49 protein-coding genes and 1 tRNA gene are annotated in these 57,671 nt (G+C 64.5%); 33 read left to right on the top strand and 17 right to left on the bottom strand.

Annotation, left to right across the window (positions count from 1 at the left end; all coding sequences use genetic code 11):
• Positions 1–103: 103 nt before the first annotated feature.
• A complete protein-coding gene (locus ABE434_RS16410) occupies positions 104–1,984 on the top strand; it encodes a peptidase M61 (protein WP_346479583.1) in 1,881 nt (626 codons plus the stop codon).
• A gap of 24 nt (positions 1,985–2,008) precedes the next feature.
• On the opposite strand, the gene treA is transcribed toward ABE434_RS16410, so the two are convergent.
• Positions 2,009–3,637 carry an alpha,alpha-trehalase TreA gene (gene treA, locus ABE434_RS16405; protein ID WP_346479582.1) on the bottom strand — a complete coding sequence of 543 codons (1,629 nt, stop codon included), beginning with the start codon at positions 3,635–3,637 and terminating at the stop codon, positions 2,009–2,011.
• A gap of 162 nt (positions 3,638–3,799) precedes the next feature.
• Here treA and ABE434_RS16400 point away from each other — a divergent pair.
• A tRNA-Thr gene (locus tag ABE434_RS16400) sits at positions 3,800–3,875 on the top strand.
• Positions 3,876–3,937: 62 nt separating this feature from the next.
• On the opposite strand, the gene ABE434_RS16395 is transcribed toward ABE434_RS16400, so the two are convergent.
• The 6 genes from ABE434_RS16395 to ABE434_RS16370 form a co-directional block, all read right to left on the bottom strand.
• The gene (locus ABE434_RS16395) at positions 3,938–7,015 is read right to left on the bottom strand and encodes an efflux RND transporter permease subunit (RefSeq protein WP_346479581.1); all 3,078 of its coding nucleotides are present in this window, start codon (positions 7,013–7,015) and stop codon (positions 3,938–3,940) included.
• Positions 7,012–8,112, bottom strand: coding sequence for an efflux RND transporter periplasmic adaptor subunit (locus tag ABE434_RS16390; protein WP_176990048.1), 1,101 nt, complete (start codon positions 8,110–8,112; stop codon positions 7,012–7,014). Before ABE434_RS16390 ends, ABE434_RS16395 begins: the two co-directional genes overlap by 4 nt.
• Before the next feature lie 48 nt (positions 8,113–8,160).
• Positions 8,161–8,793, bottom strand: a complete 633-nt coding sequence (locus ABE434_RS16385) for a TetR/AcrR family transcriptional regulator C-terminal domain-containing protein (protein WP_346479580.1) — start codon at positions 8,791–8,793, stop codon at positions 8,161–8,163.
• A gap of 77 nt (positions 8,794–8,870) precedes the next feature.
• The gene (locus tag ABE434_RS16380) at positions 8,871–10,205 is read right to left on the bottom strand and encodes a sensor domain-containing diguanylate cyclase (protein ID WP_346479579.1); all 1,335 of its coding nucleotides are present in this window, start codon (positions 10,203–10,205) and stop codon (positions 8,871–8,873) included.
• Positions 10,202–11,008, bottom strand: a complete 807-nt coding sequence (locus ABE434_RS16375; protein ID WP_346479578.1) for an alpha/beta hydrolase — start codon at positions 11,006–11,008, stop codon at positions 10,202–10,204. The genes ABE434_RS16380 and ABE434_RS16375 overlap by 4 nt, the downstream gene beginning before the upstream one ends.
• 35 nt (positions 11,009–11,043) lie before the next feature.
• On the bottom strand, positions 11,044–11,376 hold the full coding sequence (locus ABE434_RS16370) for a hypothetical protein (RefSeq protein WP_346479593.1): 333 nt from the start codon (positions 11,374–11,376) through the stop codon (positions 11,044–11,046).
• 70 nt (positions 11,377–11,446) lie between these two features.
• Between ABE434_RS16370 and ABE434_RS16365 the strand changes: the two genes are divergently transcribed.
• The 5 genes from ABE434_RS16365 to cyoD all read left to right on the top strand — a co-directional run bounded on the left by ABE434_RS16365 (position 11,447) and on the right by cyoD (position 16,845).
• Positions 11,447–12,451: a 2-hydroxyacid dehydrogenase gene (locus tag ABE434_RS16365; protein ID WP_346479577.1), complete on the top strand. Its 1,005-nt coding sequence runs from the start codon at positions 11,447–11,449 to the stop codon at positions 12,449–12,451.
• Positions 12,452–12,774: 323 nt separating this feature from the next.
• On the top strand, positions 12,775–13,851 hold the full coding sequence (cyoA, locus tag ABE434_RS16360) for a ubiquinol oxidase subunit II (protein WP_176990043.1): 1,077 nt from the start codon (positions 12,775–12,777) through the stop codon (positions 13,849–13,851).
• Between the two features lie 8 nt (positions 13,852–13,859).
• A complete protein-coding gene (gene cyoB, locus ABE434_RS16355; protein WP_176990137.1) occupies positions 13,860–15,857 on the top strand; it encodes a cytochrome o ubiquinol oxidase subunit I in 1,998 nt (665 codons plus the stop codon).
• The gene (cyoC, locus tag ABE434_RS16350) at positions 15,854–16,495 is read left to right on the top strand and encodes a cytochrome o ubiquinol oxidase subunit III (protein WP_046272182.1); all 642 of its coding nucleotides are present in this window, start codon (positions 15,854–15,856) and stop codon (positions 16,493–16,495) included. The genes cyoB and cyoC overlap by 4 nt, the downstream gene beginning before the upstream one ends.
• Positions 16,495–16,845, top strand: a complete 351-nt coding sequence (gene cyoD, locus ABE434_RS16345; RefSeq protein WP_121043457.1) for a cytochrome o ubiquinol oxidase subunit IV — start codon at positions 16,495–16,497, stop codon at positions 16,843–16,845. Before cyoC ends, cyoD begins: the two co-directional genes overlap by 1 nt.
• Before the next feature lie 84 nt (positions 16,846–16,929).
• On the opposite strand, the gene ABE434_RS16340 is transcribed toward cyoD, so the two are convergent.
• Positions 16,930–18,993, bottom strand: coding sequence for an EAL domain-containing protein (locus ABE434_RS16340; RefSeq protein WP_346479576.1), 2,064 nt, complete (start codon positions 18,991–18,993; stop codon positions 16,930–16,932).
• Positions 18,994–19,141: 148 nt separating this feature from the next.
• Between ABE434_RS16340 and radA the strand changes: the two genes are divergently transcribed.
• The 3 genes from radA (at position 19,142) to ABE434_RS16325 (ending at position 24,944) form a co-directional block, all read left to right on the top strand.
• Positions 19,142–20,521: a DNA repair protein RadA gene (gene radA, locus ABE434_RS16335; protein ID WP_346479575.1), complete on the top strand. Its 1,380-nt coding sequence runs from the start codon at positions 19,142–19,144 to the stop codon at positions 20,519–20,521.
• Between the two features lie 221 nt (positions 20,522–20,742).
• A complete protein-coding gene (locus tag ABE434_RS16330; protein WP_346479574.1) occupies positions 20,743–22,602 on the top strand; it encodes an ATP-binding protein in 1,860 nt (619 codons plus the stop codon).
• Positions 22,603–22,637: 35 nt separating this feature from the next.
• Positions 22,638–24,944, top strand: coding sequence for a hypothetical protein (locus tag ABE434_RS16325; RefSeq protein ID WP_346479573.1), 2,307 nt, complete (start codon positions 22,638–22,640; stop codon positions 24,942–24,944).
• A 76-nt stretch (positions 24,945–25,020) separates the two neighbouring features.
• Here the strand turns inward: ABE434_RS16325 and ccsA are convergent, their stop codons facing one another.
• The gene (gene ccsA, locus ABE434_RS16320) at positions 25,021–25,815 is read right to left on the bottom strand and encodes a cytochrome c biogenesis protein CcsA (protein WP_346479572.1); all 795 of its coding nucleotides are present in this window, start codon (positions 25,813–25,815) and stop codon (positions 25,021–25,023) included.
• A gap of 130 nt (positions 25,816–25,945) precedes the next feature.
• Here ccsA and ffh point away from each other — a divergent pair, with 130 nt between their 5' ends.
• The 8 genes from ffh to ABE434_RS16280 all read left to right on the top strand — a co-directional run bounded on the left by ffh (position 25,946) and on the right by ABE434_RS16280 (position 31,995).
• Positions 25,946–27,325, top strand: coding sequence for a signal recognition particle protein (gene ffh / locus ABE434_RS16315; RefSeq protein ID WP_346479571.1), 1,380 nt, complete (start codon positions 25,946–25,948; stop codon positions 27,323–27,325).
• Positions 27,326–27,401: 76 nt separating this feature from the next.
• Positions 27,402–28,478 (top strand): nitronate monooxygenase, encoded by a 1,077-nt coding sequence (locus tag ABE434_RS16310; protein WP_346479570.1) that lies wholly within the window; start codon positions 27,402–27,404, stop codon positions 28,476–28,478.
• Complete coding sequence (locus ABE434_RS16305; RefSeq protein ID WP_346479569.1) at positions 28,475–29,263, top strand: aminotransferase class IV family protein; 789 nt, start codon at positions 28,475–28,477, stop codon at positions 29,261–29,263. The genes ABE434_RS16310 and ABE434_RS16305 overlap by 4 nt, the downstream gene beginning before the upstream one ends.
• 127 nt (positions 29,264–29,390) lie before the next feature.
• Positions 29,391–29,651, top strand: coding sequence for a 30S ribosomal protein S16 (gene rpsP, locus ABE434_RS16300; protein ID WP_017356068.1), 261 nt, complete (start codon positions 29,391–29,393; stop codon positions 29,649–29,651).
• A 43-nt stretch (positions 29,652–29,694) separates the two neighbouring features.
• Positions 29,695–30,207 carry a ribosome maturation factor RimM gene (rimM, locus tag ABE434_RS16295; RefSeq protein ID WP_176990034.1) on the top strand — a complete coding sequence of 171 codons (513 nt, stop codon included), beginning with the start codon at positions 29,695–29,697 and terminating at the stop codon, positions 30,205–30,207.
• A 5-nt stretch (positions 30,208–30,212) separates the two neighbouring features.
• A complete protein-coding gene (trmD, locus tag ABE434_RS16290; RefSeq protein ID WP_176990033.1) occupies positions 30,213–30,971 on the top strand; it encodes a tRNA (guanosine(37)-N1)-methyltransferase TrmD in 759 nt (252 codons plus the stop codon).
• 153 nt (positions 30,972–31,124) lie between these two features.
• Positions 31,125–31,532 (top strand): 50S ribosomal protein L19, encoded by a 408-nt coding sequence (gene rplS / locus ABE434_RS16285; RefSeq protein WP_019184486.1) that lies wholly within the window; start codon positions 31,125–31,127, stop codon positions 31,530–31,532.
• Between the two features lie 85 nt (positions 31,533–31,617).
• Positions 31,618–31,995 carry a DUF6404 family protein gene (locus tag ABE434_RS16280; protein ID WP_346479568.1) on the top strand — a complete coding sequence of 126 codons (378 nt, stop codon included), beginning with the start codon at positions 31,618–31,620 and terminating at the stop codon, positions 31,993–31,995.
• Here ABE434_RS16280 and ABE434_RS16275 read toward each other — a convergent pair.
• A complete protein-coding gene (locus ABE434_RS16275; protein WP_346479567.1) occupies positions 31,992–33,479 on the bottom strand; it encodes an MATE family efflux transporter in 1,488 nt (495 codons plus the stop codon). The two genes, ABE434_RS16280 and ABE434_RS16275, sit on opposite strands and share 4 nt — an antisense overlap.
• Before the next feature lie 249 nt (positions 33,480–33,728).
• Here ABE434_RS16275 and ABE434_RS16270 point away from each other — a divergent pair, with 249 nt between their 5' ends.
• From ABE434_RS16270 to ABE434_RS16210, 13 genes are all read left to right on the top strand, one after another.
• Positions 33,729–35,159: an undecaprenyl-phosphate glucose phosphotransferase gene (locus ABE434_RS16270; RefSeq protein ID WP_346479566.1), complete on the top strand. Its 1,431-nt coding sequence runs from the start codon at positions 33,729–33,731 to the stop codon at positions 35,157–35,159.
• A gap of 190 nt (positions 35,160–35,349) precedes the next feature.
• Complete coding sequence (locus tag ABE434_RS16265) at positions 35,350–35,784, top strand: low molecular weight protein-tyrosine-phosphatase (RefSeq protein WP_346479592.1); 435 nt, start codon at positions 35,350–35,352, stop codon at positions 35,782–35,784.
• 57 nt (positions 35,785–35,841) lie between these two features.
• Positions 35,842–38,058 (top strand): polysaccharide biosynthesis tyrosine autokinase, encoded by a 2,217-nt coding sequence (locus ABE434_RS16260; protein WP_346479565.1) that lies wholly within the window; start codon positions 35,842–35,844, stop codon positions 38,056–38,058.
• A 118-nt stretch (positions 38,059–38,176) separates the two neighbouring features.
• Positions 38,177–39,343, top strand: coding sequence for a nucleotide sugar dehydrogenase (locus ABE434_RS16255; protein ID WP_346479564.1), 1,167 nt, complete (start codon positions 38,177–38,179; stop codon positions 39,341–39,343).
• Complete coding sequence (locus ABE434_RS16250) at positions 39,297–40,895, top strand: lipopolysaccharide biosynthesis protein (RefSeq protein ID WP_346479563.1); 1,599 nt, start codon at positions 39,297–39,299, stop codon at positions 40,893–40,895. Before ABE434_RS16255 ends, ABE434_RS16250 begins: the two co-directional genes overlap by 47 nt.
• Positions 40,896–40,908: 13 nt before the next feature.
• On the top strand, positions 40,909–41,988 hold the full coding sequence (locus ABE434_RS16245) for a nitroreductase family protein (protein ID WP_346479562.1): 1,080 nt from the start codon (positions 40,909–40,911) through the stop codon (positions 41,986–41,988).
• Positions 41,969–43,102 (top strand): polysaccharide pyruvyl transferase family protein, encoded by a 1,134-nt coding sequence (locus ABE434_RS16240; protein WP_346479561.1) that lies wholly within the window; start codon positions 41,969–41,971, stop codon positions 43,100–43,102. The genes ABE434_RS16245 and ABE434_RS16240 overlap by 20 nt, the downstream gene beginning before the upstream one ends.
• A gap of 49 nt (positions 43,103–43,151) precedes the next feature.
• Positions 43,152–44,042 carry a glycosyltransferase family A protein gene (locus tag ABE434_RS16235; RefSeq protein ID WP_346479560.1) on the top strand — a complete coding sequence of 297 codons (891 nt, stop codon included), beginning with the start codon at positions 43,152–43,154 and terminating at the stop codon, positions 44,040–44,042.
• Positions 44,043–45,122: a glycosyltransferase family 4 protein gene (locus ABE434_RS16230; protein WP_346479559.1), complete on the top strand. Its 1,080-nt coding sequence runs from the start codon at positions 44,043–44,045 to the stop codon at positions 45,120–45,122. It begins immediately after the preceding gene.
• A 42-nt stretch (positions 45,123–45,164) separates the two neighbouring features.
• Complete coding sequence (locus tag ABE434_RS16225) at positions 45,165–46,466, top strand: O-antigen ligase family protein (protein ID WP_346479558.1); 1,302 nt, start codon at positions 45,165–45,167, stop codon at positions 46,464–46,466.
• A 42-nt stretch (positions 46,467–46,508) separates the two neighbouring features.
• Positions 46,509–46,985, top strand: a complete 477-nt coding sequence (locus ABE434_RS16220; protein WP_346479557.1) for a hypothetical protein — start codon at positions 46,509–46,511, stop codon at positions 46,983–46,985.
• A complete protein-coding gene (locus tag ABE434_RS16215) occupies positions 46,982–47,461 on the top strand; it encodes a glycosyltransferase (RefSeq protein ID WP_346479556.1) in 480 nt (159 codons plus the stop codon). Before ABE434_RS16220 ends, ABE434_RS16215 begins: the two co-directional genes overlap by 4 nt.
• A gap of 2 nt (positions 47,462–47,463) precedes the next feature.
• Positions 47,464–48,222: a heparin lyase I family protein gene (locus tag ABE434_RS16210; RefSeq protein ID WP_346479555.1), complete on the top strand. Its 759-nt coding sequence runs from the start codon at positions 47,464–47,466 to the stop codon at positions 48,220–48,222.
• Positions 48,223–48,298: 76 nt separating this feature from the next.
• Here ABE434_RS16210 and ABE434_RS16205 read toward each other — a convergent pair whose 3' ends face one another.
• The 5 genes from ABE434_RS16205 to ABE434_RS16185 form a co-directional block, all read right to left on the bottom strand.
• Positions 48,299–50,524 (bottom strand): YjbH domain-containing protein, encoded by a 2,226-nt coding sequence (locus ABE434_RS16205; RefSeq protein ID WP_346479554.1) that lies wholly within the window; start codon positions 50,522–50,524, stop codon positions 48,299–48,301.
• Positions 50,524–51,315: a capsule biosynthesis GfcC family protein gene (locus ABE434_RS16200; protein WP_346479553.1), complete on the bottom strand. Its 792-nt coding sequence runs from the start codon at positions 51,313–51,315 to the stop codon at positions 50,524–50,526. Before ABE434_RS16200 ends, ABE434_RS16205 begins: the two co-directional genes overlap by 1 nt.
• Positions 51,312–52,004 (bottom strand): YjbF family lipoprotein, encoded by a 693-nt coding sequence (locus tag ABE434_RS16195; RefSeq protein ID WP_346479552.1) that lies wholly within the window; start codon positions 52,002–52,004, stop codon positions 51,312–51,314. The genes ABE434_RS16200 and ABE434_RS16195 overlap by 4 nt, the downstream gene beginning before the upstream one ends.
• A gap of 1 nt (position 52,005) precedes the next feature.
• Complete coding sequence (locus ABE434_RS16190) at positions 52,006–53,109, bottom strand: polysaccharide biosynthesis/export family protein (protein ID WP_179459652.1); 1,104 nt, start codon at positions 53,107–53,109, stop codon at positions 52,006–52,008.
• An 85-nt stretch (positions 53,110–53,194) separates the two neighbouring features.
• The gene (locus tag ABE434_RS16185; protein ID WP_346479551.1) at positions 53,195–53,530 is read right to left on the bottom strand and encodes a hypothetical protein; all 336 of its coding nucleotides are present in this window, start codon (positions 53,528–53,530) and stop codon (positions 53,195–53,197) included.
• Between the two features lie 174 nt (positions 53,531–53,704).
• Here ABE434_RS16185 and ABE434_RS16180 point away from each other — a divergent pair, with 174 nt between their 5' ends.
• Positions 53,705–53,977 (top strand): hypothetical protein, encoded by a 273-nt coding sequence (locus tag ABE434_RS16180; RefSeq protein WP_346479550.1) that lies wholly within the window; start codon positions 53,705–53,707, stop codon positions 53,975–53,977.
• Positions 53,970–54,374, top strand: coding sequence for a S4 domain-containing protein (locus ABE434_RS16175; RefSeq protein WP_176990030.1), 405 nt, complete (start codon positions 53,970–53,972; stop codon positions 54,372–54,374). Before ABE434_RS16180 ends, ABE434_RS16175 begins: the two co-directional genes overlap by 8 nt.
• 69 nt (positions 54,375–54,443) lie before the next feature.
• On the opposite strand, the gene katG is transcribed toward ABE434_RS16175, so the two are convergent.
• Entirely contained in the window at positions 54,444–56,678 is a 2,235-nt protein-coding gene (katG, locus tag ABE434_RS16170; protein WP_346479549.1) for a catalase/peroxidase HPI, read from the bottom strand.
• 203 nt (positions 56,679–56,881) lie between these two features.
• On the bottom strand, positions 56,882–57,487 hold the full coding sequence (locus tag ABE434_RS16165) for a DUF937 domain-containing protein (RefSeq protein WP_346479548.1): 606 nt from the start codon (positions 57,485–57,487) through the stop codon (positions 56,882–56,884).
• Between the last annotated feature and the right edge of the window lie 184 nt (positions 57,488–57,671).

Below are 57,671 nucleotides of genomic sequence, written 5' to 3'. Positions count from 1 at the left end.
CGCTGTGCCAATCATGGCCGCAACGCGACGCATGACCTTTGGCCATGGGGCAGGGCGGTAACGCAGGGCTAGGATCGAGGCTTCCCCCGTTGGAGCCTGCCTGATGAAGATGCGTGCCATTGCCCTGTCCGTGTTGCTGGCCGTGTCCGCCGCCGGCGTGCAGGCGCAGACGCCGCCGCCGCAGGACGTGGCCTTCCCCGGCCTGCTGCGCATCGACGTGGACGCGCGCGATATCGGGCGACGCATCTTCAAGGTCAAGGCCACGGTGCCGGCCAAGCCCGGCCCGCTGACCCTGCTGTACCCGCAGTGGTTGCCGGGCAGTCACTCGCCGAGCGGGCCGATCGACAAGCTCGCCGGCCTGGTCGTCACCGCCAACGGCACGCCGCTGCAGTGGAAGCGGGATCCGTACGACGTCTACGCCTTCACCGTGGAGGTGCCGCAGGGCGCCAGTGAAGTCGTGGCCGAGTTCAAGTTCCTGTCCTCCCAGGGCGCGCAGGGCCGCGTGGTGATGACGCCGGACATGCTCAACCTGCAGTGGAACGCCAACTCGCTGTACCCGGCCGGGGTCATCACCCGCAACATCCAGGCGCAGGCTACCGTCACCCTGCCGCCGGGCTGGTCGTATGCCACCGCGCTGGACACGGAGCGCCGCGACGGCGACACCGTGGTGTTCAAGCCGATCAGCTACGACCATCTGGTCGACTCGCCGCTGTTCGCCGGCCGCCACTTCCAGCGCTTCGATCTGGACCCCGGCGCAAAGGTGCCGGTGCACCTGAATGTCTTCGCTGATGAAGCCACGTCGCTGGCGGCCAAGCCCGAGCAGATCCAGGCGCATCGCGCGCTGGTGCAGCAGATGTACAAGCTCTACGGCGCGCGCCACTTCGACCGCTACGAGTTCCTGCTCGCGCTGACCGACAGGCTCGGCGGTATCGGCCTGGAGCACCAGCGCTCCAGCGAGAACAGCGGCGACACCGGCTACTTCACCGAGTGGGACAAGACCTGGCTCGGCCGCGACCTGCTCCCGCACGAGTTCAACCACTCCTGGAACGGCAAGTACCGGCGTGGCGCGGATCTGGCCACCGCCAACTTCAACGTGCCGATGGGCGACAGCCTGCTGTGGCTGTATGAAGGGCAGACCCAGTTCTGGGGCCAGGTGCTGGCCGCCCGCTCCGGACTGTGGAGCCCGCAGCAGACCCGCGATGTGCTGGCCAACGTCGCCGGTACCTACGACCGCGGCCGTCCCGGCCTGGCCTGGCGCAACCTGCAGGACACCACCAACGACCCGACCATCGCCCAGCGCCGCGCGCTGGCGTTCCGCAACTACCAGATGAGCGAGGACTACTATTCCGGCGGCCAGATGGTATGGCTGGAGGTGGACGGCAAGCTGCGCGCGCTGACCGGCAACAAGCGCGGCCTGGACGACTTCGCCAAGGCGTTCTTCGGCATGAACGACGGCGACTGGAACGTCCATCCGTATACCTTCGAGGACGTGGTCGGCACCCTCAACGGCGTGGCGCCGTTCGACTGGGCCAGCTTCCTGCGCGAACGCCTGGATGGGCACGGCCCGCTGACTGGCGGCCTGGAAGCGGCGGGCTGGAAACTGGTCTACACCGATACGCCGAACGAAGCGTTCAAGGCGCAGGAGACGCGCGGCAAGAACAGCAACCTGCTGTACTCCATCGGCCTGTCCGTCAGCGAGTCCGGCTACATCGGCGACGTGCTGTGGGACAGCCCGGCGTTCAATGCCGGGCTGATCCCCGGCATGAGCGTGGTCGCACTCAATGGCCGCGTGTTCAAGGCGGAGCAGTTGAAGGAGGCGATCACCACGGCCAGGACCGACAAGGCACCGCTGACGCTGCTGGTGAAAAACGTCGATCGCATCGACACGGTGACGCTGGATTACCACGACGGGCTGAAGTACCCGGCGCTGGAGCGCATCGCCGGCAAGCCGGATCGGTTGGCGGAGTTGTGGAAGGCGCGCTGATCCCGCGCCGCGGCGGCCGCTGGATCAGTCCGCGGCCTCCACATCCTGCGCGCTGTCGCAGACCCGCTTCGGCGCACACAGCCGATCCAGCAGCGCCAACGTAACCCCGTTGCTCCAGCCGAACCCATCCTGCAGCGGGTATTCGCCGCCACCGCCGCCCGTGGCCGAGCCGTCGACCACATACTTTTCCACCAGCTTGCCCTCGCGGTCATACACCGTCTGCACGGTGCGCAGGAAGCGCACGCCGATCCGGCGGGCGAGGGTGTCCTGCCCATGCCGCTGCAGCCCGTCCACCGCGACCCACTGCAGCGGCGCCCAGCCGTTGGGGGCATCCCATTGCTGGCCGGTTGCCACGGTGGTGGTCAGCAAGCCGCCGTCGCGCAGCAACTGTGTCTCCACCGCCTGCGCGGTACGGCGCGCCTGCGCGCGGCCGGCGACGTCCAGCCACAAGGGAAACAACGCCGCCGCGGTCAGGGCGGGGCGGGTCTGGCCGCGCTCCAGATCGCGGTCCACGTACCAGCCGTGCTCATCATCCCAGAGCAGTTGGTTGATGGCGTGCTGACGTGCCTTCGCCAGCTGGGCGAAGGTGCGCGCAGCGGCGCGATCACCGGTTGCTTTGCTGGCGCGGGCCACGGTCGTTTCCAGATGGAACAGCAGGCTGTTCAGATCTACCGGCACGATCGCCGTGGTGTGGATGCTCGCCAATGCAGACGGCTCGGTGAGCCAGCGCGAGCTGAAATCCCAGCCCGACTCCGCGCCGGCGCGCAGGTCGCGATACACCTGCGAGGGCGCGCGCTGTGGCGCCTGCGCGGCGGTGGCCAGATCGTCCATCCAGGACTCGGTGCGCGGCACGGCGCGGTCGTCCCAGTAGCGGTTGAGTAGTTGGCCATCCGCCAGCCGGACCACCCGCTCGCGCGCCTCGCCCGGTGCCAGCGTTTCCGCGCCGCGCATCCAGAATGCATGCTCGATGCGCAGCTGTGGAAGATAGCGACGGTAGGCCGCATCGCCCTCATGCGTGGCGAGCAGATCCACCATCAGGCTGAAGAAGGGCGGCTGCGAACGGCTCAGGTAGTAGCTGCGGTTGCCGTTGGGAATGTGGCCGTAGCTGTCGAGCTGGGACGCGAAGTTGTCCACCATGTCGCGGACCTGCTGCCAGCGGCCACTGGAGGCCAGCCCGAGCAGAGTGAAATAGCTGTCCCAGTAATACACCTCGCGGAAGCGTCCACCGGGCACCACGTAGGGCCTGGGTAGCGGCAGCAGCGAGCCGTGTGGATCCACGGTGCCGGTGGTGCGGGTCAACACCGGCCACAGACCCTCGATATGCGCACGCAGCGTCTCCCCGGCAGGTGGCACGTACGGCGGGGCGTCGCCGGGCACGGTGAAGTGCTCGGAGACGAAACCGGCGAGGTCGAACCCGGGCTGCGTCCTGGCGCGCTGCCACTGGGTCAGGACGGTCGCCGCCGGCTGGCGGGGTACCGCATCGGCGAAGGTCTTCTGGTCCTTGAACAGGTGCGCGCCCTGGACCTGCTGGAACAGGGGTTGCCACTGCTGGTCCGGTGTCTGTGGCGTCGGTGTCGTGTCGCGTGCCAGCGCAGTGGCACTCAGCAGAAGGGACGAGAGCAGCAGGCCGGCCAGGCGGGGACAGGGGCGCATGGGATGCCTCCGGAAGTGGGGGATTCACTGTAGAAGCTGGTGCGTCAAGGGCTGGTGCGGCAGGAGCAGGTCTTGCCGGGCCTTTGGGCGCGCGGGCCGTTCCACGGTGAGCGCTTCCCTGATTGACCAAAGTGGTCCAGACCCCCTAGAATTCACGACCTCGCCGGAATAGCTCAGTTGGTAGAGCGGCGCATTCGTAATGCGTAGGTCGTAGGTTCGATTCCTATTTCCGGCACCAGATACAGCAAAAAGCCCCGGCCTTGGCCGGGGCTTTTTGTTTGGGCGGCGTGGCGGGTCAGCTCACTCCGCACCGCCGACAGCCGGATGCGACGACCGCCGCCGGAACTTCCGCGACAGCCAGTCGCCCGCATCATCGACCACAGTGAAAGCGGCCGGAATCACGATCAGGCTGAGCAGCGTCGAGGTGATCAGGCCGCCGATCACGGCGATCGCCATCGGTGCACGGAAGCTGGAGTCACCGGCAAAGCCCAGCGCGATCGGCATCATGCCCGCGCCCATCGCCAGGGTGGTCATGATGATCGGCTGTGCGCGCTTGCGGCAGGCATCGATCAGCGCATCGTGCTGGCTCATGCCGTGTTCGTCTTCGGCCATCACCGCGTAGTCCACCAGCAGGATGGAGTTCTTGGTGGCGATGCCGATCAGCATCAGCAGGCCGATCAGCGCCGGCAGTGAGAGCATGTTCTGGGTGATCAGCAGCGCGCCGAACGCACCGCCGGCGCACAGCGGCACCGCGGCAAGGATGGTGATCGGCATCAGGGCGTGGTTGAACAGCAGCAACAGCACCATGTAGATGCAGATCAACCCTGCCGCCATCGCCAGCATGAAGCCGATGAACAGTTCGACGAACACTTCCGCATCGCCGGTATTGAGGAAGGTCACGCCCGGCGGCAGCTGCTTGACGCTCGGCAGGGCCTGCACCTCGGTCATCACATCGCCCAGCGGGCGGCCGTTGAGCTCGGCGGTGAGAGTCACGTTGCGCTGGCGCTGGTAGCGCGAAATCTGCGACGGGCCGCTGCCCTGCTGGATGTCGGCGACGGCCGCCAACGGAACCGGGCCATTGCGGCCGGGCACGCGCAACTGGCTGATCAGGCCCGGATTGGCCAGCGTGGCTTCGGCAAAGCCGACCCGGATCGGCACCTGGCGGTCGGGCAGGTTGAGCTTGGCCAGGCGCTGCTCGTAATCGCCCGCCGTGGCGATGCGGGCGGCCTCGGCGATATCGGCGGTGGCCACACCCAGGTCCGCGGCGCGGGCGGGGTTCGGCACGATCTGCAGTTCCGGGCGCAGCAGCGAGGCAGTGGAGGTCACGCTGCCCAGGCCCTGGATGCCACGCAGGTCGCGCTCCAGCGCGGTGGCGGCATCCTGCAGGCGCTGCGGGTCGTCACCGGAGAGCACCAGCTGCAGCAGGTTGCCCGGCTCGGAGCTGACATAGCTGACGCGCACGCCGGGCAGGTCGGCCAGGCGCTGGCGGGCCTCGCGCTCCAGCACGCGCTGGTCGCGCTCACGCGTGTCGGTGGTGCCCCAGTCGAGCACGAGGGTGGCCTTGCGCGGCTCACCGACGCCGGTTGCGCTGGGGTCGCCCAGGTCGAGCACGGCGCCGACCGCGGTGTAGACCTGCTTGAGTTCGGGCATGTCCTTGAGCAGCGCACGCGCGTGCTCGGCGACGGCCACGGTTTCCTGCAGGCGCGTGCCCGGCGGCAGTTCGAGGTTGAGGTTGCTGCGGCCCAGATCGGACTGCGGGATGAAGGTGGCCGGGATGAACGGCACCAGCGCCAGCGACGCGACGAACAACCCGGTGGCGAGCCACAGCGTGCGGCCGCGATGGCGCAGCGCGGCGTCCACCCAGCCCAGGTACCAGGTCATCAGCTTCGATTCCGGCTTCTCCTCGCCATGCGGCTTGAGCAGGTAGGCGGCCATCATCGGCGTGAGCAGGCGCGCCACCAGCAGCGAGAACAGCACGGCGGTGGCGGCGGTCCAGCCGAACTCGCGGAAGAACTTGCCGGCGATGCCGGGCATGAAGGCCACCGGCACGAATACGGCGGCCAGGGTGAGCGAGGTGGCGATCACCGCGTTGCCGATCTCGCCGGCCGCCTCGCGCGCGGCTTCCAGCGGTGGCTTGCCCATGCGCAGGTGGCGCACGATGTTCTCGATCTCCACGATCGCATCGTCCACCAGGATGCCGACCACCACGGACAGCGCCAGCAGCGTGATGATGTTGAGGGTGAAGCCGAAGAAGTACATCACCGCGAACGTCGGGATGATCGACAGCGGCAGCGCCAGCGCGGACACCCACGTCGCCCGCCAGTCGCGCAGGAACAGCCACACCACCAGCAGCGCCAGCAACGCGCCTTCCCAGAGCATGGTCATCGAGGAATCGTAGGAGCGGTGCGTCTCATCGATCGCCGTGGTGACCAGGCGGAAGTCGATGCCCGGATGCTCTGCCTTGATCTTGTCCAGTGCGTCATGCACGCCGGCTTCGACCTTGACCTCGCTGGAGCCGCGGGTGCGCGACATCGAGAAGGCCACCACGCCCTTGCCGTCCAGCAGGGCCGCTTCGGTCGGGTCGGCGGCGCCGTCGGTCACCGTGGCCAGCGTGGACAGCCGCACCGCGCGCCCGTCCGGCAGCGCGATCGAGTAGTCGCGCAGCGCCTGTGCGTCACCGACGGTGCCCAGCGTGCGGATGGTCTGCTGCGCGCCCTCGACTTCGGTCTTGCCGCCGGCGCGCTCCACCTGGATGCGGGCCAGCTGCTGCGATACATCGCCGGCGGTGATGCCCATCGCGATCAGGGCATTGGGATCCAGATCCACCCGCACCTGGCGCTGCACGCCGCCCACGCGGGTGACACGCGCGACACCGGGCACGCCGTACATCGCACGCGAGATGTCGCGGTCGACGAACCAGCTGGCCTCATCGGTGGTCATGTGCGGTGCGACCAGCGCATAGGTCATCAGCGAGCCGCCGATATCGACCTTGGAGATCACCGGCTCCTGGATGTCCTGCGGCAGGTCGGTGCGGATGCGGGTGACCGCATCGCGGGTATCGTCCAGCGCGGTGGCCAGGTCGGCCTCCAGCTGGAATTCGATGGTGGTGGTGCTGATGCCTTCGCTGACCGAGGACATCACGCGCTTGACGTTGTTGACCGTCGCCACCGAGTCCTCGACCTTGCGGGTCACTTCGGCTTCCAGCTGGCTCGGCGAGGCGCCGGGCTGGGTGACAGTGACCGTGGTCATCGGGAAGGCGATGTCCGGGAAGCGCGCCACCGGCAGCTGATGGAACCCCCACAGGCCGGCCACGCACAGCACGAAGAAGATCAGCAGCGCAGGCAACGGGCGTTTGATCGCCCAGGCAGAGATGTTCATCGTGCGGCGGCCTTGGTCGCGGCCACTACGCGCACGCGGTCGCCCTCGCCGAGGAAGCCGGAACCATCCACCACGACCTGGTCACCGGCCTTCAGACCTTCCAGGATCGCGGTGCGGCCCTGCACGGCCTGGCCGGTGCTGACCCGGTGGCGGGTGGCCTGCTGCTTGTCGTTCACGGTGAACACGTAGTTGTGGCCGTCGCGCTGCACGATCGCCGCGGTCGGGATGGTCAGCACCGGGCCGTCGCCGGTGACGATGCGGCCATCCACGTAGATGCCCTGCTTGAGCGGGCCGGGCGTCGGCAGGTCGGCGTAGATCGTGCCGGTGCGGGTCTGCCCATCGACACCCGGGGTGACCGCGCGGATGCGGCCGCTGACCACCTGGCCGGCATACGGCAGCTCTACGGTGTTGCCTACCGCCACATCGGCCAGCTGGTTTTCCGGCAGTTCCGCGCGCCACTCCAGGCGGCCATCGCGGATCAGGCGCAGCAGCTCGGTTCCGGCGGAGACCACCTGGCCCGGCTGCACCAGGCGCTTGGAGATCAGGCCGTCGGCCGGTGCGCGCAGGTCGGCGAAGTCGCGGCGCAACTTGGCCGCATCGCGCGCGGCGCGTGCGGTGGAGGTCTGCGCTTCGGCATTGATGCGCGAGGCGCGCAGTTCGTCCAGGCTGCTTTCGCTGATCAGCTGCTGCGCGGCCAGCTTGGCGCTGCGCTCGTAGTTCATCCGCGCCAGTTCCTGCGAGGCCTGCGCCTGCCGCAGCGAGGCGTCGGCCTGCGCCAGCTCGCTGTCCAGAGTGCGATGGTCCACCTGCAGCAGCACTTGGCCCTGCTTGACCCATTGGCCCACGTCCACCAGCAGCGCGGTCACCCGCTGGCCGCTGATCTCCACGCCCAGCTGCATTTCCTCGTAGGCGGTCACCGGCCCGGAGACCAGCACCGTGCGCGCCATGGTCTGCTGCTGCGCGGGCGCCAGCGAGACCGGCAGCGCCGAACTGGCGGCCGTGGCGTCGGCCGACGCCTTGTCGTCCTTGCCGCCACACGCGGACAGCAGCGCGGCGACCAGGATCAGGGAAATACTGCGGAAGGAGGGTGCACGCATTGAGTGGCTTTCCGGGTCGGAACAGCGGGAGAAAAAGGAGTGGGGGAATCAGGATCCGCGGGACAGGCGCAGTGCGATGCCGTCCAGCATCAGGCCCAGCCCCTGCTCGAAGCGGGCGTCGAAATCGACTTCGCTCCACACATCACGGGCCTGCCAGCAATGCGGGAAGCGCGCTTCGGCCAGGGCCATGAACGCCTCGCCCAGCGCCTCCATGCTGCCGTCGCCGGGCCAGGACTGCTCCTCGATGACGAAGCCCATCGTGTAATACACCAGGTCCATCGAGGTGGTCGCGGCGAAGCGTGCCGAGGCGCCCGCCCCGATCAGCGCGGCGATGCTCGCCTCACCCACCCGCAGCACGTTCTCGGTGGCCAGGAAGGTGCCGGCATAGACCCGCGCACCATCGCGGCGTGCCTTGAACGCCAGGCGGAACTCGCGCCCGATCTGCAGCAGGGTCTGCCGCCATGGCTGCCCGACGGGAATGTCACGGGCGACGTCGCAGATCATGGCATCGGCCATGGCATCGATCAGCGCCTGTTTGCTCTTGAAGTGCCAGTACAGCGACGGCGCGCGGATGCCCAGCGAGCAGGCGACTTTGCGCAGGGTGATCCCCTCCAGGCCGGCCTCGTCGAGGATCCGGAAGGCCGCCTCGACGATGTTTTCCCGCGCGATGGGTTGACGCACTGCTGGTCCTGCCTAACGATGTTAGGCGGCGAATCTAACAGTGTTAGGCTGGCGCGGACAAGTGCCGCCCGCGTGCCTCAGGGGGCGAACAGGTCCGGCCGCAGTTCGGCCATCCGGACCCGATTCCGCCCGCTGGTCTTGGCCTCATACAGCGCCTCATCCGCGCGGGAGATCAGCTCTTCCAGCAGTTTCTGGTCGCTGCCCGGCAACGCCTCGCCGATCGCGCCGCCGACGCTGACGGAGACAGCGATACGTTCGCTGCCCACCAGGATGGGTTCGGCGGCGACCGCGCTGCGCAGTCGCTCGGCGGCGGCGGGAATCTCATCCACGGCGGAGGCGGCCAGCAGCGCGATGAATTCCTCGCCACCGAAACGGGCGAACAGATCGCGCTCCCGCAGGGCATCCCGGCAACGCCTGGCGACCACTTTGAGGACTTCATCGCCGACCGGATGGCCGTAGGTATCGTTGATCTTCTTGAAGTGATCCACGTCCACCATCAGCACCGCGACCGCACGGCCGTTCGCCTCACGGGCGGCGATGATCTGCGCAGAGCATTCCTCGAAATGACGGCGATTGGGCACGCCGGTCAAGGGATCGGAGGAGGCGAGGCGGCGCAGTTCCGCCGCCATCAGCAGATCGGCGGTGACGTCGGTGAACAGCCAGATGCGCCCGTGTGCGCCGTTGCCGCGTACCCGGTGGGTATCCACCTCGAAGGTCCGTTCGCCCAGCGTCCAGTTCTGCTTCGCGGCGAACTGATCGTTGTTCATCTGGGCGCTGTAGGCCAGCTCCAGCTCGGCATGGTTGTCGCAGCGCTGGCGCAGGGCGCGCATCGGGCCGGCCACGTCCGCCGCGCGGTGATTGCCCGCGGCGCACCCCAGCAGCTCCGCAGCGTGCTCGTTGACGGCGGCGCCCACGCCATCGCCATCGATCAGGACGATGCCCGCCGGCACGCTTTCAAACAGATCGAGGAATTGATTGCGGACGATCGCGCCGCGTGCGGCCTCCCGCCGCGCGGACAGCAGGCGGGCCACGCTCGTCGCCAGCAGCGGCACCTGCGCCTTCAGCGCTGCAGGTGCAGGGGCGCTTCGCCACAGCAGCAGCAGGCCACTCAGCGGCGCCCCGTGCGACGGGGCCGGGACGTAGAGCAGGTGGGTGGGGAGGCCTTCCAGTGCATGGATGATCGCCGTCGGCAGCCGGAACCCCGTTGCGTCGACGGCTTCACCGCTCCAGGTGTGTTCGAGGAGACCGCTGCGCGTCAGGTTGAAGCTCGACGAGGGCAGCGCCGGGGCCGCGACCGCCCATGTCGCCCTGCCACCGGCGTCCACTTCCACTGCCATCACCAGGTCGGCGTGGGAGGCGAGGCGGGCGAACTGGCACAGCGCGGCCAGGGCGTCACTGTCGGACGTCGTCACAACGCGGTGCCTGCCAGTCGCTGTTCGAGAATGCGCATGACGTCATCGGGCGCGGTCATGTGCGGAAGATGACCCGAGGCATCGATCACATCCAGGGTGGCGCCCTCGATCGCGTTGGCCAGCCAGTGGCCGACCGCGACCGGTACCGCCACGTCGTGTGCGGTCTGGATGAGGTGGACCGGCCTTGAGACCCGCGCGGCCAGGCTGCGCAGATCGGAGGTGAAAATCGTGCGCGATGTATTGAGTGCGATATCCGGGCGCATCTGGAACAGGGTATTGGAGAAATCGGCGACGACCGCGCTGTCCTCCACGCCGACGACCATCGGGGCGAAGCCGGCGATCCAGGCCTGGTAGTTGGCGCGCATGCTGTCGAACAACTGGTCCAGGTCCTGCGGCTTGAAGCCGCCGGTGTACCCGTCATCGTCGAGATAACGCGGCGATGCGCCGATGATGACCAGCCGCTCGAACAGGTCCGGCCGCGCGACGGCAGCCGCCGCGCCGATCATGCCGCTCATCGAGTGGCCGATGTAGGTGCAGTCACGCACGTCCAGTTCGTCGAGGATGTCGATCAGATCGTCGGCATACCCGAACAGCGCGCCGTGTCGTTCGAAATCGTATGTCTGCGCACCGTGCGGGCCGCAGCCGGCAAGATCGAAGGAAATCACATCAAAGCGCGCTTCACACCAGGGACGCAGTGCGTTCCATGCGGTCTGATCGGTACCAAAGCCGTGTGACAGGATCGCGACGTCCTTGCCCGCGCCGCTACGGCGCCCGTTGAACCGCTCAAAACTCTCCACGCACATCCACCCATGGCGTCCGGCAAGTGCCGAATACTAGGTCACGCGCGCGTGCGGGTCCAACGCGCGCCATTGCCGAAGACCAGTTGCCGCAGATAGCCGCCGATGAAACCTGCGAGCGCACCAAGCAGTAAACGGGCGGCGACGCGGGCGATACGGCTGGCATGCAGCCGCACCCACGGCAACAGTGTCATCGCCTGCGCACCGATCAGCAGGAGCAGTACATCCAGCCCCAGCGCATCCACCACGGGCAGCAGTGGCACCAGCAGTGGGTTGCAGGCCATCAGGGTCACGATCGCGGCAGTAAGCGCGAACAGGGCGCGCCGGCCCATCGGCGTGGCGGTCCAGCGGAGCAGGCGGGCAGTCAGGGACACGGCGGTCTCCAGGCAGTTGGCCGGAGTGTACTGCGGTATCGTCATGCTCGAACTCCCGGGAATCCGCCTCATGAAGATCGCAGTATTCAGCGCCCGCCCGTATGACCAGCGGTTTCTCGAGGAAGCCAATCAACGCCGCGGGGCAGGGCAGTCCTTCGAGTTTCTGTATTTCGACGCCGCGCTGGAGGTACATACCGCGGCACTGGCGCAGGACTGCGAAGCGGTCTGCGTATTCGTGAATGATCGGCTGGATGCGCCGGTGCTGCAGGCGCTGCATGCACTGGGCGTGCGCGCGGTGCTGCTGCGTTGTGCAGGCTTCAATAATGTCGACCTGGCCGCCGCCGGCCAGCTGGGCCTGTTCGTAGCGCGCGTGCCCGCCTATTCGCCCGAGGCCGTGGCCGAACATGCGCTGGCGCTGGTGATGACGCTCAACCGGCACACCCACCGCGCCTACAACCGGGTGCGCGAGGGCAACTTCATGCTCGATGGCCTGCTGGGCCGCACCCTGCACGGCAAAACCGTGGGCATCGTGGGGACCGGCAAGATCGGGCTGGCGACCGCCCGCATCTTCAAGGGCATGGGCTGCACCGTACTGGGCCACGATCCGTATCCGTCGCCCGCGTTCGCCGCCATCGGCGCGTCGGTCGCGCTGGACGAGCTGCTCGCGCGATCGGATGTCGTCTCGCTGCACTGTCCGCTGACGCCGGACACCCATCATCTGATCGACGACGCGTCACTTGCCCGGATGAAACCCGGGGCGATGCTGGTCAATACCTCGCGGGGTGGGCTGGTGGATACCCATGCGGTGATCCGCGCGCTGAAGTCCCGCCGCCTGGGGCACCTGGCCATCGACGTCTATGAGCAGGAGAGCGGGCTGTTCTTCCAGGACTGGTCCGGCGAGATCATCGACGATGACGCGTTCCAGCGCCTGATGACCTTCCCCAATGTGCTGGTGACCGGGCACCAGGGCTTCTTCACGGTGGAGGCGCTGCAGGAGATCTCGGAGATCACGCTGGGCAACCTGGCCGACTTCGTCAGGGGGGCGGACTGCGCGAACCGGGTGCTGGCCCCCTGAGCGCCGCCGCCGATGACGCCGACCGCCGGTGCGTGTACGGTGGCCACCCGGACCCGGACCTGACCCGTTCATGTCTATACAAGGGGCCGGAAGGTTGCCGAATCGGGTCATTGCCCGGCACTGCGACAACGTGTCGCAGCCTAAAACAGGCCTTTCCTGCGCTGGATCATTGTCAATGCCTTTCTTAAATGATGCGTGACGGCCTAAAATTAGAAGGCTGACATGATCGTCCTTCGTGCCTGTCCCCTTGGACCGGCACCACCGGCTTTGGCTGGGACGGAGGCGGGCTTGAACTGGCATTCCCTACGCAATTGGATCGACCGATGATTCCGTTGAAACCCCTTGGACGCTTCCTGCGTCCGGGCCTGCTGTTTGCGTTGTCCGTGTTCCTGACGGGCTGCAACTCGGCCATCCTCAACCCCAAGGGCCAGATCGGCCACGACGAGAAGACCCTGCTGATCACGGCCACCGTGCTCATGCTGCTGGTTGTCGTGCCGGTCATCATCATGACCCTCACCTTCGCGTGGAAGTACCGTGCGACCAACACCAAGGCCCGTTACGAGCCGAAGTGGTCGCATTCCACGGCCATCGAAGTGGTGGTCTGGTCGATCCCGTGCATGATCGTGCTGGTGCTGGCCGTGCTGACCTGGCGTTCCTCGCACGCGCTGGATCCGTACCGTCCGCTGGACTCGGACAAGAAGCCGGTGGTGATCGAAGCCATCTCGCTGGACTGGAAGTGGCTCTTCATCTATCCGGAAGAGAACATCGCCACCGTCAACGAGATCACCTTCCCGGTCGATACCCCGCTGAACTTCAAGATCACGTCCGATTCGGTGATGAATGCATTCTTCATCCCGCACCTGGGCAGCATGATCTACTCGATGACGGCCATGGAGACCAAACTCCACCTGATCGCCAACGAGACCGGTGAGTTCCCGGGCATGTCCTCGCACTACAGCGGCGCGGGCTTCAGCAAGATGCATTTCTCCGCGCACTCGGTGACCGAGGCGGAGTACCAACAGTGGCTGACCAAGGTGCGTGCCGAAAGCGCGACCCTGGACAAGACCGCCTTCGCTGCGCTGGTCGCCGAGAAGAACCACGACTGGCACCCGGTGACCTATTACGGCACCACCGAGGCCGGCCTGTTCGACTGGGTCATCGCCAAGCACATGGGCGACAACCAGCACTACGGCATGAAGCACGACCACAAGGCAATGAAGCATGACGGCGCCGAGGGCGAAAGCCATGAAGGCCACGACATGCAGGCCATGAGCGGAGCCCACGACGACGCTGCGAAGCTGCCGGTCCATGCCGACCAGCCCGCTGCCGCGGACGCCGCACACACTGCAGACGAGCACGCCGCAGCCGGCCACGCCGGTCACGACGGCTCGGGAGAATGACCATGAATCTGTTGGGTAAACTGACCTTTGCCGACATCCCGCACGATCCGATCATCATCACCACGCTGATCGGCGCGGGGATCGGTGGCCTGCTCGTGCTGGCCCTGATCACCAAGTTCAAGCTGTGGGGCTATCTCTGGAAAGAGTGGTTCACCTCGGTGGATCACAAGAAGATCGGCGTGATGTACCTCATCGTCGCCTTCGTCATGCTGCTGCGCGGCTTCGCCGACGCGATCATGATGCGCATCCAGCAGGCGATGGCCGCCGGCGGCAACGAGGGCGTGCTGCCCCCGCATCACTACGATCAGATCTTCACCGCCCACGGCGTGATCATGATCTTCTTCGTGGCGATGCCGCTGATCACCGGCCTGATGAACGTCGTCGTGCCGCTGCAGATCGGCGCACGCGACGTCGCCTTCCCGTTCGTCAACTCGCTCAGCTTCTGGCTGTTCGTGGCGGGCGCGGGCCTGGTGATGATCTCGCTGGGTGTCGGTGAGTTCGCGCAGACCGGCTGGTTGGCCTTCCCGCCGTTGTCAGGCAAGGAATACAGTCCAGGGGTAGGTGTCGATTACTACATCTGGGGCCTGCAGGTAGCAGGCCTGGGTACCACGCTGAGCGGCATCAACTTCTTCATCACCATTCTGAAGATGCGCACGCCCGGCATGAAGCTGATGCAGATGCCGATCTTCACCTGGACCGCGCTGGTCACCAACGTGCTGATCATCGCCGCCTTCCCGGTGCTGACGATCACCCTGGTGCTGCTGACCCTGGACCGTTACCTCGGCACGCACTTCTTCACCAATGACGGTGGCGGCAACGCCATGCTGTACATCAACCTGATCTGGATCTGGGGTCACCCGGAAGTCTATATCCTGGTCCTGCCGGCCTTCGGCGTGTTCTCCGAGGTCATCGCCACGTTCTCGCGCAAGGCGCTGTTCGGTTACAAGGGCATGGTCTACGCGACGGCCTGCATCGGCGTGCTGTCGTTCCTGGTCTGGCTGCACCACTTCTTCACCATGGGCTCGGGTGCCAACGTCAATGCCTTCTTCGGCATCACGACGATGATCATCTCGATCCCGACCGGCGTGAAGATCTTCAACTGGCTGTTCACCATGTTCCGCGGTCGCGTGCAGTTCACGACCCCGGTGCTGTGGACGATCGGGTTCATGGTCACCTTCACCATCGGCGGCATGACCGGCGTGATGCTGGCGATCCCGGCCATCGACTTCGTGCTGCACAACAGCCTGTTCCTGATCGCCCACTTCCACAACGTCATCATCGGCGGCGTGGTGTTCGGCATGTTCGCCGGCATCACCTACTGGTGGCCGAAGATGTTCGGTTTCCGCCTCAACGAAACCTGGGGCAAGCGCGCGTTCTGGTGCTGGTTCATCGGCTTCTATGTCGCGTTCATGCCGCTCTACATCCTGGGCTTCATGGGCATGACCCGCCGCATGCAGAGCTACCCGAACCTGGAATACCAGCCGCTGCTGATCATCGCCATGTGCGGTGCCTTCATCATCGGCGCCGGCATCCTGTGCCAGATCATCCAGATCGCCGTGTCGATCCGCGACCGCAAGAAGACCGCCGACCTGACCGGCGATCCGTGGGACGCCCGTACGCTGGAGTGGGAAACCTCTTCGCCGCCGTCGTTCTACAACTTCGGCTCGCTGCCGCGCGTCAACGAACTGGACGAGTTCTGGGAGCGCAAGCAGCGTGGTGAGGCATGGGAACGCCCGGCCAAGTACACCGACATCCACATGCCGCGCAACACCGGCACCGGTGTGGTGATCGGCGCCTTCAGCCTGGTGTTCGGCTTCGCGATGATCTGGCACATCTGGTGGCTGGCGATCGTGGGCCTGGTCGGCATGATCGGCACCTTCATCTGGCGCACCTTCGACAAGGACGTGGATTACTACGTGCCGGCCGCGGAAGTGGAGCGGATCGAGAATGAGCACCGTCGCCACCTGGTGGCGCAGGGCCTGGTGAAATCGGAGCTGAAGGCATGAGCACCACTATCCCCAACACCATGAACCATGGGCACGCCGCGCACGCGGCGGCCCACGGCCATGACGACCACGAGCACCACGACACCGGCGGCAATACCGTCTTCGGTTTCTGGGTGTACCTGATGAGCGATTGCCTCATCTTCGCCACGCTGTTTGCGACCTACATCGTGCTGTCCGGCGGCACCGACGGTGGCCCCGGCCCGAAGGACCTGTTCGAACTGTCCTTCGTCGCCTGGGAAACCACGCTGCTGCTGGTCTCCTCGCTGACCTTCGGCCTGGGCATGATCGCCATGCACAAGCAGAAGGTGGGCCAGATGTACGCATGGCTCGCCCTGACCTGGCTGCTGGGCTTCGGCTTCATGTGCATGGAAGTGTGGGAGTTCAACCACCTGATCCATCAGGGCTACGGTCCGGACCACAGTGCGTTCCTGTCGGCGTTCTTCGCGCTGGTCGGTACCCACGGTCTGCACGTGAGCGCGGGTCTGCTGTGGCTGCTGATCATGTTCATCCAGATCAAGCAGAACGGCCTGACCCAGACCAACAAGACCCGCATGGCGTGCCTGAGCCTGTTCTGGCACTTCCTGGATCTGATCTGGATCGGCGTGTTCTCCGTCGTCTATCTGAATGGAGCGCTGTAATGGCCGCACATGACAATCACGCACACGATCATGGCCACAGCGCTGCCGGCGAAAGCCATGGCAGCGTCAAGTCCTACCTGATCGGCTTCGTCCTGGCCGCCGTGCTGACCATCATCCCGTTCTGGGCGGTCATGCATGGCGACCTGCCGCGCTTCACCACCGGCGTCATCATCGTCGTTGCCGCGGTGCTGCAGATCCTGGTGCACCTGGTGTTCTTCCTGCACCTGGACCGCTCCTCGGAACAGCGCTGGAACGTCAGCGCGGCGGCCTTCACCGTCGTGGTGATCGGCATCATCGTCGCCGGTTCGCTGTGGGTCATGCACAACATGAACGTGCACATGATGCACTGACGTCTTTTCGACGTTGCCACACGCAGAAAGGCCGCCCTCGGGCGGCCTTTTTGTTGGGCGATGCGCTGGCGAAAGTGCCGCGTGCTATGCCGCCTTGGCCAGCCGCATGAACTCCACGGCATCGACCGGCCGCCCGAGGTGATACCCCTGCAGCTGATCGCAGCCCATGTCGCTCAGATACTGGCGCTGACCGGCGGTCTCCACGCCCTCGGCGACGATCTGCAGCTGCAGCGAGCGGCCCAGCGCGATGATCGAGGAGACGATCGCGGCGTCTTCGGCGTTGTCTTCCAGGTCGTGCACGAAGGCGCGGTCGATCTTCAGCTCGGTGGCCGGCATGCGCTTGAGGTAGAGCAGGCTGGAGTAGCCGGTGCCGAAATCATCGATGGAGATGTTCACGCCCATCGCGGTCAGTCCGTGCAGGATCAGCAGGCTGGCTTCCACGTCACGCATCGCGGTGGTCTCGGTGACCTCCAGGGTCAGCCGCTTCGGGTCCAGCCCATGCTTGTCCAGCGTGCGCTGCACGGTCTCAAGCAGCGTGCTGGAGCCGAACTGCAGCGGCGACAGATTCACCGCCATGGTCCAGTCCGGGTGCCCGGCATCGTGCCAGTGGCGCAGCTGCGCACAGGCCTGGTCGAGGACCCAGTCGCCGATGGAGAGGATCAATCCGCTGCGCTCGGCGATCGGGATGAACGCATCCGGCGAGAGCAGGCCCAGCTCGGGGTGCTGCCAGCGCACCAGTGCTTCGGCGCCGATCAGCGACTTCCCGTTGGCCTGGAACTTGGGCTGGTAGTGCAGCACCAGCTCGCTGCGGCTGACCGCCTTGCGCAGCTCCTGCAGCAGTTTCAGCTGGCGGTTGGCGCTCACGTTGAGCGACTGGGTGAAGAAGGTATAGCCGTTCCGACCCGAGTCCTTGGTGTGGTACATCGCCGCATCGGCGTGCGCCATCAGGTCGCGCTCGGTGCTGGCATCGGCGGGGTACAGCGCGATGCCGAGGCTGGCGCTGACCTGCAGTTCCAGTGCGTCGATCTCGAAGGGCTCGGCCACGCTGGCGATGATGCGTTCGGCGACCACGGCCGCGTCCTCGGGATCCTCCACCTGGAACACGATGACGAACTCGTCCCCGCCCAGGCGTGCGAAGGTGTCCTGCGCGCGCAGCAGCGCGGTGATCCGTTCGCTGACCTGGATCAGCAGCTGGTCGCCGAGCTGATGGCCGTAGGCATCGTTGATCGCCTTGAATCCATCGAGGTCGCAGAACATCACCGCGAAGCTGAACTGCCGGCGCTGTGCCTTTTCGATGGCCTGTTCGATCCGGTCCTGCAGCAACATGCGGTTGGGCAGCTGGGTCAGCGGGTCGTGCAGGGCGGCCTGCATCAGCTTTTCGTTGGCCTGGGCCAGCGAATCGGCGAGCAGGCCGGTGCGGGTACGCATCTGGCGATCGAACACCGAGGCGATCAATGCGATCCCCAGCGTGGCCAGCGTGGTGACGATCACCAGCACCGCCAGCCACTTGGTATCGATCCCCTGGCCGTACGCCGCGCCGCACAGCGCGCCTTCCGGGAAGGTGGCCGCCGCCATGCCGGTGTAGTGCATGCCGACGATCGCCAGGCCCATCACCAGCGAGGCCACGCCGCGCAGCAGGAACGGACGGCGCTGTTCCAGGCGCAGCCGGAACGCGATCCATAGCGCCGCACCGGCCGCGCCGATGGCGATCAGGATCGAGGCGGTGAACCACAGCGGGTCGTAGTCGATGCCCGGCTGCATCTCCAGCGCGGCCATGCCCAGGTAATGCATCGCCGCGATCCCCAGCCCCAGCAGCACCGCGCCGGCACACAACCGCGACCACGGCAGCTCAGCGCGCGAGACCAGCCACAGGGCATAGGCCGAGGCGCCGACCGACACCGCCAGCGAGTAGAGGGTGATCGCCAGGTCATAGCCGACCGGGATCGGCAGATCGAAGGCGAGCATGCCGATGAAGTGCATCGACCAGATGCCCAGGCCCATCGCGCCCGCGCCACCGGCCAGCCACCAGCGGGCGACCCGGCCACGGGTGCTGGCCAGGCGACCGGCCATGTCCAGCGCCGTATACGAGGCGAGGATGGCGACCAGCAGCGAGAACACGACAAGACTCTGGCTGTAGGTGCCGGTCATGGAGAAACCTGGAGAGATTGAAGGAGGGGCAGTGGCCCGCCGCAGTATCGGCACCGGGGCCGGAATCTTGAGCGCGTACGCCCGGCGTCTCGGTTGCTGCGACGCGGCTCGGCTATCCTGCCCCATCGATTCTGAAGCGGAAGTGGACATGGCCAAGCGACTCACCGCTTACGTCTGCAGTGAATGCGGCGCCGAATACAGCAAGTGGCAGGGCCAGTGCACCGAGTGCGGGGTCTGGAACACGCTCAGCGAGATCACGCTGGAAAGCGCCACGCCCGCCAAGTCCTCGCCGGCGTCGCGCCGTTCCGGCTGGGCCGGCAAGGTCGACGCGCCGAAGATCATGGCGCTCAAGGACGTGCAGCAGACCGAGCACCTGCGGGTGAGCACCGGCATCGGCGAGTTCGATCGCGTGCTCGGCGGCGGCCTGGTCGAAGGCGCGGTGGTGCTGGTCGGTGGCGATCCGGGCATCGGCAAGTCCACCCTGCTGCTGCAGGCGGTGGCGAAGATGGCCGCGACGCTGCCGGTGCTGTACATCACCGGCGAGGAGTCGCTCTCGCAGGTCGCCGGCCGCGCGGTGCGGCTGGATCTCCCGCTGGACAACGTCAATGCCCTGGCCGAAACCCAGGTCGAAGCGATCCTGCAACATGCCAGCGTGGCCAAGCCGCGGCTGATCGTGGCCGATTCGGTACAGACCCTGTGGACGGAATCGCTGACCGCGGCCCCCGGTTCGGTCAGCCAGGTGCGCGAGAGCGCGGCACGGCTGGTGCGCTTCGCGAAGGAGACCGGCACGGCCGTGTTCCTGGTCGGCCACGTGACCAAGGAGGGCGGCATCGCCGGCCCGCGCGTGCTCGAGCACATGGTCGATGCGGTGCTCTATTTCGAAGGTGAGAGCGGCAGCCGTTTCCGCCTGCTGCGCGCGTTCAAGAACCGCTTCGGCGCGGTCAACGAGCTGGGCGTGTTCGCGATGGGCGAGAAGGGGCTGAAGGAAGTCTCCAATCCCTCCGCGATCTTCCTGTCCGGTGGCAGCACCCAGCAGCCCGGCAGCTGCGTGATGGTCACCCGCGAGGGCACCCGTCCGCTGCTGGTGGAAGTGCAGGCGCTGGTGGATGCCTCGCCGCTGTCCAACCCGCGCCGGGTCGCGGTGGGCATGGAACAGAACCGGCTGGCGATGCTGCTGGCGGTGCTGCACCGCCACGGCGGGGTGCTGGTCGGTGACCAGGACGTGTTCGTCAACGTGGTCGGTGGCATCCGCGTGCAGGAGACCGCGGCCGATCTGCCGGTGCTGCTGGCGGTGTTGTCTTCGCTGCAGGACCGGCCGCTGGCCGAGAAGACGATCGCGTTCGGCGAGGTCGGCCTGTCCGGCGAGATCCGTCCGGTACCCAACGGTGAGGACCGCCTGCGCGAAGCGGCCACGCATGGCTTCAAACGCGCGATCGTGCCCAAGGCGAATGCGCCGAAGACCGGCAGCGTGAAGGGCATGGAGGTGATCGCGGTGGAGCGGCTGTCGGAGGCGATCGACGCGCTGTGAGTGGCAGGGCGCACAGCTGCAGTTCATCCGCCACCCAGTGAGGCAAGGGCACCCGGGGCTTTTGCTGCCAAGGCTGCGGGCCTTCCCGGCGCGCCGGTGAGGGCCTCGATGACGGCGCCACGACGCAGCCGCAATCACACAGGGCTGTGCTAGTTTTCCCGGCGCTTCCTCGCCCCGGCTCATTTCGACGCCGGGGCACGCACCCCGGAGAAAACGATTACATGGAAGAGACGACCCTCGACGCCGCCGGCGCCACTGAAATCCGTCGTGCCGGTGTCGATCTCAATGGGTTGATGACGGTTCTGGGCAAGCATCTGTATTCCACCCCGGTGGTCGCCCTGCGCGAACTGGTCCAGAACGCGCACGATTCCCTGGTCCGCCGCCGTCTTGAGCAACCTGAGTGGGTCGAGCCGGGGCGTATAGAAGTGCATGGCGATGCCGGCAACGGCATCGTGCGCATCATCGATACCGGCGCGGGCCTGACCCAGCGCGAGATCCACGACTACCTGGCTACCGTGGGCGTGGGCTATACCCGCGGCCTGCGCCAGGCCGGTGAGGACGATGAAGGCCTGATCGGGATGTTCGGCCTGGGCTTCCTGTCCGCCTTCGTGCTGGCACGACGGGTGACGCTGCGCACCACGTCCTACCAGACCCCGACGCTGGGGCATTGCTATGTGTCCAGCAACGCCGAGCAGTACACCGTGTCGCCGATGCCGGCGCGTGCGATCGGCACCGAAGTGCTGCTGGAGCTGCACGCGGACTTCCAGCACCTGGCCCAGGACGCGCATCTGCGCGACATCCTCGGCCGCTACTGTGCGCTGTTGGGCGAACCGATCCATATCGGCCACGACGCGCAGCCGATCAACCCCGAGCCGCCGCCGTGGCGCCCCCGCGATGGCGTGGTGCTGCACCCGCTGCAGGCGCAGCGCCGCGCGGTGGAATTCGCCGCGCGCTTCGAGCGCAACTTCGAACCCATCTGCGCCGTGCCCGTGCGTGCCGCGCCCGGCAGCGATGGCGTGGGCCTGCTGTGGGTGCAGGACGGTGCCACCTATGGCACCAGCGACAACCGCAACCTGTCCGTGTTCGTGCGCGGCATGCTGCTTGACGACGACGCGCGCGACCTGCTGCCGCCGTGGGCCGGGTTCATCGGCGGGGTGATCGAGTCCAACCGCCTCACCCCCACTGCCAGCCGCGAAGACCTGCAGCGCGACGAGGCCTACCGCTCGGTCCAGCACGCGCTGGGCGAAGCCCTGATCGAAGGCCTGGCCGAGGTGGCGCGCCAGCAGCCGGAGGCATGGCGCCGGGTCCTGGCCCGCCACAACGAAGCGCTGCTCGGCGCGGCACTGTGCGATGAGCGCCTGTTCCAGCTTCTGATGGAGCATGTGCGCCTGCCGACCTCGCAGGGCGACATGAAAGCCAGCGAGCTGCCCTCACGCGGCGCGCTGCATGTGATCCTGGACAGCGGCGGCGGCTTCGAGGAAATGTTGTTCCGGGCGATGGGCGTTCCCGTCGCGCATGGCCATCGCTACGCCGTGGTGCCGTTCCTGCGGCGCTGGGCGCAGGCCAAGGGCATGCGCCTGGTCGAGCTGGGCACCGAGCAGGGCAATCGCGCGCTGTTCAAGGCCGGCAGCCTGCCCGAGGCCGACATCGCATGGCTTCAGCAGCACCTGGGCGATGGCGAGCAGCTGCTGCCTGCGCATTTCAGCCCGATCGAGCTGCCGGTGGTGGTGGTGCCCGACCGCGAAGCCGAACTCAAGCGCCGCCTCGAAGACGATGACAACGACAAGCGCGTCTCGATGGCGGCATTGCGGCTGGCGCGCCAGTTCACCGCGCGCATCGCCACGCGCGAGGTGTCGCGCCTGTACATCAACCTGGACAACCCCGCGGTACAGGCATTGCTGGCGGCGATGCGCAGCGGCAACCCGCAGGCCGAGGCCGCTGCGCGTCTGCTGCGTTCGCTGAAGATCATCGTCAGTGCGCAGGGGCGTGCACAGGATGCCGGCACCGGCAGCGGCGATCTCAACCGCGCATTCGCCGACATCGCCGTGGCCCTGCAGCAGATGCTGCAGGCGCCGCGCTGACTCTCCCTTTCGACACAAGAGGACGCTGGGAACGCATGGATATCTGGAATTGGGTGGAAAAGCTGCAGGACGACCTGGGCGAAGCCGGGCAGCCGCAGAGTGCGCAGCTGCTGACGCGGCTCACCGACGACGTCTGCGAACTGCGCATGGACCGTGTCGATGCGCTGTTGCCCGAGGCGCGTGCGCTGGGCAAGACCCTGGGCAATCCTTGGCTGGACGTGTTTGTCGGCCACTGGGAAATGCGCAACCGGGTCGGCAACCGGGTTGAAGGCGAATCGGCACTGGGCGATGCGGTGGCGCTGTTCGAACGCGCGCATCGCGCCGATACGGCCGAATGCCCGCAGTCGATCTGCGTTACCCAGGACCTGGCCGCCTGCTACGGCAACATCGACGGTCCGGGCTGGGTGCCCGAGCGTGTGGAGGTGTGCGAAGAGACGCTGTCGCGAGTGGATCCGAGCTGGGCATGCTTCCAGTGCCTGAGCTGCGAGAAGGCCGACGCGCTGCTCGACGATGGCCGCGCCGACGAGGCGCTGACGTACCTGGACGTGCAGGCCGGCACCGTCCTGGCGCACGGTGGCACGGTGTACGACAGCTTCCCGGAAACGCGCATCAAGATCCTGCTCGCCAGCGGCCGCGCCGCCGAGGCGTTGGCACTGATCGAGCAGCGCGAAGGGGAGGTCGCTGCCGAAGGGAATTACGAACCCGCCAACTGCACCGTGCCGCGCAGGCTGTCCAAAGCCTGGGCGCTGGCACAGCTGGGCCGCGATGAAGAGGCGCTGGCCTCGCTGGTGCCGTTCGGCCAGTTGTCGCCGAACTACCGGCGCATGTGGGCGCACGTGGTCGCGCTGCTGGTGCGGGCGTCGCCGGAACGCAACAGCTGGGATCTGGGCAGCCGTCTCAACGCCACCCTGGCGCACTTTTCCGACGTCGGCGCGCACCGCTTCGTGATCGAGATCGCCGGGCTGTGCGTGGAGATGGCGCTGCAGCGCGGGGCAGGGTGGGTAGCACGTCGGCATCTGGCACTTGCCCGCCGCCATCTCGGCCAGTTGCGCCAGGACCGCGGCGCGGCCCAGCAGGTGGCGGACATGGCCGCGCGCATCGATGCCGCGCCGGCCGCGGCCGCACTCCCTGTGCCCGCCGCGGAACTGCTCGACTGGCTGGCCGCGCAGGGCGAGGCAAGCCAGTCGCGCGATCCCGAGCGCGAAGCGGAGTGGCTGCTGCAGGGCGTGGCAGAGCGGCCCGATGACGCCGCGCTGGTGGACACCGCCGCCTCGGCGCTGAGCGCCTGTGGCGCTGAGGACGATGCCATCGCGCTGCTCTGGGCATTCGTGGAGCGGCATCCGGAAGAAGATGCCCAGCCCGCGTATTCGCTGATGCGGCTGTTGACCCAGCGCGGTGATGAAGCCGGGCTGCTACGCCTGGTCCGCCACTACGAGGTGACGGTGCCGGTGTTCGCCCTCTGGTGCCAGGCGCAGCTGGCCCGGCGCCTGTCCGACTGGGCGGCACTGGAACAGGCGGTCACTGCGCTGCTGGCGCTGTCGCCAGGGTCGCACGGCGCACGTGGCATGCTTGCGTCCTCGTACCTGGTTTCCAAGCGCTTCGAGGAGGCCGCGCAGCACTACCGCCACCTCACCGAGGTACTGGAGGAACCGCGCAGCGCGCATTGGGACCACATGACCGCCGCCAGCGCCGCGCGCGACTGGCCGGCGGTGCGCCACTCGGCCGCTGCCATCGGCATGGAACTGGAGAGCACGGACGGGCCGGTGGAGGAGAATTTCGGCTGGGTCATCATCCGCTGCATGGATGGCGGCGAGCCGATCGAGTACTACGCCCGCCGTACCGGACCGGTGACCGCGCGCATCATCGAGAATGCCCCGGCCAACCGCACCCAGCGGGTGGACGACTGGGTGGTCTTCGACGCCGAACTGGTACACCCCGCGCCGGAAGACGAGGCCGAGCGCGAGCACTTCATGCCGACCTATGCCGAGGTGCATACACTGGAAAGTGGTGGCTACGCGGCAAGCTGGCTGATCGATGGCGTGGACCCGGGCGAGGCGGCGTGGAACGCTTTCACCGAGGCGGTCGAGGCGCGTGGCTGGAAGCTGTGGAAGCACAGTCGCGATGATTATCAGCTGACCGATCCGGACACCGAGGGCGGCCATCTGCCCGGCGTTCTGTTCACCCTCGCGCAGCCGCAGGACCAGCCACCGCTGGCACTGCACCGCTTCCTGGTGGAGGCCACCGCCGCGTGGACGCACCCGATGTGCTGGCTGCGCCTGGCAGAAGCCTGCAACCAGGACGGGCAGCGCCACCTGGAGGCCATCCAACGCTACGGTCTGTAAGCCCCGACGGGCCGCGTGCCGACCAACGATCGGCACGCGGTGGACGGGTAGGTGCCGACCGCTGGTCGGCACGCTTCTATCGGGTGCGCCCGAACACCAGCTCGATCACGAACTGGCTGCCGAAGAACGCCAGCAGCAGCAGCGCCATCGCGGTCAGGGTCCAGTGCACGGCCTTCGCACCGCGCCAGCCATAGCGGCGGCGGCCGATCAGCAGGGTGCCGAACACGATCCAGGACAGGATGCTCAGCACCGTTTTGTGCACCAGCTTCTGGGCCAGCAGGTCGTCGACGAACAGCACGCCGGTCACCAGCGTCAGCGTCAGCAGCGCGAAACCGACCGCGATCACCCGGAACAGCAGCGCTTCCAGATCAGCCAGCGGGGGCAGGGCGCGCAGCCACGGGCGGAAATCGCGGCGGCGCAGGGCGCGCTCCTGCAGCCACAGCATGATCGCCAGCAACGCGGCGACGCTCAGGGTGGCGTAGGCGAGCAGCGCCATCCACGCATGCGTGGCCAGCTGCCAGCCCAGCGGCCGGCTCGGTGCGTGGCCGTAGGCGTGATAGATCCACAACACGGCCGCGGCCATCGGGAACACCAGGACGCCCAGCGCGGCCATGCGCCCGCGCGCGGCCACCAGCGAGGTCAGCCACGCCATGCCCAGGCCGACCAGCGACAGGGCGGCGAAGAAGTGCATGTCCGGCCCGCCGCTGGTGCGCATCGCCACCAGCACGTGATAGCCGCCGTGCAGCAGCATCGCCGGCAGCGCCGGCCACAGCCAGGCCGGCGAGGTCACCGCATCATCGCGGACGACCGCGCGCACCAGCAGGCCGGTGGCGGTCAGGTACAGCAGGGTCGCGATGAGAACGATTGTCATCGTGTCAGTTTCGCATACCCCCGGGGTGCTGGCGATGCCCGGCGGGCCGCAGGGAGGGCCGGTCCGGGAGTCCGGGCGGAACCGTTATACTGGCGGTCTCATTGTCTTTTGTTCTGAACAGGTCGCTTCCATGTTCGAGTCCCTGACCCAGCGCCTCTCCGGCACCATCGAGCGGCTGCGCGGCCGCGGTCGCCTGACCGAGGAAAACATCCGCGAGGCCACCCGCGAGGTCCGCATCGCGCTGCTCGAAGCCGACGTCGCGCTGCCCGTGGTGCAGGCGCTGGTCGAACGCATCAAGGTGCGCGCGGTCGGCCAGGAAGTGCTCAAGTCGCTGACCCCGGGCCAGGCGCTGATCAAGGTCGTGCGCGACGAGCTGACCGCGGTCATGGGCTCGGCCGCGTCGGACCTGAACCTCAACGTCCCGGCGCCGGCGATCATCCTGATGGCCGGCCTGCAGGGTGCGGGCAAGACCACCACGGTGGGCAAGCTGGCCAAGCACCTGAAGGAAAAGCGCAAGAAGAAGGTGATGGTGGTCTCGGCCGACGTCTACCGACCGGCCGCGATCGAGCAGCTCAAGACCCTGGCCGACCAGGTCGGCGTGCTGTTCTTCCCGTCCACCGCCGACCAGAAGCCGGAAGCCATCGTCCGCGCCGCGATCGATGACGCCCGCAAGTCGTTCGTCGACGTGCTGATCGTCGATACCGCCGGTCGCCTGGCCATCGATGAAGCGATGATGGCCGAGATCAAGGCGCTGCACGCCGCGGTCAACCCGGCTGAAACGCTGTTCGTGGTCGATGCCATGACCGGCCAGGATGCCGCCAACACCGCCAAGGCCTTCGGCGACGCGCTGCCGCTGACCGGCGTGGTGCTGACCAAGACCGACGGTGACGCCCGTGGTGGTGCCGCGCTGAGCGTGCGCTACATCACCGGCAAGCCGATCAAGTTCGTCGGCGTGAGCGAAAAGCCGGACGGCCTGGACGTGTTCCACCCGGACCGTATCGCCAGCCGCATCCTGGACATGGGCGACGTGCTGTCGCTGGTGGAGCAGGTCGAGCAGCAGGTCGACAAGGTCAAGGCGCAGAAGCTGGCCGAGAAGGTCGCCAAGGGCAAGAAGTTCGATCTGAACGACATGCGCGACCAGCTCGAGCAGATGCAGAACATGGGCGGCATCGGCGGCCTGATGGACAAGCTGCCGGGCCTGGGCCAGATCCCCGAGCACCTCAAGCAGCAGGTCAGCCAGGGCAAGGAAGTGCCGCGCATGATCGCGATCATCAACTCGATGACCAAGAAAGAGCGCCGCAACCCGGGCCTGCTCAACGGCTCGCGCCGCGCCCGCATCGCGCGTGGTTCCGGCCTGACCCCGGCCGACGTCAACAAGCTCATGAAGCAGTTCCAGCAGATGGAAAAGATGATGAGCAAGATGGCCGGCGGCGGCATGAAGGGCATGATGCGCAGCATGAAGGGGATGATGGGCGCCATGGGCGGCCGCGGCGGCATGCCGTTCCGCTGAGTCCTGCGCGCGTGCATTCCGGGCAGGGACGGTGCGGCGTATGCTGGCACCGTCTCCTTCCACAGGTGCGCCGCGCGTGAATGGTTCCCCGCTTCTCGAGCGCGCCGACAGCTTCTGTCGGCGTTTTGCATTGCAGGCCCCGATTCTGCTGGCGCCGATGGCCGGCGCCTGCCCGGTGCCGCTGTCGGCCGCGCTGGCCAACGCCGGCAGCATGGGCGCGATGGGCGCGGTGTTGTCGCAGCCGCAGGACATCGTGGCGTGGATGACCGATTTCCGCGCGCAGTCCACCGGCCCGGCGCAGGTCAATGTGTGGATTCCGGATCCGCTGCCGTCGCGCGATGCCGATGCTGAAGCCGCGACACGTCGCTTCCTGGCGCAGTGGGGCCCGGAGGTGCCGGCCAGTGCCGCCGATGCGGGGCCGGCCGATTTCGATGCGCAGTTCGATGCCCTGATCCAGGCGCGCCCGGCGGTGGCGTCGACCATCATGGGGGTGTTCACGGCGGCACAGGTCCAGCGCCTGAAAGACGTGGGCATCGCCTGGATCGCCTGCGCCACGACTTTGTCCGAAGCGCTGGCCGCGCAATCCGCCGGCGCCGATGCCGTGGTCGCTCAGGGCTTCGAAGCCGGCGGCCACCGTGGCGCGTTCAATCCGGAGGCGGCCGAGCGTCAGCTGGTCGGGCTGTTCGCGCTGCTGCCGCGGCTGGCCGACCGCCTGGAGATCCCGGTCATCGCTGCCGGGGGCATCGCCGACGGTCGTGGCATCGCGGCGGCACTGACGCTGGGCGCGAGCGCGGTGCAGGTCGGCACGGCCTTCCTGCGTACCCCGGAGTGCCGCTTGAATCCGGCGTGGTCGCAGGCGCTGGCCGAGGCCGAGCCGGAAGACACCTGGCCGACGCGCGCCTTTAGTGGCCGTCTCGGGCGGGGCCTGGCGACGGCCTATGTCCGCGCCGCTGCTTCTCCTGACGCACCACAGCCGCGGCCCTATCCGGTGCAGCGTGGGCTGACTGCGCCGATGCGTGCGCAGGCGGGCCGCGACAACAACGTCGATGCAATGCAGGCCTGGGCCGGGCAGTCCGCGTGGATGGCCCCGGCACGCCCGGCGGCCGAGGTGCTGCAGCAGATGTGGTCCGATGCGAGGGCGCTGCTCGGATGACGCTCTACTGCAATGGCCGCGCCGCCAGCGCCGATGATCTTGCCGGTGCACTCACCAACTACGGCCATTTCACTTCGCTGCAGGTGCGCAAAGGCGCGGTGCAGGGGCTGGATCTGCATCTGCAGCGTCTGCAGGAGGGCACGGTGGAGCTGTTCGGCACCGCACTGGATCCGCTGCAGGTGCGCGCCTGGATGCACGACGCGCTGCAGGCCGAAGGTGCGGTCGATGCCTCGCTGCGGGTGACCGTGTTTTCGCGGCAGTTCGATTTCCGGCGGCCGCTGCAGCCCGTCGCCGTGGACGTACTGGTCGCCGTCGCGCCACCGGTCGATCTGCCGGCGATAGCGCGACGACTGCGGACGGTCCGTTATCAGCGCGAGCTGCCGCACGTGAAGCATGTCGGCACGTTCGGGTTGTTCCAGCATCGCCGGGAGGCCTTGCTGGCCGGGGTGGATGACGCGCTGTTTGTCGGCGACGACGGCCTTGTCAGCGAAGGCACCACCTGGAACATCGCGTTCGCTTCGGGCAGCACGCTGGTCTGGCCGCAGGCGCCCGCCCTGCGCGGCACCCATGAGCGTCTGCTGCAGGCGGGGTGGGGCGGTGATCAGCAGGTGCGGCCTGTCGCACTGGCGGACCTGCCCGGATTCGATGCCGCCATCGCCTGCAACGCAGCCGGCCTCTGGCCGATCGCGGCGATCGATGGGGTCGTGCTGGCGAACTCGGAAGCGCTGTGCGCCAAGGCCCGTCAGGTGCTGGAGGCAGTGGCCTGGCAGCCGCTGGTGGCCTGAGCCGCCGGATCTGCAGGCCCTGTTCAGCTTTCCCGGTCTTCACAGGCTTGGAATGACCGGAGGCCGCCGCTATAATCGCCGGCTTACCGCGCCATCCTGGCGACTGGGCAATTGAGGAAACAACACCATGGTCAAGATTCGACTGACCCGCGGCGGCGCCAAGAAGCGTCCCTTCTACCACATCATCGTGACCGACTCGCGCAGCGCCCGTGATGGCCGCAACATCGAGCGCGTCGGTTACTACAACCCGGTTGCCCAGGGTGCCGAGTCCCGCATCGTGCTGGACCTGCCGCTGGTCGACAAGTGGGTCGCCAACGGCGCCCAGATGACCGACAAGGTTCGCAACCTGTACAAGGAAGCGACCAAGGCCCAGGCCTCCGCGGCCTGATCCTGACGGGCCGCGCCTGCCGCGGCCCATTCGGTCCATACAGATGAAAGATACCGAGCGCCGGATCCTGCTGGGCAGGATTGTCGGCGCTTTTGGTGTGCGAGGCGAGATCAAGCTCGAGTCCTGGACCGAGCCGCGTACCGCCATTTTCCATTACCAGCCCTGGATCCTGCGGACCCCCGCCGGCCAGGAGAGCACGCTCACCGGTGCGCGCGGACGTCAGTCCGGCAAGCATCTCGTGGCCGTGTTTCCCGACATCACCGACCGCGATGTGGTCGAGGCGATGTACGGGACCGAAGTCTATGTCGCACGCAGTGCACTGCCGCCCCCGAAGCCCGACGAGTATTACTGGGTCGATCTGGAAGGTCTGCAGGTGCGCACCGTCGATGGCGTTGAACTGGGGCGGGCTTCGCACCTGTTCTCGACCGGCTCCAACGACGTGCTCGTGGTGCAGGGTGATCGTGAGCGGATGATTCCGTTCGTGCAGCCGGAGTTCGTCGTCTCGGTGGATTTCGAGGCCAACCTGATCGTGGTCGACTGGGATCCGGAGTTCTAACCCGGATGCGTATCGACGTCGTCACGTTGTTCCCCGAGTTCATGGCGCAGTCGGCCGCGCTGGGCGTGGTCGGCCGTGCCGCTGAGCGCGGCCTGCTTGAACTGCACGGCTGGAATCCGCGTGACTATGCCGAAGGCAACTACCGCCGGGTGGACGACCGTCCATTCGGGGGTGGCCCGGGCATGGTCATGCTGATCGAGCCGCTGCGGGCCTGCCTGGCGGCCGCGAAAGCGGCCGATCCGGCGCCCGCGCCGGTGATCTACCTCAGCCCGCAGGGCAAGCCGCTGACCCAGGCCAAGGTCCGCGAGCTGGCGGCGCTGCCGCGGATGATCCTGCTCTGTGGCCGTTATGAAGGCATCGATGAGCGCTTCCTCGAGGCCGAGGTCACCGAGGAAATCTCGCTCGGCGATTACGTCCTGTCCGGCGGTGAGCTGGGCGCGGCGGTGATCGTCGATGCAGTGACCCGGCTGCAGGAGGGGGCCCTCGGTGATGCCGAATCGGCCGCCCAGGACAGTTTCGAAGGCCCGCAGGGTCTGCTGGACTGCCCGCATTACAGCCATCCGGCCCAGCATGAATGGGGCACCGTCCCCGATGTGCTGCGCTCGGGCAACCATGCCGCCATCGCCCGCTGGCGCCGGCAGCAGTCGCTGCTGCGCACGGCGCTGCGGCGGCCGGACCTGCTCGACGAAGGCCAGTTGTCCAAGGCCGACCGCCTCCTGCTGGAGCAGGCGCGGCAGGCCGTGGCCAAGGATCCGACCCCCTAGCGCGGGGGCGGAATCTTGTTTACAATTCGGGATTGCCATCGGCCTTTTGGGCCCGTTGGTAGGATCCCTACAAAAAACGTGCAGCACAGTCCGGTGACTGCATGAGCCCACGTTGTCGAACGACACGACCACCCGAACACTATCGGTGCACCCATGAGCAAGCTGAACAAATCCATCCTCTCGGACTTCGAATCCGCCCAGATCACCCGCGAGCTGCCGAAGTTCAGCCAGGGTGACACCGTCGTCGTCAACGTGAAGGTGAAGGAAGGCAACCGTGAGCGCGTCCAGGCTTACGAAGGCGTCGTCATCGGCACCAAGAACGCCGGCCTGAACTCCGCGTTCACCGTCCGCAAGATCTCGCACGGCTACGGCGTCGAGCGCGTTTTCCAGACCCACAGCGCCATCATCGACTCGGTCGAAGTGAAGCGCCGTGGTAAGGTCCGCGCCGGCAAGCTGTACTACCTGCGTGGCCTGGAAGGCAAGGCTGCCCGCATCAAGGAAGATCTGGCTGCTGCTGCGCAGGCCAAGGCCGCGCGCCTGGCTGCCAAGGCTGCCCAGTAATTCCCGGCCGACAACTCCGGTTGTCGCCTCAAACGGCCACCTTCGGGTGGCCGTTTGCGTTTGTGACCTCGTGATGGAGAAGCACATGGACCGTTATCCCGCTGACGTTCGTAACGCCCTGCAGGCCATGGCCGACGCCAACGTGCCACCCGCGCTGCGCGGGCCGCCGATGCATCGGCTGCTGTGGCGCATGGGGCTGCGCGTGCCGCCGCCGCTGCTTGCCAGCTTCAGTGCCAACCTGTTCGTGATGGGCGGGCTGTTCGGGCTGCTGTGGGGTGTGCTGTGGCGCGCGCTGATGGGGCTGGTGCTCGACCTCGGCCCGCTCACGCTGAGCATCACCGTCGGCAGTGCCGTCGCCGCCGGTCTGTTGTTCGGCCTGCTCATGGCGCTGCTCATGCAGCACCAGCGGCGCCGCTACCCACTGCCCGACTGGAAGACCCTGCTGCGGGGCCCCGCGGCCTAATCCGGCCGTCCGCTGCCTGCCGCGGCGGGCTGGAGCGGCGTGGTCGGATTCGGGTCCGCCACGGGCGAGGGGGGTGAAGCGGGGACCTCGGCCGGCGCGGCCAGTTCCTCGTGATGGCTGGGCAGCATGCGCGCCTTGCGCCAGCCGCCCCAGCGGTAATACGCCAGCGACATCAGCATCGCGCAGAACGAGCTGACCGGGAAACTCCACCACACCGCATCGGCGCCCCAGCGGTCCTGCAGCAGTTCGGCGAACGGCACGCGGATGCCCCACAGCGAGGCGGCCAGGATCAGCAGCGGCGGAATCACTGCGCCGGTCGAGCGGACCACGCCGGAGATCACGAAGTTCACGCCGAAGAACAGGAACGACCACACCGCGATGTGGTTGAGGTGGCGCGCCACTTCCAGTGCCTGGCTGCCCTCAGGCAGGAACAGGGCCAGTGTGTAGCGGTCGAGCAGGATCAGCGGCAGGATCAGCACGCCGGTCAGCAGGAAGTTGTAGAGCACGCCGCTGCGTGCGGTGCCGCGCACGCGGTCCCAGCGCTGCGCACCCACGTTCTGTGCGGCCATGGTCGAACACGCAGCGCCGATCGCCATCGCCGGCATCTGCACGTACGTCCACAGCTGCAGCGAGGCGCCATACGCGGCGGCGGTGTCGGTGCCATAGCTGTTGACCATGGTCATCATCAGGATCATCGACAGCGAGATCAGCACCATCTGCAGGCCCATCGGCACGCCCTTGACCACCAGTGCGCGCAGGATCTCGCCATCGATCTTGAACAGCGCCATGTCCTTGCGCCCCAGCCACAGCACATGGCGCTTGTTGCGCATGTACCAGAGCAGGCCGAGCAGCGAGAGGGTCTGCGCGATCAGCGTGGCCCATGCTGCGCCGGCGATGCCGAGCTGCGGGAAGGGGCCGATGCCGAAGATCAGCAGCGGGTTGAAGCCGATATCCAGCACCACCGAGAGGAGCAGGAAGCGGAACGGGGTGCGTGAGTCGCCGACGCCGCGCAGCGCCGAACTCAGGAAAGCGAAGGCGTACAGCGTCGGCATCGCGAGGAAGATGATGCGCAGGTAGGCCTCGGCCAGCGGCAGCGACTCCGCCGGTGTGCCCATCGCCGCCAGCAGCGGGTGCGACAGCCACCAGCCGGCAATCGCGATCACGACCGACAGCCCGATGAAGAAGGTCGCACTGGTCCCCATCACGCGCCGGGCCTGGGGAAGGTCGCGTGCGCCCATCGACTGCCCGATCAGGATCGAGGCGGCCATGCCGATCCCGAATACCGAGCCGATCAGGAAGAACATGATGTTGTTGGCGTTCGCCGTGGCGGTCAGCGCTGCCTCGCCCAGGAAGCGGCCGACCCAGATCGCGTTCACCGAGCCGTTCATCGACTGGGCGATGTTGCCGGCCAGGATCGGCAGGGCGAACAGGAACAGATTGCGCCCGATGGGGCCGGTGGTCAGGTCAAGCGGCGCTTTGGCCATGGGGATGTCCGGGAGCAGGGAGCGGGATGCAATGGATGTGCCACGCACGGTAGCCCAGTCGATGTTATCCGAGTGAATGCGCAGGAGTTCCTGCGTATTCAGTGGGTTGCGTGTGAAAAAAATTCCGATAGCGACACCGATGTGGTATAAAATTGACGCACATTCATCCACCTATCCAGGGTCTTCGCCCGCCTCGCGCCGTAATACTGTCTCAGGAGAGTGCTTTTGTTACATGGATCGTTGGGCGGCGTGCAGGACGGAAAGACGTTCCTGCACCGTACGCTGGAAGCGAAGGCTGCGCTGGATGCGCTCTTCAAGGCAGGTGATCTGGTCATCGCGATGCTGGCAGCCGCGGTGGCCTATGTCATCCATTTCGGCATGGTGGCGATCAGTCCGCATGAGCGCTCGATCATCGGGCTGCTCATGCTTTACGGGCTGTTGTGCTTCTCGCTCTCGCCGCTGTATCGCCAATGGCGCAGCCGGCCTTTCCTGCGCTGCGTGGGACTGCTGCTGCTGGTGTGGACGGGTGTCTTCTCCCTGTTCGCCGCCCATGCGCTGGTGGTCGGCTCGAGCGACAGCGTCCCGGTTCCCTGGCTGCTCACCTGGTTCGTCCTCGGCTACACCGGGCTGGTCGGGTGGCGGATCGTGGTGCGCGCGCGCATGCACGTGCTGCGGGCCAAGGGCATCGACCGGCAGCGTGTGGTCGTGGTCGGCCTGCGGGCCCCCGTGCTGAAGCTGCACCGGCATCTCAAGGCGCGCAACGGCAGCGGCATCGAGATCATCGGCTACTTCGCTTCGCACGAGGATATTCCCACCCCCCGGCATAGCGACAAGCCGCGCAAGCTGGGGGCCCTGGACGCGCTGGACACCTACCTGAGCGCAAATCATCACAACATCGAGCAGGTGTGGGTGTCGCTGCCGCTGTCCGATACCGGCGAAGTCAAGAAGCTGCTCAAGCTGCTGGAGCGCTACCCGGTGCCGGTCAAGCTGGTGCCTGACATCCATGGCTTCAGCATGCTCAACCCCACCGTCGAGCAGATCGGCCCGGTTCCGGTCATCAATCTCCGGCAGGGCCTGGCCAAGGGCAACTACATGGTGGCCAAGCGGGTGGAAGATCTCGTGGTGGCCGGTATCGCCGTGCTGGCACTGATGCCGCTGTTCCTGGTGCTGGCCATCGGGGTCAAGCTCAGCTCCCCGGGTCCCGTGCTGTTCCGCCAGCGCCGGCACGGGCAGGGCGGCAAGGAATTCTGGATGCTCAAGTTCCGCTCCATGAAGGTGCACCAGGAGTCGGCCGGCACGATCGTCCAGGCGACCCGTGGCGATCCGCGGGTGACCCGCTTCGGCGCCTTCCTGCGGCGCACCAGCCTCGATGAACTGCCCCAGTTCTTCAATGTCCTGGGCGGCAGCATGTCCGTCGTGGGGCCGCGTCCGCATGCGGTGCAGCACAACAACCACTACGAGCGCCTGATCGAGCGTTACATGCATCGCCATTACGTCAAACCCGGCATCACCGGTTGGGCCCAGGTGCATGGCTTGCGGGGCGAGACTCCGGAGCTGCGGTCGATGAAGAAGCGCGTGCAGTACGACATCGATTACATCCGGCGCTGGAGCCCGGGCCTGGACATGGCCATCATTGTCATGACCGTCGCCAAGGTGCTCGGACAGAAAAGCGCGTACTAGGTCACGTTTCCCTGCGATCGCAGGCGCTCAGAACGCGCTGCCATCCAGAAATTCTTGGGAAATCCTGCCCTTGCGGGCGATCCTCGACCTCCGGGTCCGGGCCTTGGGGTATCCTGTTGGTTTGGGCGCGCGGGCGAAACTCCGGCCGTGCACGACATTCCCCTACGGGAATGCATCAGGATTGGAAGTTGTGTTCAAGCATATTCTCTTTGTGTGTGTCGGCAACATCTGCCGTAGTCCTTCCGCTGAAGTCATGCTGCGGGACGCCCTTGGCGACCGGGGCATCCAGGTTTCCTCGGCCGGACTGGGGGCGCTGGTAAATCATGGCATCGATGCCACTGCCCAGGCGCTGCTCGTCGAGCATGGCCTGGACGGCACGGCCCATCGTGCGCGACAGATCAGCCCTGCCATCCTGTCCGCTGCCGACCTGGTGCTGACCATGGAGCGCAAGCACGTCAAGCGCATCACCGAGCAGGCGCCGGAAGCTTCTGGAAAGACCTTCCTGCTGGGCAAGTGGCAGGACGACCGCGACATCCCCGATCCCTACCGCCAGCAGCGACCGGCCTTCGAACACGTCTACAAGCTGATGGCTGAAGGCGTGGAGAGCTGGACCCGTTACCTCTGATCTGCCTCGTGCCGTACCGCGGCGCCGCATTCCCTTTTTGATATTGAATCAAGGCACATGACAAGCATCGATTCCCGCTCCAACCCCGGCCAAGAGGCCGCCGATGAAATCGACCTGCGGCAGCTCCTGGGCACGCTGCTTGATCACAAGTGGTGGATCGCCGGCATTACCGGTGCGTTCTTTGCCGCGTCCGTCGCCTATGCCTTGCTGGCAACGCCGATCTATCGCGCCGATGCCGTCGTCCAGGTGGAATCGAAGATGCCGTCGCTGCCTGGCTTGACCAATATAAGTCAGTCTTTGGGGCTTAGCTCGGGTTCTGCAGAGGCGACGACCGAGATTTCGCTGATGACATCGCGCTCGGTTGTCGGGGCAGCAGTTGAGAAGCTGAATCTCGACATCCAGGTTGAATCCAAACGGTTCCCCGTCATCGGTGATTACATGGCACGGCGGGCACGCGCCAAGGACCCTGACGGACTGGCCCCTCCGTTTCTCGGGATGAAAAGCTACGGTTGGGGGGGCGAGCAGCTTGAGGTCTTCCAGCTTGACGTGCCTGCCAAGCTCGTCGCGCAGCCGCTGACGGTCGTCGCAGGGAATAATGGCGAGTACGCCCTTTTCGACGGCGGGGATGTCGAGATACTGCGAGGCAAGGTCGGTGAGACGGCCACTGGTAACGGCGTGACGATGTCCGTATCGATTCTGCGCGCCAATGAAGGAACACACTTCAGTGTGTCGCGCCTTCGCACCCTGGGTGTCGTAACGACGCTGCAGGGCGCCTTGAACGTGTCGGAAAGTGGCAAAGACTCCGGAATTCTTTCGCTCCAGTACGAGAATGCCGACCCGCTGGTTGCGCAGTCTTTGTTGCAGGAGGTGACCCAAGCGTATGTCCGTCAGAACGTCGAGAGAAGTTCCGCCGAAGCGATGGCCCAGCTCGACTTTGTGAAAGAGCAGTTGCCTACTGTCCGTAACCAAGTCGATAGCGCACAGAAGGCGCTGAGTGCTTTCCAGATCAGTGCGAACTCGGTCGATATCACGCTGCAGACCAAGGGGTTGCTGGACCAGGAGGTCGCTGTCGAAACCAGTATTCAGCAGTTGCGCCTTCAGCAGGCGGAAATGGACAGAAAGTTCACGCGTGATCACCCCGCCTACCAGGCCTTGATGCGCCAGATTGGCGGACTTGAATCACGCAAGGCGAGCTTTCAAGGGCAGGTGAAGCAGCTTCCTGATGCACAGCAGCAGCTTCTGCGCCTGACTCGGGATCTGCAGGTCAGCAATGAAATGTATACCGCGATGCTCAATCAGGCTCAGCAACTGGACGTCGCACGCGCCGGTACGGTAGGCAATGTTCGCATCGTGGACGTTGCCGCGGTCGATGCTACCTCCCCCGTCCGCCCCTACAAGGCACTGATCGTGCTCGTCGGCACCATGCTTGGTGGCTTCCTGTCCATTGGTGTTGTTCTGGCGAAGCAGTTGCTCAATCGGGGAATCGAAGACCCGACTCAGATTGAAGAAATCGGACTGCCGGTCTACGCCTCGATTCCTGTCAGTGTCAGCCAGGAAAGCGACTCCGTTCGAGGCAAGTTCCGCGCTGACGGAAAGGTCCACCTCTTGGCAATGAGGGATCCCGCCGATCTTGCGATTGAAGCGGTCCGAAGCCTTCGAACCAGTCTTCATTTCGCACGCCTTGAGTCCAAGAACAACATCGTGCTGATCTCTGGTTCCAGTCCAAATGCAGGCAAGACCTTCGTATCTTCGAACCTTGCTGCAGTGATCGCGCAAGCTGGGCAACGCGTACTGATCATCGATGCCGACATGCGAAAGGGCACGCTCCATAAGGCGTTCGGCGCAACACAGTCGCCAGGGTTGTCGGACCTGCTGGCGAACAAGGTGACGATCGAAGACGTGGTTCGGACGATGCCCGGACTCGACCAGCTCAACTTCATCACGCGCGGTGACGTGCCGCCGAACCCGTCTGAATTGTTGATGCATGAGAACTTCACTCGACTGCTTGAAACCGTGAAAGAGAAGTTCGATCTGATTATCATTGATACGCCGCCCATCCTCGCGGTTACTGATGCAGCAATCATCGCGCACCATGCCGGCACCTCTCTGCTTGTTGCTCGATTCGGTCTGAATCAAGCGAAAGAGCTGGCACTAGCGAAGAAGCGCTTCGAGCAGAACGACGTGAAATTGAAGGGCGCCATTTTCAATGCGGTGCAGAGGCGGGCGGCTGGGTACTACAGCTACGGCTATTACGAGTACAAATCGACCAATTGAGTAGTTTGATCGTATTGGTCGCCAGGACTCGTGATCGTGGAGGGGAGAGGCAGTGCCAGCACGGCCTTTCCCTCTTGATGCAACAAGGATGTAACGCGGCTCTACCCGGGAAGTTTTAATGAAGATTGCAGTTGTTGGTACAGGCTATGTTGGCCTCTCGAACGCCATTCTCCTGGCTCGGCATCACGAGGTCGTCGCCCTTGATATAGATGAGCGGAAAGTTGCCCTGCTCAACGATGGTCAGTCGCCAATCGATGACGCAGATGTCCGGCATTACCTTGGAAATGTTCCGCTTCGCTTCAGTGCGACGCTGGACGCGGGCGCGGCCTATGCTGATGCGCGCTTCATCATCGTCGCTACGCCGACGGATTACGACTCGACCACCAACTTCTTCGATACCTCGTCTGTCGAAAATGTCATCGATGACATCAATGCCCGGAATCCGCAGGCAGTGATCGTCGTAAAATCGACGGTGCCCGTGGGGTTCGTGTCCCGCTTGAAAGAGCAGAAAGGGATCCATAACGTTATCTTCTCCCCGGAGTTTCTGCGGGAGGGTAAGGCGCTGCACGACAACCTGCATCCTAGCCGCATCATCGTGGGGGAGCGCTCCGAGCGGGCGGAGGCTTTCGCCTCTCTGCTGCTTGAAGGGGCCTTGGACAAGGATGTTCCGATTATTTATACCGACTCTACCGAGGCGGAAGCCATCAAGCTGTTCGCCAACACCTATCTGGCGATGAGGGTTGCGTTCTTCAATGAGCTTGACTCCTACGCAGAGATCCATGGGCTAGCGTCCAGGCAGATCATCGATGGTGTGTGCATGGATCCCCGGATCGGCGCGCACTATAACAATCCATCTTTTGGTTATGGAGGCTACTGCCTGCCAAAAGACTCCAAGCAACTCCTGGCCAACTATCAGGATGTTCCCCAGAACCTGATCAAGGCGATCGTGCAGTCCAACTCCACTCGCAAGGACTTCGTCGCCGACGCAGTGCTTTCCAAGAATCCCAAAGTAGTGGGTGTCTATCGTCTGATCATGAAAGCGGGATCTGACAACTTCCGTGCTTCCAGCATCCAAGGGGTCATGAAGAGAATCAAGGCGAAAGGCGTGGAGGTAATCGTCCATGAACCTGTACTCGCTGATGCCGAGTTCTACCGGTCCAAAGTTGTTAATGATCTTGTGGAGTTCAAGCAAATGTCCGACGTGATCATTGCCAATCGGATGGTGCCAGACATCCAGGATGTGGCGGAGAAGGTTTACACGCGCGACCTGTTCGGGTCGGACTGAAGCGATCCAGTCCTACAAAGCGCACGAGGCACACGTGATCAACAAGCCCACATCGTCGACACCGGCGTGTTCTCCCACGAGTGGCGCGGGGGACACATCTAGTGCGGGCAGTCTGAAGAGAAAGACAGTACGAGGCGGAGTGGTCGCCATGTCTGCTCAGATGATGAGTATTGCGATCCAGTTGCTGTCGACGGTCATCCTGTCGAGGCTTCTTCCATCGGAAGATTTCGGGATCATCGCCATGATCGTTGCCATCACTGCCTTCATGGGGCTTTTTCGCGACATGGGGCTTTCGACTGCATCGATCCAGAAGCAGTCGCTCCAATACGCGCAGGTCAATGCTCTGTTCTGGCTGAACGTCCTGGCTGGTGGCACCCTCAGTGTTGCGACTATCCTTCTGGCCCCCGCACTCGCGTGGTTCTACAAGAAGCCGGAAGTGATGCCGGTGGCGATGCTGATGTCAGTCACCTTCCTGGTGTCCAGTATCGGCGCGCAGCACGCTGCTTTGATGCAGCGGGAGCTTCGCTTCCTGCCTAAGGCTACTGCCGATGTCGCGGGTGCCGCGGTGAACTTCACGCTTGCCGTGTGCCTGGCGCTGTTGGGCTACCGTTACTGGGCGCTGGCATGGGGCGTAGTGGCAGGGGCCTGCGTAACGACGGGCTTGTATTTCCATGGATCCAAATTCCGCCCGGGACGTCCACGTCGCGCTGAGGGCCTCCGCCATCTGCTGGGCTTCGGTGCGAATGTCACTGCCTTCGAGGTTGTGAACTATTTCCATCGGAACCTCGACAATGTGCTGATCGGACGAGTGTGGGGCGCATCGGCGCTCGGGCTCTACAGCCGCGCCTATCAGCTGATGATGTTGCCCATCGTCAGCCTCAGGACACCGATCAACGCAGTAGCACTGCCGGTATTGAGCCGCCTTCAGTCCGAGCCAGCCCGATATCGGCACTATTATCGCGAAATCGCGTCCCTGCTTGGCATGCTGTCGATTCCGCTCATGCTGTTCCTGGCCATCAACGCGGACGATGTCGTACAGGTGGCCCTTGGTTCTGGGTGGTCAGGGGTGGGCCCAATATTCGTTCTGTTGGCTCTTACGGGATTGATCCAGCCCGTTGCCAGCTTGCGTGGTTTGGTCCTGTTGAGCTTGGGCAGGACGCGGAAGTATCTGGTCTGGGGTGTGCTCAATGCGGCCGTGGTCTGTCTGGGATTCTGCATCGGAGTGCAATGGGGAAGTGTGGGGGTGGCGGCGGCCTATGCGATCACCAACTATCTGCTTCTGTACCCATCCATCGTGTTCGCATTCAAAGAAAGTCCTCTACGGGTCTCTGATTTCTTCGTAACCCTGGCTCGCCCAATGCTAGCCGGGCTGATGGGAGTTGCCGCAAATTGGGGTGCTCAAGGGTTGGTGGCCGATCATCCAGTGCTTCTGCAACTGGTCTTCAAGGCAGCCACCTTCGGGATGGTATTCGCGGTTACTGCGCTACTTCTGCCCGGTGGAAAGCAACAACTCACAGGGTATTTGGCGATTGTGAAGAGCCTGCGAAAATGAGAGCGATAGATTTATGAAAAAGATCAAGAAGCAGGTGAGGCGACGCCTCAAAGCGGTCGTGGAGAGGCTTGATAACATGGCGCTCAGGATGTCTGCCTCGTCCAGGTTGGCGGCGGGTGTCTATTATCTGATCAAAGGCGATTATGGCAGGGAGCAACGCGCCTCTGCAGCTGGCAAGCTCGCGTACCGAGCCTCGCTGCGAAAGCCCGGCGCGAGTTCAAGCCTTCTCAGGAGAAATGTTCATCGCGTCGAAAAGGGGCTCTTGATGCGCCCGCGTCGCGTGCCATTCGGCTTGAACTACATCGGAGAGACAGTCGCGGCCTATGCAACGACCGCGGCCGCTGGTCTCGATGCGTGCGAGCTTCGATGGGCGACCGATGTGCTGGATGAGTACATGGCGGTGACCCCGAGCCATCCGGCCGTGGATCCGCTCCGCGCGCAGTTCAGAGCAGCCGTCCCTGGTGGCGCAGCGAGTCCAACAAAGGCAGATGCCCTGATTCCATACGTCCGTGACTCGAGTGACGCAGCGCGAATCACTTACGAGGATATGCTGGCGCTTGCCCGCTATCGGCGTTCGGTACGCTGGTTCCTTCCAGAGAAGGTACTGCGCAGTGAGATAGATCGCGCGCTGGACGTTGCAGCTTACTCCCCGAGTGCCTGCAATCGTCAGCCCTTCAGGTTCATGGTTTTCGATGAGCCTCAGCTCGTAGAGAAGGTAATTGCGTTGCCAATGGGAACCGGGGGATTCGGGCACCAGGTGCCAGCCTTGGCGGTCGTAGTCGGTCAGCAGAGGAACTATTTTGGTGAGAGGGACCGACACCTCATCTATGTAGATGGCGCTCTCGCTGCCATGTCGTTTGTATATGGCCTCGAAGTGCAAGGGCTAGGCTCCTGTTGCATCAACTGGCCGGATGTGGAGCACCTTGAGCAGAGCATGCAGGAGCTTTTGAAGCTCGACGCCGATGAACGCCCGATCATGTTGATCGCCATTGGTCATCCGGATCCTGAGGGCATGGTAGCTCGCTCTGTGAAGAAGCCTCTGTCTATCGTCCGCACTTATAATCTTGAGTCCAATGACAAATCTGATTGTTGAAATTAACGGCACGGGCACCCATAACCGCGGCGCTGAGCTAATGGCCATCGCCATTGCGGATCGCCTGCGGGCCACCTTCCCTGGCATCCAACTCGTGGTGTCCCGTCAGTTCGGCACGGATGGTGAGCGTCAGAAGCACGGCCTGCTGACGACATGGGAGCATATCGGCAGGCTCGGCAGTCTTCGCAGCTTCATGAACATGCTGAAGATGAAAGGCAGAGCCGATGTCATTTCCCCTGCATCAGTTGACGTGGTCCTTGATGCGTCTGGTTTCGCCTTCTCCGATCAATGGGGAGAGTCGCGTCCTCGAAAGCTAGTAACGATGATGTCGCGGCGCTATCGGCGAGGGCAGACCCTCATCCTCATGCCGCAGGCGCTTGGGACCTTCAACATCGAAGGCGTGGCGGTCTGGTCACGCCGTCTCATGCAGCGGGCTGCGTTGGTCTGTGCCCGCGATTCACAATCAAGGGCCGCCGTGGAAGCTCTTGGCGGTTGCGCCTTGCTGCGACAGTATCCAGATTTCACGGTTGCTGTGGCGCCGGCGAAAGGCGTGGCCCGCCCGTTCGATGACGAATTTGCGGCCATCGTTCCCAACGTCCGAATGCTTGATAAAACGGGGGTAGGTGGCGCGTATCTCGCCTTCCTGCGTCATGCCATCACGGAGATTCGACGCAACGGCATACGCCCTGTGATTGTTCTTCATGATGCTGATGAGGACAGGGCTGTGGTGGGGGCGCTGGGAGGCGACTTCAGTTCGGTTGATGTCGTGACGCACGATGACCCTCGAGTGCTGAAGGCAATCCTGGGCCAGGCGGAGTTTGTCATCGGCTCGAGGTTCCATGCGTTGGTCAGCTCGATGTCCCAGGGTGTTCCTTGCATCGGTGCAGGCTGGTCGCACAAGTACCCGGAACTGTTTGCGGACTTCGATTGCTCTGAGTTGCTGATGGCCGACCTGGAAGACCTTGAGCGTCTCGGGGCACTGGTGGCGGAGCTTTCGGGTGCAGAAGTCCGATCGTCCAAATCCTCCCGCATCAAGGCTGCAGCAGATGAGCTGAAGTCGCGGTGTGAGAAAATGTGGCTGGAAGTAGAAGCCCTTATTCGATCGCACCAATGAGCAGCATTCAACTGTCTCATACCTGGAATTGTATTACATGGATAGCGTAATGGATGTCACCGTTGTGATTCCAACGTACAACGATGGCCAGCGCGTTGCATTGTGCGTGGATGCGCTTCGGAAGCAATCCTATCAGGGGCGCTTTGAAGTCATCGTTGTTGACAACGGATCAACCCGTGATGCGGCGCGGTTCCCGGAGGGCGACCCTATTGCCAGGGTCGTCTCCGAACCGGAAGCAGGTTCATATTCGGCCAGGAATACCGGGATACGTCTGGCTAAGGGGCGCATCATTGCTTTCACCGATTCGGATTGCGTTCCCTGCCCGAATTGGTTGAGTGCCGCCGTGGAGATGATCGACAGCGGTAACGCTGACTTGGTTGCTGGTCGGGTCGAGATTTTCTTCAAGAACCCTGCGCGGCCGACCTCCGTCGAGCTCTACGAGCATCGCTTTTCCTTCCGTCAGCACGAGAGCGTGCCCCAAGGTTGGGCAATCACGGCGAATCTCGTTGTGAGAGCATCGGTTCTCGAGGCCGTTGGTCCATTCAACGCCAAGACCTTCTCTGGTGGCGATGCCGAATTTACCCGGCGAGCGGTGAATGCCGGATTTGAGCTGAAGTACGGTCATGAGGCCTCAGTTGCGCATCCCGCTCGCCGTACATTGGCTGAGATTAGCCAGATGAGACGTCGCCACGTGGGTGGCTTCTATCGGTTGAGCAAGACTGACGCTAGCTATAGCTCCATGTTCTCTGCCAAAGGAATACTCAAGGACATCGCTTACCCGGCGAAGGCGGCGGTGTTGCTGGTCAAGGATGTCGCCGAAGGGAGCCAGACGCTCTGGCGCTCGATCCGCGTTCTCCTGGTGGTATCGCATACCCGTTGGTATCGGGCCGGCCTTAAGATGGCGTATGCGACCGGACTGAAGCGAACCTATGAGCGCTGAGTGCTCAATGTGAAGAAGATTCTTGTCATTTCGAATATGTATCCTTCGCCGCGGGAGCCAGCCCTGGGCATATTCGTGGAGCGCGTATCTGCACAGATGATCGATCGCGGCCATGATGTCACTCTCGCCGTTCGCTGTGCCTCGCGTTGGAAGATTCTGTCTTACCTGCGCTTCTTCATCCATGCATTTGGAAAGGTTCTCTTCTCCAGGGCTGACCTCGTATACGTCCATTTCGTAACGCATTCCTACATCCCGGTCATGTTTGCATTCTTGCTAAGGAGCATGCCGCTCGCTGTTCATGTGCACGGGGCGGACATTATCTCTGACAAGAAGCAGTCACGATTGTCCGCACGCTGTTTCAGCATCGTGAGGCGTGCCGCGCTCGGGCGTGCTGCGCTGATTGTCGCGCCCTCGAACTACTTCCGCGACCTTGTCTCAGATCGGTTTCCTTCGGTCAAAGACAAGATCGTCGTGTCCCCATCCGGTGGTGTCGACCTGGCAGCGTTCAGGGATGCAAGTTCAAGCGCTCGGGTACGGGGCGAGTTGATGTTCTTCGGTCGACTCATGCTCGGAAAGGGCGTGATGCTCGTCATTCCCGCCGTGGAGGCGGTACGCGCTCGACGCTCCGATCTCGAGGTCAGCGTTGTGTTCGCGGGCGACGGTCCCGCTCTGGCGGCCCTTTCCGAGCAGGCGAAGGCATCCGCTGTCTCGGTGCGCTTCCTAGGGGCGGTCGATCCACACAGGGTGCCTCAGACGCTGTCCACGGCCACTGCGCTGGTCTTCCCCTCATTTCGCCAGGGCGAAAGTCTGGGTTTGGTGGCGCTTGAGGGGATGGCCTGTGGGCGCCCCGTCATCGCAGCCCGCAGCGGTGCCATGGAAGAGATCGTTCAGGACGGTGTGAACGGGGCACTTTTTGAGATCAATGATATCCACGGACTCTCACTCGCAATCGAAAGCATGTTGACGCTGGATGATCTTGCCTGGAAACGGGTATCTGATGCGGCCTTGCGCCGTGTAGAGGCATTTGATGCGCAGCGTGTCTCCCTCGAACTTTCGGAGGCATTGTGTCGCGTCTTTTGAATTTCATCCCGCGGGCGGCCCATTTCTACTGCAGGTATCGTGATGGCGACTGTTGATATGGCGTATGCGCCTTCCTCATCTGGCGGAGCGCGTCAGTCCGCTGGATTGATGCGCTGGATCGAGTTAGTGATTCTCTGGGGTACGCCCTTGATGATTCTGATTGACACGATCAACGGCGGGCTGCTTCGTGGTGGCGGCGTCGAAGGTGTCTCGCAGGTGATCAAGGTCGCCTACCTCGGGCTGCTTGCTGTCTGCGCGGTTAGGAGCCGCTCAGGACTGCTCATGCTCACGGTCTGCGTCATCTCCAATGTGCTGTTTCTGGGCGTCCATTCCCTGGCGGCTGAAGGTGTATCAGCGATAACGCTCGATCTCCAGTGGCTCCTGCGCTTCAACATCATGTGGCTTGGATATCACTTCTTCCGGCGCAGCGTGGAGAGGGGGACTGTCTCGCTGAGATATTGTTTCCGGGTGTTCTGCTTTGTCTCGCTTGTGCTGGCGTTGAATCTGGTGCTTGGGACTTTGGGCTATGGATATTCCCAATACGGTAAGTATGACGACGCTGATCAGATCGGTGCCGTCGGATTCATTTTTGCCGGTAACGAGATGTCTTACCTAATGCTCTTGTGCCAGGTGATGGTATGTGGCTGGATCTATCATTCCCGAGGGGGCATGCTCAAGTACTTGGTGGTCTGTGCTCTGTTCGTGCTGGCATCCATATTGAAGGCCACAAAGGTCGCAATGCTCGGAAGTCTGCTGGTCGCAGTGGCCTTCCCGGCAATGGAGGTGATCAAGGGAGTGGTGACGCTGAGACTGAGGTCATGGCGCGGTGTAATCCTCTTTGCCGGCATGATCATTTCGATCGTTCTTGCATTGCCAGGCATCGTGTATCTCATCGAAAAAACCGGCTTGATGCGCCGCATTGAATACTTCATGGATGAGTACGGATTGCTCTTCACCATCTTCAGTGGGCGCGAGCAGTTTCTTGCGGATTTCATGGATAGGGTATGGCCCCGGTACTCCTGGTGGGAGGTGCTCGTGGGTGTCGGTCGTCAGCGCATGCTCTCGATGCTCGGGCGGCCGGTTGAGATCGACCTTTTTGATCTTCTTGGCGCATTTGGCATCGCAGGCGCCCTGATCTACTACGGTTTCTTTCTGAAGCGCCTGGGTGTCGGCCTTCTCGGCATGCGCGAGCAGCGGGCGGACCTTGCTACGATCCAGGTCGTCAGTATCGTTCTGCTTTTGGCGATCAGCATGACGGCTGGTCACGTTATCTACAGCGGATTGGCCGCACCATACATTGCGTTGGCAGTTGGTACCTGCTCCGCGAAGTTGATTGCTCGATGAGTCAGAGACGTTTCGCAGCAGACGGTAGGGTTCTGCGCAGTCATGGAATTTGGAGATAGATTGGTGACAAGGGCCAGAAAAGTTCTCGCTGTCGCATCGGGTGGTGGACACTGGATCCAACTGCTGCGGATGCGCCCAGCATTCGCCGATTGCGACGTCAGATTCATAACCACCATTGAGGGCCTGGATTCCAAGGTTGCCCCGATGCGTTGCGATGTTGTTCCCGATGCCAGCATGGACTCGAAGGCTCGCTTGGCATTGATGGCCATGCACGTTCTTTGGCGAATCCTGTTGTTCCGGCCTCACGTGGTCATCTCCACTGGTGCGGCTCCCGGGTTTTTCGCCTTGGCCTTCGGCAAGCTGGTTGGCGCTCGTACGATCTGGATCGACAGCATTGCCAACGCCGACGAGTTGTCTCTGGCCGGACGCAAGATTGGGCGTTGGGCCGATCATTGGCTTACGCAATGGCCGGAGCTGTCGAAGCCAGATGGTCCTCATTACATTGGGAATATCCTGTGATCTTTCTTACCGTTGGAACGCAGCTGGCCTTTGATCGCTTGGTGCGCCAAGTGGATGAATGGGCAGCCGCTTCCGGGGTCGAGGTGTTTGGTCAGATTGGTCCCGGACAGTACATTCCGCGTCATTTTCGGTTCGAGCAGTTTGTGCACCCTTCCGAGTTTGAGAGGCGGATGGACGAATCGGACTGCATCGTTTCGCACGCTGGAATGGGAACCATTCTGTCCGCGATGCAGTATGGAAAGCCTGCTTTGTTGATGGCACGCAGAGCCTCACTTGGTGAGCATAGAAATGAGCATCAATTGTCGACTGCGAGAAAGTTCAAGGATGTACCCTCGTTCCGTTTCGTAGAGAGCAGCGCGGACATGGCGAAGGGATACGAGCAGCTCGCTGCCGGCGTGACCGGCCTGGGAGCGGCAGGAACGGCCGCAGCGAACGGTGATTTCCTGCGCAACTTGCGTCAACTGATTCAGCAGTAGCCATGCCCAGCGTATTGCCTCGTTCTGCCATCCATGCCCTGCTCGCGGCGCTCTTCGCCGGGGCGCCACCATCCGCGGCGGTTGCAGTGGAGGGAGGGAGAGAGCCGCCGCCGACGAAGTGGCTGGCCGAGAGGCCATTTTCCTACTCCGTTCATGGTAGCGAGCGGACGGAGTACCGGTTCGAATGGAGGCGTGACGACTGGGACGGTACACGCCGTGCGAAAGGCACGGAGTTGAAGACAAAGCCGATGACGGGTCCGAGGCGACAGCAGGTCTCCTTCGATTTCTGGGTCGACGCGGATGACTACGTTGGTGATTCCAAGCTGGCAATTATCATGCAGTACCACAGCTATCCTGATGAGAATCTAGGGGAAGGATGGCGCAATCCTATCTCCAGCCTCTTGATCAGAGATGGACTTTTGCAGTACGACTATCGCTCAAGTGTTGAGCAGGTCACACCCAAAGTGGGCGGCAAATATCAATACAGCAGCTTCAGGGCCATCAAGCTTGGAGCCCCGCGATGGGGTGCCTGGAATTCAGTCCGGCTGGAGCAGCGCTTTGATCCGTCCAATGGACTTGTTGAGATTCTGCTTAACGGGAAAAGAGTATCTGTCGATCCTGCAAGGATAGGATTCAATGATAGACGGGGTCCATTCCTGAAATTTGGCCTTTACTGCCCGGGTGGCTCCGACAAACCCCAAAAAGTGATTCGTTTCCGCAATGTAATGGTGGACGGAAATCCGCTGACCGGGAGCTGGTGAGCCATCGGATTCTTGGTCATTGCGGCGGAGCGCACTCCGCCAGCAACCGTGCGCTCATGTGTCGCGCAGGACGGCGTCAATCCTTGATTTCACTGAGGTTGTCGTAGAACAGCGTGGCGTCGCGCTCACTGGTGATGCCATAGAGCGCATATTTCCTGCCCAGCATCGCTCCGCCGTCGCGTATGAGTGGGTTCCAGACGATGGTGGCGCTCGCGCGATTCGATCTAGGCAATATGGAGTCGAACGGAATCGAGAAGTAGATTCCCTTGTCGAAGCTTCCCTCGCCGAACTCGCGAGCTGACACGTTGGTCTTAGTGGCGTAGGCACCCATCGTGACGCCGTTCTTGAAAGATCGCGCGATGTTCACGGTGGCGCCATAGTCGCCAGCGAGATAACGGCCGGCACTGACCGAACCAACCACACGCTGATCGTGATCAAAGGCGTAATAGAGGGATGCGTGACCAGTGGTCATGCTGTAGTCCCGCAATCCAGCGAGCTGGTCATAGTCGCGCTGCCGCACCCAGTTGATGTTTGCGCCAACTGCCCAGGCCTCCCCAAGGGGCCGATAGAGAATTTCTCCGCCAACGCCGGCGTACATCCATTCCAGATAGCCGGCGTAGAGCATGCCGTAGGTATCATTTCCCAGTCGACCGGTGGCGGTAAGCTGTAGGTTCGGAACAGTGACGTCCGAGTCAACCATGTACTTACGGAGATCCGTTCGTACTCTCGGAAGTCGGCTCGGGGCGTTGTACTTGAATTTGTCGTAATTGTTCAGTAGGTTGCCGCTGACAGTGCCGGTCAGCCAGATGTTAGGTGTGAAAAAGATGCTGCCGGTGTAGTTGGCGGCAACCTGATACAGGATGAAGCCATCGGGACCGCCGACACTCTGGCGGTAACCCACGTTGAAGCCTCCGCCGAAGCGCTGAAGCGGCGCTCGATACAGTGCTTGCCCTTGCAGTTGCGAGGGATCCACAACCTCGATCCCGAGCTTGAGAGCTTCCAGGTCCGACCGATTCTCAACGTAATCGACGAAGTGCCGGCGGCTGATGCTGGTTTCGACAATCGGCATGCCCAGCCGGACGCTGGCAAACGTAAACCAATCTACCGAAGAATCCAGCTCGTTATGCAGGATGCGCGCCGCGCGCCCCATGCCTTCAGATGTATGGAAGTAGCGAAGCTGGGAGCCAGTGACGACGATTTCGGAGCCGCGACGAGAAATCTCGTCCACGCGATATCCAGCGTTGGCACGTAGGCGGCGCGCGATCTCCTCCCACTGCTCCTGTTCATTCATTGCCGCCGACGGTCCATTGGAAGCTCGGATGGCGGGACTCTTATCGCTGAGCGTCTGTGTAGCGTGCCCGGCATCCGAGCCATCAGATTTGGATGTCACTGCATTGTGGGATGGCGCAAGGGGCTCGGACGGTGGATCGAACGGCTTGGGCGCCGAATGGGCACGGCCTGGGTTTCCGCGAAGGGTAACGGCAAACATGGCAGCGTCACCACGCTCCCAAGCAGCGGTGAACTGTACGTTCTGGTTGAGGCTGTACACCAATCCGATGTTGACCGGAGTGTTCTGAGGCAGGTTGTTCTTCCTGGGCTCGTGTTTGTAGTCATTGCCGTCATATTCCAGCTTGACGAGCAAGGGCTCCCATGGGGTCTGGTAACTAATGCCACCGAACACGCCCACGCGTCCTCGAAACATGGAACTAAGACCGAATTTGCCGGCATTGTTGATGTCGCTCGTCGGCATCGGGCGAGTATCGAAGCGGTCATCAATGGCGCCCAATGGGTTGCCAAGGTCACCGCGGTTGCCGATGTAGCCGGTGGCAAAACCCAGGCTCGCATCCACGGGGCCGAATCGCTTGTTGGCCACCATGTACTCGCTGGAGAACAGGCCGGTGCCGCCAAGGTCTCTGATGCCGAAGGCCACCTCGGGCAACCAACGGCTCTCTTCCCAGAGGCGCACCTTGAAGTCGATCGATTTGTCCTTGTAATTCTGGTCCCCGCTTACATTCGGGTTTCCATATCTGATGTTAGATACATTGATATAGCGGAATGACCCCTCCAGCCACGGGAATGGCTGCATCGTCACGTTGTAGCGGCTGTACGGCGAGTTGTGAGAGGCAGTGAAGCTGATCTCGCCGTCATCAGCCATGCGCGCGCTCGGCGTCTGCAGCAGGCCCATTCCACCCCATTCGCTTGCTGTTGCGGGCGGCGCTTCCTGCGCATGCAGGCAGGCGGATGTCGCCAATGCCAGTGCTGAGAAAGCCAAGGTAGCGAAATGTCTGGAACGGACGTGCATCAAGGTGCTACTCGCGGATTAGGCAGCGGCTGCGTCGCGAGGAATGCGGCGAACTGCGTGTTGAACTCTGGATCGATGTCTTTCATCAGTCGTGCGGCGATGGGGACATAGATCGTGCCGCCAGGTGCGACGGCCTGCAGGTCTGCGCGATTCCACAGCGCAATACCGATGATCTGTACGTGTCCATCCGGCTGGATCACGTGGACTTGGTCCTTGTCTGCCACGCGGTTCGATGGGCAGGCAGCCAGATAATGGGTGACATCCGCAGTAGGCTGATGCGGAAGCTCGCAGGCCTGATCCAGCGCGCCCATGACGCGAACGGTGTCTGGCCTGGCGGGGTACCGCACGATGTCCGACGGCATGGCGACCGGGTTGGATGACTTGCGCGTCTGCATCAGGCGCGGCTCGAGCTCTGCCACCACCCGGCCAGTTGCTGGAAGGTCGGTCAGTTGCCTTGAAAGGCTGGAGGCAAGTGTGCTGGCTGCTTCGTCCTGGCTCTGCTGCAGCACCTTCAGGTCGTAGAGCAGCCCGGCTTTGAGGCGTACCTGCTGGGCACGTGCGCTTTCGCGCAGCAGCGAGGCACCTGTGACGTAGCTGTCCGGCATCGGCATGGCGGCAATCAGGGCATCCGCCAAGCGCGCTCCTGCGGGAAGATGGTAGACGCCCGGCGCATTGACCGCACCCTCGACGGTAACCTCTACCGTGTCGGTCACGGGCTGCGCCGCAGCCTCATGTGCGACGAAGAAGGGGAGGGTGGAGCACAGGATCAGGCAGTAGCGCAGCATGGTCATTGGCCAGGGCGGTAGGGTTTGAGCTGCTCGATGTCCACGGCATAGCCGGGGGCGAGGTACTGGCGACTCTTCCAGATGAACCCGGAGCGCTCATCCACCCAATAGATGTTGGTCTCGCGGAAGCCTGGTCCGGAGAGCTTTTCTTCGTAGCGCGCCAGGCTGAGTGGCCGCTCCAGGATCACCACCTTCTCGGTGCCGACTTTCGTGAGCGTGCCGGTCACCGGTACGCTCATTTGATACGACGGGATCCAGTCGTACTGGCGCTGCACCCGGGCGGTGCCCCGCAGTGCGCCGAGATCATCGAACGGCGACGGTCCGGTGATGCGCGCGGCATAGCTGCGGCCAATCCCCGACGTCGCGGTGACCAGGCCGTTGGGCTGCAGATAGAAGACCGCGTCGCCGCCCGCGACCCACGCCTGGCGCCCCCCATCAACGAAGCCGAGCACGAGGACGCCATTGACGTCCGGTGCGCGCAACTGCAGCTGTGGGAAGCGCACGGCCGCCACCTGGGCCGGGGTCGCGCTTGGCTTGGGAACGAAGATCAGCCGCAGCGCGTCGGCGCTGGAGCGGCTCACCGTGGTGCAGCTGCTGGTCATGGCGGCGAGGGCCACCAGCGCAGCGATGCCCATGGCGCGGCCCAACCCGCCACGCGCGCTGGAGCGCGTGGCGTCATGCTGCATAGGACCCATGTTAGTTCCCGACTTCGCTCTCGGTACGAGCGGCGGTGTAGAGGATGTTGGTGAACGGCAGCAGCTGGTTCACGAAGCGGTTCCAGCGCGTCACGCCGGCGGCGCCCACGAACACCACGTCGCCGGGCTGCAGCATGAACTGGCTGCCCACGGCGAACGCGGTCGGCGATCGGGCTTCCAGGTGATAGATCACCGACGGCGCCTTCTGCAGATCCTTCGAGCCCCGGATGACATACACCGCATTGCCGTTGGAGGTGGCCTGGGTGAGGCCACGGGCGCGGCCGATCGCCTGGTTCAGCGAGATGTCGGAGGTGCGGAAGCTGAAGGCACCCGGCTGGGTGACTTCACCCACGACGAAAATCTCTTTTCGATCCAGATACGGCACGTAGATCGAGTCGCCGTTCTTCAGGTAGATCGGTCGGCCACCATGCTGGCGGGCGACGGTTTCAATGTCGATCGAGTAGGTGACGCCGTCGCGGCTGAGCTGGATGCCGGAGAGATCGGCCTGGCTCGCATTGAGGCCGGCCTGGCTGATCGCGTCGGACAGCGTGAGCGGCGTCGTCGTCAGCGGGACCGAGGTCGAACGCTCGGCAGCGCCGGTGATCCAGACGCGCTGGCTGGCGTAGCTCAGCACGGAGGTATCCACCTGCGGTGCCTCGATGTACTTGGCCAACCGCTGGGTGATTTCCGCACGAAGCTCGACCGGCGTCTTGCCGGCCGCCTGGACTTTGCCGATGTACGGGTAGAAGAGTGTGCCGTCGCCCTGCACCAGTCGCCCGGCAAGGTTGCCCTGCTGCTGGGAACCCGCAGGCACGGTCAGCTCCGGGTGGTCCCACACGGTGATGTACAGCATGTCGCCGGGGCCCACGCGATAAGGCTCGGCCTGGTAATCCAGCAGTGCAGCCGGCAGTACCTGTTCCGCCTGCGACGCATCGTTCATGGCGATGAGCTTCGGCGTGATCGGGATCATCTCAAGACGACCATCCTCGCTGGAACGGGTCGCCGACACGTCGCTGTGGCGCAGGTGTTGGCCAGGGGCCAGCATACAGCCGGACAGGAGCAGGGTCGCCGCGATGGCGGCCGGCAGGCACAGGGGCTTCATCATCATCTTCATCAAGGTTTTACGGCAGGCATAAAAAACCCTCGCCAAGCTTGGCCCGGCGAGGGCTTGAGTGCGGAACTAAGAGCGATTAACCGCCCGTGCCGCCGGTACCACCCGTGCCGCCCGTGCCGCCGGTACCACCGGTGCCGCCCGGACCACCGGGGCCGCCGGGGCCGCCGTCGGTGCCGCCCGGATCCTTTTCACCGCTCGAGCTGTCGCCGCCGATGCTGTACAGCACGGCTGCGGCTGCGATGGAGGCACCCACGGTCGCTACGACTGCGGTGGTCGAGTAAGCGGAGGCTTCGGCGCCTGCCACGTCGGTGGCGGCTTCCGGCTCAGCAGCGGGGGCGTCCTGGGGGGCAGCCATCACCGGAGAGGCGGACAGGCCTACCAAGGCCAGCACTGCGATCGTCTTCTTAAACATGAGGGGTCTCCTACTCCGTTAGGGAAAATAGCCCGTCTATGGTGACCAGCCGGGGAGCAAGAGTCAACCCGAACTGAATGTCCGGGGACCATCGAATGGAATTGCGCGCAGCCAACGGCCCGCGGATGATGGAATCTGCCCGTGGCGGGGCGCGACGCCTGTGGAGGCATGATGATGACTGCATCCGTGAACCCGGGTCGGACGATCCTGACGCTGCTCTTGATTGTCGGGGCCTTGGCCGCATGTTCCACCTCGGAGCGCCTGGGCGATACCCAGGTCCGCCCGATGGACCGACCGGAATGCCAGGTCGGCAGCCAGCGCCGCGATCTGGATGCCGGGGTGCCGGCGCTGATCGGCGGTACCGGTTGTCGTGGCACGCCGGACGCTCCGCAACCCCTCAACCGACAACCGGCCAATGCCGTGGAGCTGGGTAGGAAGCATGACTGACGCAACACCGGTGGCCGCCGTGCGGCTGGACGTGTGGCTGTGGGCCGCACGGTTCTTTCGGACCCGCAGCCTGGCCAAACAGGCGGTGGAAACGGGCAAGGTCGATGTGGCCGGGCAACGCCCGAAATCCTCGCGCGCGGTGCGCGTGGGTGAGGCGCTGCAGATCAGCCGTGGCGATGAAGTGTTCGATATCCAGGTACTTGGGCTCAGCGAAATGCGCGGTCCGGCACCCGTGGCGCAGCAGTTGTATGCCGAGAGCGAGGCCTCCCTGGCACGCCGGGCGGAACTGCGCCTGCAGCGCGCCGCGGCGAAAAACGGGTACCAGCCACCGGAGCACAAGCCGGACAAGCGTGCGCGTCGGCTGATCCGTGCGCTGGGGGATCTGGACGCCTTGTGAGCTGCATGCTGCGCATATGAAAAGACCGGGCCTGTGGGCCCGGTCTTTTTGTCTGCCCGCGACGTCCCCTCAACGCAGGTCGTAGCGGTCCAGCTCCATTACCCGCGCCCAGGCGGCCACGAAGTCGCGGACGAACTTCTTCTCACCGTCCGCGCTGGCATACACCTCGGCCAGTGCACGCAGCACCGAGTTCGAGCCGAACACCAGGTCCACCCGGCTGCCGCTCCAGCGCGGTGTGCCCGTGCTGCGGTCGCGGCCGCTGTAGCCATCGCCCTGGGCCACCCATTGCGTGCGCATGTCGAGCAGGTTGACGAAGAAGTCGTTGCTCAACGTACCGACGCGATCGGTGAACACGCCGTCCGTGCTCCCGCCGACGTTGGTACCGATCACCCGCAGGCCCCCGACCAGTGCGGTCATCTCCGGCGCGGTCAGCGTGAGCAGCTGCGCACGGTCGATCAGCAGCGCTTCGGTAGGCACGTTGTAGCGGCCCTTGACGTAGTTGCGGAACCCGTCGGCATACGGCTCCAGCACCGCGAACGACTCCACATCGGTCTGCGCCTGGCTGGCATCGGTGCGGCCGGGGTTGAACGGCACGCTGACCTCATGGCCACCGGCCTTGGCCGCCTGTTCGACACCGACATTGCCGGCCAGCACGATCAGGTCGGCCAGCGAGACCTGCGCGCCGCCGTCGCCCTTGAAGCCGGCCTGGATCTTCTCCAGGGCGGCCAGCACCTTGCCGAGCTGCTGCGGCTGGTTGACCGCCCAGTCCTTCTGCGGGGCCAGGCGCACACGTGCACCGTTGGCGCCGCCACGCTTGTCCGAGCCGCGGAAGGTGGAGGCCGATGCCCAGGCAGTGGAGACCAGCTCGCCCGCGCTCAGCCCGGCCGCGGCGATCTGCTGCTTCAGCGTGGCGATGTCCTGCGCGCTCAGCGTGGTCTGCGGTGCCGCCGGCACCGGATCCTGCCAGACGAATTCTTCGGCCGGAATCTCAGGGCCGAGATAGCGTGCACGTGGGCCCATGTCGCGGTGGGTCAGCTTGAACCATGCGCGGGCGAAGGCATCGGCGAACGCCTGCGGGTCGGCCAGGAAGCGACGCGAAATCTTTTCGTACGCCGGATCGACGCGCAGCGACAGATCGGTGGTGAGCATGGTCGGGCGGTGCTTCTTCGACGGATCGTGCGCGTCGGGAATGATCGCCTCGCTGTCCTTGGCAACCCACTGATGCGCACCGGCGGGGCTCTTGGTCAGCTCCCACTCGTGCCCGAACAGGATCTCGAAGAAGTCATGGCTCCATTGCGCCGGGGTGCGCGTCCACGTCACTTCCAGGCCGCTGGTGATGGTGTCGCCGCCCTTGCCGGTGCCGAACCTGTTGGCCCAGCCCAAGCCCTGGCTTTCCAGCCCGGCCGCTTCCGGTTCGACATCGACATTGTCGGCCGGGCCGGCCCCGTGGGTCTTGCCGAAGCTGTGCCCACCGGCGATCAGGGCGACGGTTTCCTCATCATCCATGGCCATGCGGCCGAAGGTGTCGCGGATGTCGAACGCTGCCTTGAGCGGATCCGGATTGCCGTCCGGGCCTTCCGGATTGACGTAGATCAGGCCCATCTGCACGGCGGCCAGCGGATTCTCGAGGTCGCGCGAGTGGATGTCGCCGTCGGCGTCATCATCGGAGACCAGCACGCCGTGGTCTTCCTGCACGCCTTCGGAACCGTGCGCGTAGCGCACATCGCCGCCGAGCCAGGTGGTTTCGCGGCCCCAGTACACATCCTGGTCCGGTTCCCAGGTATCCGGGCGGCCACCGGCGAAGCCCAGCGTCTTGAAGCCCATCGATTCCAGCGCGACGTTGCCGGTCAGCACCAGCAGGTCGGCCCAGGAGATCGCCTGGCCGTACTTCTGCTTGATCGGCCACAGCAGGCGGCGTGCCTTGTCCAGGCTGACGTTGTCCGGCCAGCTGTTGAGCGGGGCGAAGCGCTGCTGGCCACGGCCGGCGCCGCCACGGCCATCGCCGATGCGGTAGGTGCCGGCACTGTGCCAGGCCATGCGCACGAACAGGCCGCCGTAATGGCCGAAGTCGGCCGGCCACCAGTCCTGCGAGTCGGTCATCAAGGCCTTGAGGTCGGCTTTGAGGCCGGCGTAGTCCAGCGCCTTGAAGGCCTTCGCATAGTCGAACGTCTCATCCAGCGGATGCGAGCGGGTCGAGTGCTGGTTGAGCAGGTCCACCCGCAGCTGTTTGGGCCACCAGTCGCGGTTGGTGGTGGCATCGCCGACGAGGGCGTGGTTGAACGGGCACTTTGCTTCGCTTTTCATGGGTATCTACCTGTGGACTGGCGAACGTGGAAACCACCGGCGCGGGGGAGGCGATGGCGACGTCGGAAACGTGGTGCCTGCCCATGCGGGCGTGGGGCGCCGCGATGTGAAGGCGTACCCACACGTTAAGCACTGTCGTTCATTCAGTACATTCGAATGAATCAACCAATGCGATAGGCGCAGGCTATTTCCAGCGCCTGTCCTCAGCGCTTGCCGAACAGACCGCCACCGAGCTTGAGCAGGTCGCCTACGCCGAGCTGCCCATCGCCGTCCTGGTCCAGCACCGAGGTCAGCAGGCCGCCGCTGTTGGCGCTCTGCGCTTCCTGGCCCAGGGCCTGGCTGAGCTGGCTCGGGTTGCCGCCGCTGGCAAAGCGCTGGGCCAGATAGGACATGACGATCGGCGCCAGGATCGCGAGCAGCTGGCTGGTCTTGCTGCTGTCCAATCCCGTCGCCTGGCTCAGGCCCTGGGTGGCGCGCTCGGTGTTTCCACCGAAGACATGGCCGAGGATGCCGGCGCCATTGGTGGCATTGCCGCCGCCTCCGCCGAGCACGCTGCCGAGCAGACCGCCCAGATCGAAGCCGCCGCTGCTGGCGGGGGCGTGGTCACGCTGCAGGGCACCGAGCAGAGCCTGTGCACCCTGCGGTTCCTGAGCATTGCGGCCCATCGCGCCGAGCAGCAGCGGCAGGGCCGCGCCGATCGCGCCGCTGGCTTGGTTCTGGTCGATGCCGAGCTGCTGGGACACCTGCTGCAGGCCTTGGCCCTGCTGCAGCTGCTGGAAGAGGGACGCGGCAAGCGATTCGGTATTCACGGCGGACTCCAGGGCAGGGATGGGAACCGGCCGAGCATAGCGCTGCGTTCACTACGGGAATGCGAAGAATTCACGTGGGGCGTGCGCGGCCACCCGACCAAAGGTCGGGTGCTACCGGTTCGGTGGGGTGATCGCCGTACCCAGGTAGTGGGGGGCGGGGGGGGGGGGGGGGTAAATTAATTTG

The organism is Stenotrophomonas sp. TWI1183 (genome assembly GCF_039673115.1).
GTDB classification, from domain to species: domain Bacteria; phylum Pseudomonadota; class Gammaproteobacteria; order Xanthomonadales; family Xanthomonadaceae; genus Stenotrophomonas; species Stenotrophomonas maltophilia_AA.
Note: the sequence above shows the minus strand (reverse complement) of the source record. Positions and strands in the feature narration are given on the sequence as shown.

What these genes read in the sequence shown, in the direction of transcription:
- ABE434_RS16410 (WP_346479583.1), top strand. Translation starts at nt 104, where the DNA reads ATGAAGATGCGTGCCATTGCCCTGTCCGTGTTGCTGGCCGTGTCCGCC.
- treA (WP_346479582.1), bottom strand. Translation starts at nt 3,637, where the DNA reads ATGCGCCCCTGTCCCCGCCTGGCCGGCCTGCTGCTCTCGTCCCTTCTG.
- ABE434_RS16395 (WP_346479581.1), bottom strand. Translation starts at nt 7,015, where the DNA reads ATGAACATCTCTGCCTGGGCGATCAAACGCCCGTTGCCTGCGCTGCTG.
- ABE434_RS16390 (WP_176990048.1), bottom strand. Translation starts at nt 8,112, where the DNA reads ATGCGTGCACCCTCCTTCCGCAGTATTTCCCTGATCCTGGTCGCCGCG.
- ABE434_RS16375 (WP_346479578.1), bottom strand. Translation starts at nt 11,008, where the DNA reads ATGTGCGTGGAGAGTTTTGAGCGGTTCAACGGGCGCCGTAGCGGCGCG.
- ABE434_RS16365 (WP_346479577.1), top strand. Translation starts at nt 11,447, where the DNA reads ATGAAGATCGCAGTATTCAGCGCCCGCCCGTATGACCAGCGGTTTCTC.
- cyoA (WP_176990043.1), top strand. Translation starts at nt 12,775, where the DNA reads ATGATTCCGTTGAAACCCCTTGGACGCTTCCTGCGTCCGGGCCTGCTG.
- cyoC (WP_046272182.1), top strand. Translation starts at nt 15,854, where the DNA reads ATGAGCACCACTATCCCCAACACCATGAACCATGGGCACGCCGCGCAC.
- cyoD (WP_121043457.1), top strand. Translation starts at nt 16,495, where the DNA reads ATGGCCGCACATGACAATCACGCACACGATCATGGCCACAGCGCTGCC.
- ABE434_RS16340 (WP_346479576.1), bottom strand. Translation starts at nt 18,993, where the DNA reads ATGACCGGCACCTACAGCCAGAGTCTTGTCGTGTTCTCGCTGCTGGTC.
- radA (WP_346479575.1), top strand. Translation starts at nt 19,142, where the DNA reads ATGGCCAAGCGACTCACCGCTTACGTCTGCAGTGAATGCGGCGCCGAA.
- ABE434_RS16330 (WP_346479574.1), top strand. Translation starts at nt 20,743, where the DNA reads ATGGAAGAGACGACCCTCGACGCCGCCGGCGCCACTGAAATCCGTCGT.
- ABE434_RS16325 (WP_346479573.1), top strand. Translation starts at nt 22,638, where the DNA reads ATGGATATCTGGAATTGGGTGGAAAAGCTGCAGGACGACCTGGGCGAA.
- ccsA (WP_346479572.1), bottom strand. Translation starts at nt 25,815, where the DNA reads ATGACAATCGTTCTCATCGCGACCCTGCTGTACCTGACCGCCACCGGC.
- ffh (WP_346479571.1), top strand. Translation starts at nt 25,946, where the DNA reads ATGTTCGAGTCCCTGACCCAGCGCCTCTCCGGCACCATCGAGCGGCTG.
- ABE434_RS16305 (WP_346479569.1), top strand. Translation starts at nt 28,475, where the DNA reads ATGACGCTCTACTGCAATGGCCGCGCCGCCAGCGCCGATGATCTTGCC.
- rpsP (WP_017356068.1), top strand. Translation starts at nt 29,391, where the DNA reads ATGGTCAAGATTCGACTGACCCGCGGCGGCGCCAAGAAGCGTCCCTTC.
- rimM (WP_176990034.1), top strand. Translation starts at nt 29,695, where the DNA reads ATGAAAGATACCGAGCGCCGGATCCTGCTGGGCAGGATTGTCGGCGCT.
- trmD (WP_176990033.1), top strand. Translation starts at nt 30,213, where the DNA reads ATGCGTATCGACGTCGTCACGTTGTTCCCCGAGTTCATGGCGCAGTCG.
- rplS (WP_019184486.1), top strand. Translation starts at nt 31,125, where the DNA reads ATGAGCAAGCTGAACAAATCCATCCTCTCGGACTTCGAATCCGCCCAG.
- ABE434_RS16280 (WP_346479568.1), top strand. Translation starts at nt 31,618, where the DNA reads ATGGACCGTTATCCCGCTGACGTTCGTAACGCCCTGCAGGCCATGGCC.
- ABE434_RS16275 (WP_346479567.1), bottom strand. Translation starts at nt 33,479, where the DNA reads ATGGCCAAAGCGCCGCTTGACCTGACCACCGGCCCCATCGGGCGCAAT.
- ABE434_RS16260 (WP_346479565.1), top strand. Translation starts at nt 35,842, where the DNA reads ATGACAAGCATCGATTCCCGCTCCAACCCCGGCCAAGAGGCCGCCGAT.
- ABE434_RS16255 (WP_346479564.1), top strand. Translation starts at nt 38,177, where the DNA reads ATGAAGATTGCAGTTGTTGGTACAGGCTATGTTGGCCTCTCGAACGCC.
- ABE434_RS16250 (WP_346479563.1), top strand. Translation starts at nt 39,297, where the DNA reads ATGTGGCGGAGAAGGTTTACACGCGCGACCTGTTCGGGTCGGACTGAA.
- ABE434_RS16245 (WP_346479562.1), top strand. Translation starts at nt 40,909, where the DNA reads ATGAAAAAGATCAAGAAGCAGGTGAGGCGACGCCTCAAAGCGGTCGTG.
- ABE434_RS16240 (WP_346479561.1), top strand. Translation starts at nt 41,969, where the DNA reads ATGACAAATCTGATTGTTGAAATTAACGGCACGGGCACCCATAACCGC.
- ABE434_RS16235 (WP_346479560.1), top strand. Translation starts at nt 43,152, where the DNA reads ATGGATGTCACCGTTGTGATTCCAACGTACAACGATGGCCAGCGCGTT.
- ABE434_RS16225 (WP_346479558.1), top strand. Translation starts at nt 45,165, where the DNA reads ATGGCGACTGTTGATATGGCGTATGCGCCTTCCTCATCTGGCGGAGCG.
- ABE434_RS16220 (WP_346479557.1), top strand. Translation starts at nt 46,509, where the DNA reads ATGGAATTTGGAGATAGATTGGTGACAAGGGCCAGAAAAGTTCTCGCT.
- ABE434_RS16210 (WP_346479555.1), top strand. Translation starts at nt 47,464, where the DNA reads ATGCCCAGCGTATTGCCTCGTTCTGCCATCCATGCCCTGCTCGCGGCG.
- ABE434_RS16205 (WP_346479554.1), bottom strand. Translation starts at nt 50,524, where the DNA reads ATGCACGTCCGTTCCAGACATTTCGCTACCTTGGCTTTCTCAGCACTG.
- ABE434_RS16200 (WP_346479553.1), bottom strand. Translation starts at nt 51,315, where the DNA reads ATGACCATGCTGCGCTACTGCCTGATCCTGTGCTCCACCCTCCCCTTC.
- ABE434_RS16195 (WP_346479552.1), bottom strand. Translation starts at nt 52,004, where the DNA reads ATGGGTCCTATGCAGCATGACGCCACGCGCTCCAGCGCGCGTGGCGGG.
- ABE434_RS16190 (WP_179459652.1), bottom strand. Translation starts at nt 53,109, where the DNA reads ATGATGAAGCCCCTGTGCCTGCCGGCCGCCATCGCGGCGACCCTGCTC.
- ABE434_RS16185 (WP_346479551.1), bottom strand. Translation starts at nt 53,530, where the DNA reads ATGTTTAAGAAGACGATCGCAGTGCTGGCCTTGGTAGGCCTGTCCGCC.
- ABE434_RS16180 (WP_346479550.1), top strand. Translation starts at nt 53,705, where the DNA reads ATGACTGCATCCGTGAACCCGGGTCGGACGATCCTGACGCTGCTCTTG.
- ABE434_RS16175 (WP_176990030.1), top strand. Translation starts at nt 53,970, where the DNA reads ATGACTGACGCAACACCGGTGGCCGCCGTGCGGCTGGACGTGTGGCTG.
- katG (WP_346479549.1), bottom strand. Translation starts at nt 56,678, where the DNA reads ATGAAAAGCGAAGCAAAGTGCCCGTTCAACCACGCCCTCGTCGGCGAT.